Origin of the sequence: Huijunlia imazamoxiresistens (assembly GCF_037132455.1) — a bacterium.
In the GTDB taxonomy this organism is placed as follows: Bacteria; Bacteroidota; Bacteroidia; order Chitinophagales; family Chitinophagaceae; genus Flavisolibacter; species Flavisolibacter imazamoxiresistens.
The window spans coordinates 115,343-173,013 of record NZ_JBBBEI010000002.1; the positions used below are offsets into that span (position 1 = coordinate 115,343).

The 57,671-nt window shown below is 56.2% G+C and carries 45 protein-coding genes (2 of these 45 running past the window's edge); 29 read left to right on the forward strand and 16 right to left on the reverse strand.

Features of this window, described 5'->3' with window-relative positions; all coding sequences use genetic code 11:
* From V9K67_RS02325 to V9K67_RS02380, 12 genes are all read left to right on the forward strand, one after another.
* Positions 1-47, forward strand: partial view of a PAS domain-containing sensor histidine kinase gene (locus tag V9K67_RS02325; RefSeq protein WP_336719791.1) — the final stretch only. It extends 2,422 nt beyond the left edge of the window; only the last 47 of its 2,469 coding nucleotides appear in the window; the start codon falls outside the window, past its left edge; it ends in the stop codon at positions 45-47.
* A gap of 176 nt (positions 48-223) precedes the next feature.
* Positions 224-3,247 carry a glycoside hydrolase family 2 protein gene (locus V9K67_RS02330; RefSeq protein ID WP_336719793.1) on the forward strand — a complete coding sequence of 1,008 codons (3,024 nt, stop codon included), beginning with the start codon at positions 224-226 and terminating at the stop codon, positions 3,245-3,247.
* Between the two features lie 279 nt (positions 3,248-3,526).
* Complete coding sequence (locus V9K67_RS02335) at positions 3,527-5,182, forward strand: glycoside hydrolase family 28 protein (protein WP_336719794.1); 1,656 nt, start codon at positions 3,527-3,529, stop codon at positions 5,180-5,182.
* Between the two features lie 144 nt (positions 5,183-5,326).
* Positions 5,327-7,276, forward strand: coding sequence for a glycoside hydrolase family 88 protein (locus V9K67_RS02340; RefSeq protein ID WP_336719795.1), 1,950 nt, complete (start codon positions 5,327-5,329; stop codon positions 7,274-7,276).
* A 12-nt stretch (positions 7,277-7,288) separates the two neighbouring features.
* Positions 7,289-8,368, forward strand: coding sequence for a pectate lyase (gene pelA, locus V9K67_RS02345; RefSeq protein ID WP_336719796.1), 1,080 nt, complete (start codon positions 7,289-7,291; stop codon positions 8,366-8,368).
* A 46-nt stretch (positions 8,369-8,414) separates the two neighbouring features.
* The gene (locus V9K67_RS02350; RefSeq protein WP_336719797.1) at positions 8,415-9,914 is read left to right on the forward strand and encodes a tagaturonate reductase; all 1,500 of its coding nucleotides are present in this window, start codon (positions 8,415-8,417) and stop codon (positions 9,912-9,914) included.
* A 15-nt stretch (positions 9,915-9,929) separates the two neighbouring features.
* On the forward strand, positions 9,930-11,585 hold the full coding sequence (locus V9K67_RS02355; RefSeq protein ID WP_336719798.1) for a UxaA family hydrolase: 1,656 nt from the start codon (positions 9,930-9,932) through the stop codon (positions 11,583-11,585).
* A gap of 119 nt (positions 11,586-11,704) precedes the next feature.
* On the forward strand, positions 11,705-13,150 hold the full coding sequence (uxaC, locus tag V9K67_RS02360; RefSeq protein ID WP_336719799.1) for a glucuronate isomerase: 1,446 nt from the start codon (positions 11,705-11,707) through the stop codon (positions 13,148-13,150).
* A gap of 11 nt (positions 13,151-13,161) precedes the next feature.
* Positions 13,162-14,796: an NADP-dependent glyceraldehyde-3-phosphate dehydrogenase gene (locus V9K67_RS02365; RefSeq protein WP_336719800.1), complete on the forward strand. Its 1,635-nt coding sequence runs from the start codon at positions 13,162-13,164 to the stop codon at positions 14,794-14,796.
* Positions 14,797-14,885: 89 nt separating this feature from the next.
* Positions 14,886-15,902: a sugar kinase gene (locus V9K67_RS02370; protein WP_336719801.1), complete on the forward strand. Its 1,017-nt coding sequence runs from the start codon at positions 14,886-14,888 to the stop codon at positions 15,900-15,902.
* A 15-nt stretch (positions 15,903-15,917) separates the two neighbouring features.
* Positions 15,918-17,384 carry a tagaturonate reductase gene (locus V9K67_RS02375; protein ID WP_336719803.1) on the forward strand — a complete coding sequence of 489 codons (1,467 nt, stop codon included), beginning with the start codon at positions 15,918-15,920 and terminating at the stop codon, positions 17,382-17,384.
* A gap of 143 nt (positions 17,385-17,527) precedes the next feature.
* The gene (locus V9K67_RS02380; RefSeq protein ID WP_336719805.1) at positions 17,528-19,015 is read left to right on the forward strand and encodes a UxaA family hydrolase; all 1,488 of its coding nucleotides are present in this window, start codon (positions 17,528-17,530) and stop codon (positions 19,013-19,015) included.
* A 217-nt stretch (positions 19,016-19,232) separates the two neighbouring features.
* Here V9K67_RS02380 and V9K67_RS02385 read toward each other — a convergent pair whose 3' ends face one another.
* The 4 genes from V9K67_RS02385 to V9K67_RS02400 all read right to left on the reverse strand — a co-directional run bounded on the left by V9K67_RS02385 (position 19,233) and on the right by V9K67_RS02400 (position 22,301).
* Entirely contained in the window at positions 19,233-19,913 is a 681-nt protein-coding gene (locus tag V9K67_RS02385) for a porin family protein (protein ID WP_336719806.1), read from the reverse strand.
* 319 nt (positions 19,914-20,232) lie between these two features.
* The gene (locus tag V9K67_RS02390) at positions 20,233-20,628 is read right to left on the reverse strand and encodes a DUF7793 family protein (RefSeq protein WP_336719807.1); all 396 of its coding nucleotides are present in this window, start codon (positions 20,626-20,628) and stop codon (positions 20,233-20,235) included.
* 103 nt (positions 20,629-20,731) lie between these two features.
* Positions 20,732-21,178, reverse strand: a complete 447-nt coding sequence (locus V9K67_RS02395; protein WP_336719808.1) for a NanQ anomerase/TabA/YiaL family protein — start codon at positions 21,176-21,178, stop codon at positions 20,732-20,734.
* A gap of 97 nt (positions 21,179-21,275) precedes the next feature.
* Positions 21,276-22,301, reverse strand: coding sequence for a PfkB family carbohydrate kinase (locus V9K67_RS02400; RefSeq protein ID WP_336719809.1), 1,026 nt, complete (start codon positions 22,299-22,301; stop codon positions 21,276-21,278).
* A 235-nt stretch (positions 22,302-22,536) separates the two neighbouring features.
* Here V9K67_RS02400 and V9K67_RS02405 point away from each other — a divergent pair, with 235 nt between their 5' ends.
* On the forward strand, positions 22,537-23,232 hold the full coding sequence (locus tag V9K67_RS02405) for a beta/alpha barrel domain-containing protein (protein WP_336719810.1): 696 nt from the start codon (positions 22,537-22,539) through the stop codon (positions 23,230-23,232).
* Between the two features lie 6 nt (positions 23,233-23,238).
* The gene (locus V9K67_RS02410; RefSeq protein WP_336719811.1) at positions 23,239-24,615 is read left to right on the forward strand and encodes an MFS transporter; all 1,377 of its coding nucleotides are present in this window, start codon (positions 23,239-23,241) and stop codon (positions 24,613-24,615) included.
* Between the two features lie 242 nt (positions 24,616-24,857).
* Here V9K67_RS02410 and V9K67_RS02415 read toward each other — a convergent pair whose 3' ends face one another.
* Both V9K67_RS02415 and porW read right to left on the reverse strand, forming a co-directional pair.
* Complete coding sequence (locus V9K67_RS02415; RefSeq protein ID WP_336719812.1) at positions 24,858-27,296, reverse strand: penicillin-binding protein 1A; 2,439 nt, start codon at positions 27,294-27,296, stop codon at positions 24,858-24,860.
* Between the two features lie 174 nt (positions 27,297-27,470).
* Positions 27,471-30,929 (reverse strand): type IX secretion system periplasmic lipoprotein PorW/SprE, encoded by a 3,459-nt coding sequence (porW, locus tag V9K67_RS02420; RefSeq protein WP_336719813.1) that lies wholly within the window; start codon positions 30,927-30,929, stop codon positions 27,471-27,473.
* Positions 30,930-31,056: 127 nt separating this feature from the next.
* On the opposite strand from porW, the gene V9K67_RS02425 reads away from it, so the two are divergent.
* The 4 genes from V9K67_RS02425 (at position 31,057) to V9K67_RS02440 (ending at position 32,758) form a co-directional block, all read left to right on the forward strand.
* Positions 31,057-31,449, forward strand: a complete 393-nt coding sequence (locus V9K67_RS02425; RefSeq protein WP_336719814.1) for a hypothetical protein — start codon at positions 31,057-31,059, stop codon at positions 31,447-31,449.
* Positions 31,450-31,514: 65 nt separating this feature from the next.
* Positions 31,515-31,760 carry a hypothetical protein gene (locus V9K67_RS02430; protein WP_336719815.1) on the forward strand — a complete coding sequence of 82 codons (246 nt, stop codon included), beginning with the start codon at positions 31,515-31,517 and terminating at the stop codon, positions 31,758-31,760.
* Positions 31,741-32,142, forward strand: coding sequence for a hypothetical protein (locus V9K67_RS02435; protein ID WP_336719816.1), 402 nt, complete (start codon positions 31,741-31,743; stop codon positions 32,140-32,142). Before V9K67_RS02430 ends, V9K67_RS02435 begins: the two co-directional genes overlap by 20 nt.
* Positions 32,135-32,758, forward strand: a complete 624-nt coding sequence (locus V9K67_RS02440; protein ID WP_336719817.1) for a SprT-like domain-containing protein — start codon at positions 32,135-32,137, stop codon at positions 32,756-32,758. The genes V9K67_RS02435 and V9K67_RS02440 overlap by 8 nt, the downstream gene beginning before the upstream one ends.
* 450 nt (positions 32,759-33,208) lie before the next feature.
* Here V9K67_RS02440 and sucC read toward each other — a convergent pair whose 3' ends face one another.
* Positions 33,209-34,426 carry an ADP-forming succinate--CoA ligase subunit beta gene (sucC, locus tag V9K67_RS02445; protein ID WP_336719818.1) on the reverse strand — a complete coding sequence of 406 codons (1,218 nt, stop codon included), beginning with the start codon at positions 34,424-34,426 and terminating at the stop codon, positions 33,209-33,211.
* 248 nt (positions 34,427-34,674) lie between these two features.
* On the opposite strand from sucC, the gene V9K67_RS02450 reads away from it, so the two are divergent.
* On the forward strand, positions 34,675-35,493 hold the full coding sequence (locus V9K67_RS02450) for a purine-nucleoside phosphorylase (protein ID WP_336719819.1): 819 nt from the start codon (positions 34,675-34,677) through the stop codon (positions 35,491-35,493).
* A 13-nt stretch (positions 35,494-35,506) separates the two neighbouring features.
* Positions 35,507-37,516 carry a putative porin gene (locus tag V9K67_RS02455; RefSeq protein WP_336719820.1) on the forward strand — a complete coding sequence of 670 codons (2,010 nt, stop codon included), beginning with the start codon at positions 35,507-35,509 and terminating at the stop codon, positions 37,514-37,516.
* A 33-nt stretch (positions 37,517-37,549) separates the two neighbouring features.
* Here the strand turns inward: V9K67_RS02455 and V9K67_RS02460 are convergent, their stop codons facing one another.
* The 3 genes from V9K67_RS02460 to V9K67_RS02470 form a co-directional block, all read right to left on the reverse strand.
* Positions 37,550-38,467, reverse strand: coding sequence for a pseudouridine-5'-phosphate glycosidase (locus tag V9K67_RS02460; protein ID WP_336719821.1), 918 nt, complete (start codon positions 38,465-38,467; stop codon positions 37,550-37,552).
* 88 nt (positions 38,468-38,555) lie between these two features.
* Positions 38,556-40,763 (reverse strand): glutamine synthetase III family protein, encoded by a 2,208-nt coding sequence (locus tag V9K67_RS02465; RefSeq protein WP_336719823.1) that lies wholly within the window; start codon positions 40,761-40,763, stop codon positions 38,556-38,558.
* Positions 40,764-40,930: 167 nt separating this feature from the next.
* Positions 40,931-42,067 (reverse strand): hypothetical protein, encoded by a 1,137-nt coding sequence (locus V9K67_RS02470; RefSeq protein ID WP_336719824.1) that lies wholly within the window; start codon positions 42,065-42,067, stop codon positions 40,931-40,933.
* Positions 42,068-42,361: 294 nt separating this feature from the next.
* Here V9K67_RS02470 and purL point away from each other — a divergent pair, with 294 nt between their 5' ends.
* The 5 genes from purL (at position 42,362) to V9K67_RS02495 (ending at position 50,428) form a co-directional block, all read left to right on the forward strand.
* Positions 42,362-44,593: a phosphoribosylformylglycinamidine synthase subunit PurL gene (purL, locus tag V9K67_RS02475; protein WP_336719826.1), complete on the forward strand. Its 2,232-nt coding sequence runs from the start codon at positions 42,362-42,364 to the stop codon at positions 44,591-44,593.
* 109 nt (positions 44,594-44,702) lie between these two features.
* A complete protein-coding gene (proC, locus tag V9K67_RS02480; protein WP_336719827.1) occupies positions 44,703-45,497 on the forward strand; it encodes a pyrroline-5-carboxylate reductase in 795 nt (264 codons plus the stop codon).
* Between the two features lie 387 nt (positions 45,498-45,884).
* Positions 45,885-47,534 (forward strand): CTP synthase, encoded by a 1,650-nt coding sequence (gene pyrG / locus V9K67_RS02485; RefSeq protein WP_336719828.1) that lies wholly within the window; start codon positions 45,885-45,887, stop codon positions 47,532-47,534.
* Positions 47,535-47,841: 307 nt separating this feature from the next.
* Positions 47,842-49,674, forward strand: coding sequence for a membrane protein insertase YidC (gene yidC, locus V9K67_RS02490; protein ID WP_336719830.1), 1,833 nt, complete (start codon positions 47,842-47,844; stop codon positions 49,672-49,674).
* A 100-nt stretch (positions 49,675-49,774) separates the two neighbouring features.
* A complete protein-coding gene (locus V9K67_RS02495; RefSeq protein ID WP_336719832.1) occupies positions 49,775-50,428 on the forward strand; it encodes a hypothetical protein in 654 nt (217 codons plus the stop codon).
* A 165-nt stretch (positions 50,429-50,593) separates the two neighbouring features.
* On the opposite strand, the gene V9K67_RS02500 is transcribed toward V9K67_RS02495, so the two are convergent.
* Complete coding sequence (locus V9K67_RS02500) at positions 50,594-50,872, reverse strand: hypothetical protein (protein WP_336719834.1); 279 nt, start codon at positions 50,870-50,872, stop codon at positions 50,594-50,596.
* A gap of 227 nt (positions 50,873-51,099) precedes the next feature.
* Here V9K67_RS02500 and V9K67_RS02505 point away from each other — a divergent pair, with 227 nt between their 5' ends.
* The 3 genes from V9K67_RS02505 to V9K67_RS02515 all read left to right on the forward strand — a co-directional run bounded on the left by V9K67_RS02505 (position 51,100) and on the right by V9K67_RS02515 (position 54,099).
* Positions 51,100-52,515 carry a tetratricopeptide repeat protein gene (locus V9K67_RS02505; RefSeq protein ID WP_336719835.1) on the forward strand — a complete coding sequence of 472 codons (1,416 nt, stop codon included), beginning with the start codon at positions 51,100-51,102 and terminating at the stop codon, positions 52,513-52,515.
* A gap of 76 nt (positions 52,516-52,591) precedes the next feature.
* Positions 52,592-53,368 carry a phosphosulfolactate synthase gene (locus V9K67_RS02510; RefSeq protein WP_336719836.1) on the forward strand — a complete coding sequence of 259 codons (777 nt, stop codon included), beginning with the start codon at positions 52,592-52,594 and terminating at the stop codon, positions 53,366-53,368.
* On the forward strand, positions 53,365-54,099 hold the full coding sequence (locus V9K67_RS02515; RefSeq protein WP_336719838.1) for a shikimate dehydrogenase family protein: 735 nt from the start codon (positions 53,365-53,367) through the stop codon (positions 54,097-54,099). The genes V9K67_RS02510 and V9K67_RS02515 overlap by 4 nt, the downstream gene beginning before the upstream one ends.
* 96 nt (positions 54,100-54,195) lie before the next feature.
* Here V9K67_RS02515 and V9K67_RS02520 read toward each other — a convergent pair whose 3' ends face one another.
* The 5 genes from V9K67_RS02520 to V9K67_RS02540 all read right to left on the reverse strand — a co-directional run bounded on the left by V9K67_RS02520 (position 54,196) and on the right by V9K67_RS02540 (position 57,046).
* Positions 54,196-54,636: an acyl-CoA thioesterase gene (locus V9K67_RS02520; RefSeq protein WP_336719839.1), complete on the reverse strand. Its 441-nt coding sequence runs from the start codon at positions 54,634-54,636 to the stop codon at positions 54,196-54,198.
* A 6-nt stretch (positions 54,637-54,642) separates the two neighbouring features.
* A complete protein-coding gene (locus V9K67_RS02525; RefSeq protein ID WP_336719840.1) occupies positions 54,643-55,386 on the reverse strand; it encodes a hypothetical protein in 744 nt (247 codons plus the stop codon).
* A gap of 4 nt (positions 55,387-55,390) precedes the next feature.
* A complete protein-coding gene (locus V9K67_RS02530; protein ID WP_336719841.1) occupies positions 55,391-55,888 on the reverse strand; it encodes an RNA polymerase sigma factor in 498 nt (165 codons plus the stop codon).
* Positions 55,889-55,960: 72 nt separating this feature from the next.
* Positions 55,961-56,551: an RdgB/HAM1 family non-canonical purine NTP pyrophosphatase gene (gene rdgB / locus V9K67_RS02535; RefSeq protein ID WP_336719843.1), complete on the reverse strand. Its 591-nt coding sequence runs from the start codon at positions 56,549-56,551 to the stop codon at positions 55,961-55,963.
* Between the two features lie 9 nt (positions 56,552-56,560).
* Complete coding sequence (locus V9K67_RS02540; protein ID WP_336719845.1) at positions 56,561-57,046, reverse strand: hypothetical protein; 486 nt, start codon at positions 57,044-57,046, stop codon at positions 56,561-56,563.
* 76 nt (positions 57,047-57,122) lie between these two features.
* Between V9K67_RS02540 and V9K67_RS02545 the strand changes: the two genes are divergently transcribed.
* A protein-coding gene (locus tag V9K67_RS02545; RefSeq protein ID WP_336719846.1) for a branched-chain amino acid aminotransferase crosses the window boundary here: on the forward strand, positions 57,123-57,671 show its 5' portion. Its footprint extends 504 nt past the window's final position; only the first 549 of its 1,053 coding nucleotides appear in the window; its start codon is at positions 57,123-57,125; its stop codon lies beyond the right edge, outside the window.

The following is a 57,671-nucleotide window of genomic DNA, read 5'->3' on the forward strand; positions in this document are numbered from 1 at the left end:
TGGGCAAAGGCGCCGCTTTCCATGTGGTGCTGCCCGTAGAGGCCTAAGGGTAGGAGCGGCGGCCGGTGCCGCCCTCTTTGCCACTCTTTTTAAAAGCATATTTCTGCGGGAATATGCTTTTTTGCATTTATGGCGGCCCTTCTGCCGTATTCCCTTTACTTTGCCTCCCGCATCGCTCCTCCGCAACCCACAACCCAAAACATAAACCCTGATTTTCTTGCCCATGTGTTCAAAAACCTTTGCTTTATTGCTTTGTACCCTTTCCCTTACCGCCGGCGCCCAGAGGGTAGAAAAAGACCTGTCCGGCAACGACTGGAAACTCTGGCTGGATACCGCCGCCACCTGGAAAAATGACGTATTGTACACCCCGCCGGTACATGTAACATCCCTGCCGGTAAATCTGCCTACCGGTGGATGGGCCGCCCTGCAAAAGGCGATGGGCAAAACCGTGCACCTGCCGGCCACCGTGGAGCAGTTCTACTGGGGCCGCAACGGCAACCCCTTCGGCGTGGCGGGCAACTATCTCGGCGTTTCCTGGTTCACCACGAAGGTGGCGGTGCCTGCCGCCCTCAAAGGCAAACGCATCGCCTTACAGTTTGAAAGCGTGCGCTTCCGGGCCGAGGTATTCGTCAACGGCCGCCTGCTGGGCTATGACCTGGTGAACGGAACTCCCTTTGAAGTGGACATTACCGGGGCCGTGGTGCCGGGCCAGGTAGCGGAGGTGGCGGTACGCATCACCGATCCCAACGGCAACTTCGACTGGCGCGACTCCCAGAACTTTATGTGGGGTTCCTACCGTACCAACCCCACCCACGGTTTCGGCGGCATCACCGGCCGGGTAAAGCTCGTAGCCACCGACCCCATCCGTTTTACCGATGTGTATGTTCAGAACCAACCTAAAGCAACGCAGGTCGAGGTGGAAGTAACGGCCGATAACGTTTTGGGCAAAACAGCGTCCGGAACGATGAGCCTGGAAGTAAAGGAAGCCAGGGGCGGCCGTGTCGTGTTCCGGCAGTTATACCCCGTCAGCGACCTGGCGCCGGGCACTTCCACCCGCCGCTTTGCCCTGGAGGTAAAGGATGCAAAGCTCTGGAGTGTAGATGACCCCAACCTGTACGTGCTCACCGCCTCCTGGCAGGGCGCCGGCGCTACCGACGCCTTCAGCCGCCGCTTCGGCTTCCGCTGGTTCGAGGTACGCGATATGGACGGCGACCGGCAGTATTACCTCAACGGCAAGCGCATCGTGCTGCGGACCGCCATCTCCTGGGGTTTTTGGCCGGTAAACGGTATCGCCCCTTCCGACAGCCTTGCCCGCAAACAGGTAGCCATTGCCAAACAGCTCGGCCTGAACATGCTCAACTTCCACCGCACCATCGGCCAGCAGAACGTGCTGGACTATGCCGACGAGCTGGGACTGCTCTATTTTGAAGAGCCCGGCGGCAACCAGTACCCCGCCGACCGCTTCAATGCCACCGATGGGCTGGGGAAAAAGCAGGCCGACTTTTACTTCGCCGCCCGTGACGAAAAGTTCTTCCGCATGATCCGCCGCGACCGCAACCACCCCTCGCTGGTGATCTACAACATGCACAACGAGCGGGGCGCCCAGCCGCAGGAGCAGGACCGCCGCCAGATGCAGGCCGGCCACCGCATGGACCCCTCCCGCATCCTGACCTACAACTCGTCGAACGGCCCCATCCAGATGGGTCCCGACCCGCGCTTCAAGCTGCACCTGATGCCCTTCGATACCACGTTCCGCGACTACGGCTGGTTCGACCAGCACCATGCCGGCGGCCCGGGCACCTACCACGACAACCTCTACAAAAACCCCAACGACTACCTGCGCTATACCGACCACAAGGACGAGATCATCTATTATGGGGAGGAAGGTGCCATCGGCACGCCGCCCCGCCTGGAGCTGATCCGCAATGAGATCCTCCGCACCGGCCGCGACATCGGATGGGAAACCGACGCCTACCTCAAATGGTACGACGCCTACAACAGCTTTTTGAAAACCAGCGGCTTTTCTTCCATCTTTCCCTCCGTGGATTCGTTCACCCGCGCCATGGGCAACGTAGCCTTCTACTACCAGGGCCGCGCCATCGAGAACATCCGCATCAACAATACGGTGGACGGCTATGCCGTCAACGGCTGGGAAAGCATGAAGCTTGAAAATCACTCGGGCATCGTGGACAACTACCGCAACCCCAAGGGCGATGTGTCGCTCATTGCGCGCTACAACCGGCCCCTGTACGTGGCGGTAAAGCTGAATCGAAAGGTGCTGTCCGTCGGCGATACCACGGTAATAGACTTGTTCGTGGTGAATGAAAAAGATATCAATGGCGCCTGCCAGCTGGAGGTGACCGCCACCGATGACAAAGGAAAATCGCTTTGGAGCAAAACGCTTTCCGTCAATGTTACGGGCGGCATTACCTACGGCGAGCTGCTGGCCAAAGGACTGCCCTTCGTTCCCTCTACCGAGGGCTATACCACCATCAGGGCTTCCCTGAAACAAGGGGGTAGGGTAGTGGCTGCCGGCGACGACCGGCTGTTTGCCGTAAGGCTGAACACCGCCGGCATCCCGGCCGGTATGGTGGCCGACACCACCGGCCAGCTGGGCGCTTTCCTGCGTTCGGCCGGCATCCATAACTTCCAGGAGTTCAAGGACGGCCGCCCTGAAGGCCAGTACCTGCTGGTGGGCGCCTTCGAGCCCCAGCAAACCGGCAACCCGCTGGTGACCGAGATCCTGGAATGGGTGAACGAAGGCGGCCGCCTGGTAGTAGTGGGCAATACCGAAAAATGGGCCCAGTTCCTGGGGCGCAAGGAAATCGTGGACTACCGCGGCCTGAAAGAGCTGGGAACCACCTGGTACGGTGGCAACTTTTTCGTCAAGCGCCATCCCTTCTTTGCCGGCCTGCCCCAGGCCTGTGTGTTCAACTGGGAGTACCAGAGCCTGGCCACCTACAACAAAAGCCGCTTCGGCCTGCGCATCGAAAACGGCGAAACCGTGGTGGGCTGCGTGTCGGACCACAAGCCCGAAGTGTTCTCCGCCCTCCAGGTGGTGCCCCACGGCCGCGGCAGCGTCGTGCTTTCCTCCCTCGACCTCTATTCCTGCATCCGCGATCTGAAGGCGGAACGGAAAGCCGAGGGCGAAGGCGAGAATGCCGCCATGGCCACCTTCAACACCAGCCAGAAGAATGCGGCCAACGTGGTAGGGCAGCAGCTGTTGTTGAATTTGTTAAAGAACTAAGTAAAGTTCCTGGGTTCCTAAGTTCCTGAGTTTCTGAGTTGTTTGGATAGATAAGGCATCTGCCACCTAAAGAACTCAGGAACTTAGGAACCCAGGAACTATTGAACTTTCTCACGATATCGTTATCGGTAACGATTGCGTAAAAAAAATAGTTAAAGGCCCTTGCGGACCCGGAATATAGGTTTAGAATTGTTGGCTGAAGATTGATTGTTAACTCATTTTAAACCCGGAAAAGGCCGGCCGGAACCTTCGCCCGGGCTCTTTCCAATTGTATTGCGCATGAAAAGAACGTTGAAGTTATTATTGCTTGCCCTGCCTGCACTGGCGGCCCAGGTGGCCACAGCCGCAGGTCCCGATCCCATTCTGCCGGTGGTACAACAGCCGGTTTTCAAAAAAGACACCATTAGCATTGTGAAGTTTGGCGCCAAGGCCGACGGCATTACGCTGAACACCAAAAGCATCAACGACGCCATCGACGCCTGCAGCAAAAAAGGCGGCGGCGTGGTGCTGGTTCCTGCCGGTTTTTGGCTGACGGGCCCCATCGTGCTGAAAAGCAATGTGAACCTGCACCTGCAAAAGAGTGCCCTGATCCAGTTTACGAAAGATAAAAGCCAGTACCCGCTGGTAAAAGGCGACTGGGAAGGCCTGCCCCAGATGCGCAACCAATCGCCCCTGTCCGCCACCAACGCCACCAATGTCGCCATTACCGGCTTCGGCATCCTGGACGGCAACGGCGATGCCTGGCGCATGGTGAAAAGAGACAAGCTGACCGAGACCCAGTGGAAAAAGCTGGTGGCCTCCGGCGGTGTGCTCAGCGACGACAAGAAAAGCTGGTACCCCGACTCGGTATGGCTGAAGGCCGTGAAAATGAAGAACCCCGGCGCCATCGAGCCCGGTAAGACCCAGGCCTTCTACGACTCCATCAAAACCTTCCTGCGCCCCAACATGCTGGTATTTACCAGCTGCAACAAGGTGCTGCTGGAAGGCGTGACCTTCCAGAACAGCCCGGCCTGGAACCTGCACCCCATCCTGTGCGAGAACCTGACCGTACGCAACGTATACGCCAAGAACCCCTGGTACGCCCAGAACGGCGACGGCATCGACGTGGAATCCTGCAAGAACGTGCTGCTCGAGAACAGCACCTTCGACGTGGGTGACGACGGCATCTGCATCAAGTCGGGCCGCGACGCGGCCGGCCGCAAAAGAGGCAGGCCCACCGAGAACATGATCGTGCGCAACTGCACCGTATACCATGCCCACGGCGGCTTCGTGATCGGCTCGGAAATGAGCGGCGGCGCCCGCAACCTGTTCGTGGAAAACTGCACCTTCATCGGCACCGATATCGGCCTGCGCTTCAAGTCGACCCGCGGCCGCGGCGGTGTGGTGGAAAACATCTACATCAAGAACATCATGATGAAAGATATTGTCGGCGATGCCATCCTGTTCGACCTGTATTATGCCGCCCAGGACCCCGTGCCCCTGGCCGGTGAGAAAAGGGAACCGCCGAAAGTACAGACCCTGCCGGTAACCGAAGAAACGCCCCAGTTCCGCAACTTCTTTATCAAGGACGTGATCTGCGACGGCGCTGCGAAAGCCATCTACTTCCGCGGCCTGCCCGAGATGAACGTGAAGAACGTGCAGCTGGAGAACATGGTGCTGCAGGCCAACGAAGGCCTGGACATGACCGAGGCCACCGGCGTTACCCTGCGCAACGTGCAGCTGATCACCAGGGAAACCGCTCCCGTGCTGAACATCCACAACAGCCAGGACGTGAAACTGGAAAAGATCCGCTACAACGACAATGCCGAGCTGCTGCTCAATGTAAGCGGCGAAAAGAGCAAAGGCATTGTGCTGTCGCAAACCGATGCTTCCAAAGCCAAGCAAAAAACGCAGGTAAGCTACGGTGCTACGGAGTCGGCTTTACAGGTGAAATAACCTGAAGCGTTTACGAGTTCACGCGTTCACAAGTTCACGAGTTCGTTTCCCAACCTGGCAGGTTTTAAAAACCTGCCGGGTTTTGTTCGAATCCGGCCATTGACCACTGACCATTGACTATTGACCCATAACGATATTCGCAACATGAAAAAATTTGCCCAAACTCTTTTATTTACCGTGGTTGCCGGCGCCGGTGCGCTGGCGCAAAGCGGTTCCCTGAATGCCACCTCGCAGGCGGCAGCGAAGGGAGAGTCCTATGCCGCCCAGATGGCAAAGACCGTAATGACCATCTGGAGCGATTCGCTGACCCAGCAAAGCCCCGGCCGCACCGCCCGCTGGTCGTACGACCAGGGCGTGATCCTGGAAGGCATCGAAGGCCTGTGGCGCAATACCGCCGATAAAAAGTATTTTAACTACCTCCAGAAGTCCATGGACTTCTTCGTGCAGGAAGACGGTACCATCCGTACCTATCATGCCGGCGAATACAACATCGACCACGTGCTCTGCGGCCGCAACCTGCTGACCCTGTACAAGGTGACCGGCAAGGAAAAATACCGCAAGGCCGTGAACCTGCTGCGCGACCAGCTGCGCACCCACCCCCGCACCAAAGAGGGCGGCTTCTGGCACAAGGAAGTGTACCCCTGGCAGATGTGGCTCGACGGCCTGTACATGGGACAGCCCTTCTATGCTGAGTACGCCGCCACCTTCCGCGAGGATACGGCCTTCAACGACATCGCCAAACAGTTCATCCTGATGGAGCGCCATTCCCGCGATAACAAGACCGGCCTGCTCTACCACGGCTACGACGAGTCGCGCCAGCAGCAATGGGCCGACAAGGTCACCGGCCGCTCGCCCAACTTCTGGGCCCGCGCCATGGGCTGGTACGGCAACGCCCTGGTGGACGCCATCGAGTGGTTCCCTAAGGACCATCCCAAACGGGATTCGCTCATCGGCATCCTCAACCGCTTCGCTACCGCCGTGGCCTCCGTACAGGACAAGGAAACCGGCCTGTGGTGGGACGTGCTGGATATGCCCAAGCGCGAAAAGAACTACTTTGAGGCCTCCGCTTCCAGCATGTTCGTGTACGCCCTGGCCAAAGGCGTGCGCCTGGGCTACCTGCCCCAGAAGTTCGTGCCCGTGGCCCAGAAAGGCTACAAAGGCATCCTGAACCAGTTTGTAAAAACCGAAAACGGCCAGGTAAACCTCCACGGCACCGTGAGTGTATCGGGCCTGGGCGGCAATCCGTACCGCGACGGCAGCTTCGAATACTACATGCGCGAAAAGGTGATCGTGAACGATCCCAAAGGCGTGGGCGCCTTTATCCAGGCGGCCAACGAGATCGACCTCCTGCCTACCCTGCCGGTAGGGAAGGGGAAGACCGTGCTGCTGGACAACTATTTCAACCGCGAATACAACAAGGGGGCGAACGGCGAGCCGCAACTGTTCCACTACGTATGGGACGAAATGGACAACAACGGCCTGAACCTGTTTGGCTACGTGTTCCAGAAGCACGGCGTGGACACCCAGACGCTGGCCACCGCGCCTACCGCCGAAAGCCTCAAAAAAGTGCAGATGTACCTCATCGTGGACCCGGACACCCAGAAGGAAACCGCAAAACCCAACTACATTGAGTCGAAAGATATCGATGTCATTTACAACTGGGTAAAGGACGGCGGCGTGCTGCTGCTGTTCGGCAACGACTCGGGCAACGTGGAGTTCACCCACTTCAACCAGTTGGCCGGCCGCTTCGGCATCCAGTTCAACTACGACAGCCGCAACCGCGTGCAGGGCAGCCAGTACGAGGTGGGCACCTTCGAAATCCCCGCCAAACACGAGATCTTCAAAAACCCCAAAAAGATCTACATCAAGGAATACGCTTCGCAAACCGTGAAGGCGCCTGCGCGGGCCGTTTTTTCCGATAAAGGCGTGGTGGTGATGTCGGTAGCCAAGGTGGGCAAAGGAACCGTGTTTGCCGTAGGCGATCCCTGGTTCTACAACGAATACATCGACGGCCGCAAGCTTCCCGGCGAGCTGGAAAACTATAAGGCCGCCGAAGACCTGGTGCAATGGGCCATCAAACAAGCTAAAAAATAACCAATACACCTCATGAATAAGGTGAAACAACCTATTTCCCTGGCGGCTGCAGCCGTGGCCTTATTGCTTTCCGCAACGGTGCGGGCCCAGGACGCCCTGGCCGACAACATGCTGCTGCACCAGCGCAACGTCGGTGGCTGGCCCAAGCAGATCAACGGCCAGAAAGTCGATTACACCAAAACCCTGACGCCGGCCGAAAAGGCCGGCGTGCAGGCCGGTGCCGGTGGCAAGGACGCCACCATCGACAACCACGCTACCACCAAGGAGATCCGCCACCTGGTGGCCGCCTTCAGGCAAACGGGCAACAAGGCCTACCTGCAGGCGGCCGAAAAAGGCATCCGTTACCTGCTGACCATGCAGAACAACAAGGGCGGCTTTCCCCAATATTACCCGGACATCAGCCTGTATCGCAGCCAGGTGACCTACAACGACAACGCCATGATCGACGCGCTGAACGTTCTGTGGGATGCGGCCCATGCCACAGCGGGCTTTGAGGTGGTGGACGCTGCGTTGAAACAGCCGGCACAACAGGCCATTGAAAAAGCAATCGACTGCATCCTGAAAACCCAGCTGACCGTAAACGGAAAGCTGACCGCCTGGTGCACCCAGTACGACAGCCAAACGCTGCAGCCGGCCAAGGCACGGGCATTTGAGCTGCCCTGTATCAGCGCCGCGGAAAGCGTGGGCATCGTGAACTTTTTAATGAAGGTGGAACAGCCTTCGGCCGACGTAAAAGCCGCCATCGAAGGAGCCGTCAACTGGCTGCGCTCGGTAAAGATCGAGGGGTATAAATATGCCGACATAGCCGACGCCTCCCTGCCCAAAGGAAAGGACCGCGTGGTGCTTCCGGAAGCGGGCAGCGTGCTCTGGGCCCGGTTTTATGACATCGAGACCGGCAAGCCGTTTTTCTGCGGCCGCGACGGCGTGAAGAAGTGGTCCGTGGCCGAGATCGAACACGAACGCCGCATCGGCTACGCCTGGTACGGCACCTGGGCGCAAAAGCTGCTGGACAAGGAGTACCCCAACTGGCAGAAGAAGCAGGCGGCGGGCAATAAACAAGTGGCAAAAGGGAATTCGTTCATTGGGAATTAGGAATTAGGAAGGGAACACTCATTACTCATCATTTATTCATCCTCCCGTGGTATTGTCTCGTTACACCTTAAAAAACATAGAGCAGCAGGGGCTCATCGTACCGGACGAGTCGGTATTTGAGCTGCCCGAAAGGGTGCTGCAGTTCGGCACCGGTGCTTCGATGCGCGGGCTGCCCGACTACTTCATCGACAAGGCCAACCGCCAGGGACTGTTCAACGGGCGGATCGTGGGCGTTAAGCTGAACGGCCAGGGCGATTCCGCCGCTTTTGAAAAGCAGGACGGCCTCTACACCGTCTGCGTCCGCGGATGGGAAGACGGCGTGCGGGTGGAAGAAAACATCATCAACTCCTCCATCAGCCGGGTGCTCAGTGCCGCCGACGAGTGGGAGCAGGTGCTGGAGTGCGCCCACAGCCATAGCATGCAGGTGATCCTTTCCAATACCACCGAGCTGGGCATCCAGCTGGTGAATGAAGATATCCGCCGCCGGCCCCCGGTTTCGTTCCCGGGCAAGTTGCTGGCCTTTTTATACGAACGGTTCCGTGCCTTCGACGGCAGCGCCAAAAGCGGTATGGTGATCGTTCCCACCGAACTCATCCCCGACAACGGCAAGCTGCTGGAATCTATCGTGCTGGAGCTGGCCCACCTCAACGGCCTGGAAGAGGAGTTCATGGAGTGGCTGGAAACCCATAACCATTTTTGCAATTCGCTGGTGGACCGGATTGTGACCAACGAGCCCGGCGGTGAAATGCAGTCGGTCCTGGAAAACGAATTCGGCTATTCCGACCAATTGCTGACCCTGTCGGAGGTGCGCCGCTTCTGGGCCATCGAAGGCAGCGAAGAGGTACGGCAGGTGCTTTCCTTTGCCGCCGCCGACACCAACGTGGTCATCGAACCCGACATTACGGGCTATATGGAGCTGAAGCTGCGCCTGCTCAACGGTACCCACACCCTTTGCTGCGGCCTGGCCTTCCTGGCCGGCTTCGACACGGTGCAGCAGGCCATGGAGGAAAAAGGCATGGAAGCCTTTATTTCGGGGCTGATGCTGGACGAACTGGTACCCGCTTTGCCCTACAACATCAATGCCGGTGAGGCCGGTGCCTTCGGCAAAAATGTGCTGGACCGCTTCCGCAACCCGCACGTGCAGCACCACTGGAAGGACATCTGCAAGCAGTACACCTCCAAGATGAAGACACGGAACATTCCCGTGCTGCTGGCACACTATAAAAAATTTCAATCCGTACCCGAACGCCTGGCCCTGGGATTTGCCGCTTACCTGTTGTATACCAGGCCGGTACGGCAGGAGGGTGGCCGCTCTTACGGGCAGTGCAAGGACCGGGAATACCTGCTGAACGATAAAATGGCCGGGGCCGTTATGAAAAGTTGGAATAACTTAGCCCCCCATAAATTCGTCAGGGAGGTACTGAGCAACACCTCCCTTTGGGGAGAAGACCTGGCGGCATTGCCCGGGTTTTGTGAATCGGTTTCCCGGAAACTGGAACTGCTGATGAGGGAAGGCGCAAGAAATGTAATCCATCAGTTCACTTAATAAATATCGTTGCGTATGAACCATCGTGTCACCAAAGTGCATCCCCACGACAATGTCCTTGTAGCGCTGGCCAACCTGGAGAAGGGGGAAACCGTTTCGTACAACGGATCCTCATACGTGCTTACTGATTCCATCCCTGCCAAACACAAATTCGTAACCGAAGACCTGCGGCCCGGCGACCCCGTCACCATGTACGGCGTGCTCGTGGGAAAAGCCCAGCACCCCATCGCCAAAGGCGGTCTCATCAGTACTTCCAACCTCAAACATGCCGCCAACAGCTTTGCCGTTACCGATACCCGCAAGCTGGACTGGCCCCAACCCGACGTCGCCAAATACCGCGACCGCACCTTTATGGGCTATCACCGCCCCAACGGCCAGGTGGGCACCGCCAATTACTGGCTGGTCGTGCCCATGGTGTTTTGCGAGAACCGCAACCTCAACGTCATCCGCGAAGCCCTGGTGAACGAGCTGGGCTATGGACGCGCCCATGCCAGCAAGGTGGAGGTATCGAAGCTGATCGACCTGTATAAAAGCGGCAGCAGCGTGGACGCTATCCTGTCGGCCGACGTGGCCACCCAACAGCAGGAAGCTCGCAAAACCCGCCTGTTTCCCAACGTGGACGGCATCAAATTTTTGAACCATACCGGCGGCTGCGGCGGTACGAGGCAGGATGCCCAGGCACTTTGCGGGCTGCTGGCCGGCTACATCACCCATCCCAACGTGGCCGGCGCTACCGTGCTGAGCCTCGGCTGCCAGAACGCCCAGGTGCAAATGCTGCAGGACGAGATCGCCAAGCGCGACCCCGGCTTCAGCAAGCCCCTCTATATCCTGGAACAGCAAAAGATCGGCACCGAAGCCGAGCTGATCTCCCAGTCCATCAAGCAAACCTTTGCCGGCCTCGTACAGGCCAACAGCATCCAGCGCCAGCCCGCTCCCCTGAGCCACCTCTGTCTCGGCCTGGAGTGCGGCGGATCGGACGGCTTTTCGGGCATCTCCGCCAACCCGGCCATCGGCTATACCTCCGACCTGCTGGTCGCCCTGGGCGGCCGCGTGATCCTGTCGGAATTCCCCGAACTCTGCGGGGTGGAGCAGGACCTCAGCGACCGCTGCGTGAACGTGGACATCGCCCACCGCTTCGGCCACCTGATGCGCACCTACAGCCAGCGCGCTACGGAGGCGGGCTCGGGCTTCGACATGAACCCTTCGCCCGGCAACATCAAGGACGGCCTCATCACCGACGCCATCAAATCGGCCGGCGCCGCCAAGAAGGGCGGTACTTCGCCGGTAGTGGATGTGCTGGATTATCCCGAGGCGGTGGTGAAGCCCGGGCTGAACCTGCTGTGCACCCCCGGCAACGACGTGGAATCCACCACGGCGGAAGTGGGCTCCGGCGCCAACGTGGTGCTGTTCACCACCGGCCTGGGCACACCCACCGGCAACCCCATCACCCCCGTGGTGAAAGTGGCCTCCAATACCGCCCTGTTCAGGAAGATGCACGACATCATTGACATCAACACCGGCACCATCATCGAAGGGCAGGAAACCATCGAGCAGGCCGGCGAACGTATTTTGGAATACCTGATCGGGGTCGCCAGCGGCGAAACCGAGGTGAGCGCCGTGCGCCACGGACAAGACGATTTTATCCCCTGGAAAAGAGGGGTAAGCCTGTAAGCTCTTTGCTTAACGATTGCTACGCTAGTAAATTTTTTTTTAACCCAAACAAATCACCCCTAAGCCGGGGTGTTCCCCAACTCCCCCTTCACCGGAGGGGCCGGGGGAAGGCATCTTATATGAAAAAGTTTCTTGACGAAAATTTTTTGCTTCAGACAGCTACAGCCCAGCGGTTGTACCACGAGTTTGCCAAAGAAATGCCGATCATCGACTACCATTGCCACCTGCCGCCCGACCAGATCGCAGCGGATCTCAATTTTGAGAACCTGACCCAGATCTGGCTGTACGGTGACCACTACAAGTGGAGGGCCATGCGCTCCAACGGCGTGGACGAAAGCTATTGCACCGGCAACAAGTCCGACTACGAAAAATTCGAAAAGTGGGCCGCTACCGTGCCGTACACCCTGCGCAACCCGCTCTACCACTGGACGCACATGGAGCTGCAGCGCTACTTCGACGTGCACGACATCCTCAACGCCGACTCCGCCCGTAAAATTTACGACGAGTGTACCGCCAAGGTGCAAACGAAGGAGTACTCGGTACGCAACCTGCTGCGCAAAATGAATGTGAAAGTGGTGTGCACCACCGACGATCCGATTGATTCGCTGGAGCACCACAAAGCGATCAAGGAAAGCGGCTTCGAAGTCAAGATCCTTCCCGCTTACCGCCCCGACAAAGCCATGAATGTGGACGACGCCGCCGGCTTCAACGCTTATGTAGCGCAACTGGAGTCGGTTAGTAACACCTCCATCGGCTCATACACCCAATACCTCGACGCCCTGAAACAGCGGCACGACTACTTCGCCTCCATGGGCTGCTCGGTTTCCGACCACGGCCTGGAGCAGGTGTATGCCGAAGACTATACCGATGCCGAGATCGACGCGATCTTCAACAAGATCCGTTCCGGCAGCCAGCTGTCGCTGGAAGAAAACCTGAAAATTAAATCCGCCCTCCTGGTGGTGTTCGCCACCTGGGATTGGGAAAAAGGCTGGGTGCAGCAATACCACCTGGGGGCCCTGCGCAACAACAACCTGCGCATGAAGCGTATCCTGGGCCCCGATACCGGCTGGGATTCCATCGGCGACTTCCCGCAGGCACAGGCCCTGGCCAAGTTCCTGGCCCGCCTGGACCAGAACAACCAGCTGGCCAAGACCATCCTGTACAACCTGAACCCCTCCGACAACGAGCTGATGGCCACCATGATCGGCAACTTCAACGACGGTACCGTTCCGGGCAAGATCCAGTTCGGCTCCGGCTGGTGGTTCCTCGACCAGAAGGACGGCATGATCAAGCAAATGAACGCCCTGTCGAGCCTGGGCCTGCTGAGCCGTTTCGTGGGCATGCTCACCGACTCGCGCAGCTTCCTTTCGTACCCCCGCCACGAGTACTTCCGCCGCATCCTGTGCAACCTGCTGGGCAACGAGATCGAGAACGGCGAGCTGCCCAACGATATCGACTGGACCGGCCAGGTGGTACGCGACATTTGCTTCAACAACGCCAAAAACTACTTTGGCTGGCAGACCGAAGGTGCTGCCGTGAACCAGAAAGCTTCCATCCTCATCTAATAACGAAGAAGATGCATACCATCCGATTTTCGGAACAGTTGGAAAAAATATTCGTAACGGAGGATCAGATCCCGGCAGCCTATGCGCTGCCGGGTGAGATCCACCAGCGCGAATACCTCTCCGATGGCGAGATGAAGCCCTGGAACGGCCCGGTACACGAAGTGTATTCCCCCATCTGCATCCGCACCGAAGAGGGCCTCAAACGCAAGCTCATCGGTACTTACCCCATCTGCACCCAGGAGGAGGCCACCCAAGCCCTCAACGCCGCCGTTCAGGCCTACAACAACGGCCGCGGCCAGTGGCCCACCATGAGCGTGGCCGAACGCATCAAATGCGTCGAGCAGTTCACCCACAAGATGATCCTCAAAAAGGACATCGTCGTCAAACTCATCATGTGGGAGATCGGCAAATCCTGGGCCGACTCCGTAAAAGAATTCGACCGCACCGTCGAGTACATCTATGCCACCATCGATGCGCTCAAGGACGTCGACCGCCAGAGCTCGCGCTTCCAGGTGGAGCAGGGCATCGTGGCCCAGATCCGCCGCTCGCCGCTGGGCGTGGTGCTGTGCATGGGACCGTTCAACTACCCGCTGAACGAAACCTTCACCACCCTCATCCCCGCCATCATCATGGGCAATACCGTGCTGTTCAAGCCGCCCAAGCACGGCACCCTGCTGCACTATCCTTTGCTGGAAGCGTTTAAGGAAGCGTTCCCCAAAGGCGTGGTCAACACCATCTACGGCCGGGGCCATGCCATCGTGCCGCAGCTGATGCAGTCGGGCAAGGTGGACGTGCTCACCCTGATCGGTTCTTCCAAGGTGGCCAACGAGCTCAAAAAGCTGCACCCCAAGGTGAACCGCCTGCGGGCTATTCTGGGCCTGGACGCCAAGAACGCGGCCATCATCACCCAAAATGCCGACCTGAAGCTGGCGGTTCAGGAAACCGTTACCGGTGCGTTGACCTTCAACGGCCAGCGCTGCACGGCTTTAAAGATTATCTACGTGCACCAGCGCATCGCCCAAGAGTTTCTGGAACTGCTGAAGGAAGCGGTAGGCAAGCTTCAATACGGCATGCCGTGGGAGAAGGGCGTCAGCCTGACGCCGCTGCCGGAGCCGGGCAAGCCCGCCTACCTGCAGGAGCTGATCGATGATGCCATCATCAACGGTGGACAGGTGGTGAACGAGAACGGGGGCGACAGCGTGGCTTCGTTCGTGTACCCGGCGATCGTGTACCCGGTCAATGACCGAATGAAGCTGTACCGCGAGGAGCAGTTCGGTCCGATCATCCCGGTGATCCCCTTCGAGGACCTCGAAGAGCCGATCCAGTACCTGATCGATTCGACGCACGGCCAGCAGGTGAGCATATTTTCCAACGATACCGAAGAAGTGGCCTCGATTATCGACCCGGTAGTGAACCAGGTGAGCCGGGTGAACATCAACTGCCAGTGCCAGCGGGGTCCGGACGTGTTTCCGTTTACGGGGCGCAAGGACAGTGCGGAAGGGACGTTGTCGGTGGTGGATGCGCTGCGGTCGTTTTCGATCCGTTCGCTGGTGGCCACGAAGCTGACCGAGCAGAACAAGCAACTGATCAATGACATTGTGCACAGCGAAAGCTCGAACTTTTTAAGCACACGCTATATTTTTTAACGTGAATGGTCGATGGTGAATGGTGAACTTACCCGAGCCTGATGACTGCAACGATTCACCATTCACCATTCTCTATTGACGCTTATTCCATGAATAAAATTTGTTGTTTCGGAGAACTGATGCTGCGTATTTCGCCGGCGGCCAACGATGCCCTGGCGGAAAATCCCATGATGGTTTATGTGGGAGGCGCCGAGGCCAACGTAGCCACTGCCCTGGCGGGTTGGAACCTGCCGGTAAAATACTGTACCGTGCTGCCCGATAACTTTATGTCGCGGCACGTGATCCATTACCTCGAATACAAAGGCATTTACACCGCCTCCATCCTGTACGCTGGCAACCGCATCGGCATTTATTTCCTCGAGCGGGGCGCCGACCTCAAAGGAAGCATGGTGTACGACCGCGAACATTCCGCCTTTTCGCAGCTGAAAAGGGGCATGATCGACTGGGACAAGGTATTCCAGGACGTGAACTGGCTGGATTTTTCCGCCATTTCGCCGGCGCTGAACGAGAACGTGGCCGATGTGTGCCTGGAGGCCGTGGAAGCGGCCGCCCGCCGCAAGATCACCATCTCGGTGGACCTCAACTACCGTTCGCGCCTGTGGAAGTTCGGCAAAAAACCGATCGAGATCATGCCGCAGCTGGTGCAATACTGCGACGTGGTGATGGGCAACATCTGGTCGGCCAATACCCTGCTGGGAACGACCATCGACCCCCAGATCCACGAGAAAGGCACCAAGCAGGCCTACCTCGACCATTCGGAAGCCACCTCCAAAGAGATCATCGACCTATTTCCAAAGGTGAAGGTGGTCGCCAACACCTTCCGCTTCGATGGCAACGCCAACGATATTCTTTATTACACCACCCTGTTCAAGGACGGGCAGCTGTACAGCTCTGATGAGTTTACCTGCAAAGGGGTGGTGGACCGGTCGGGCAGCGGCGACTGCTTTATGGCCGGCATCATCTACGGCCTGTATAAAGACCTGGCGCCCCAGGAACTGATCGATTATGCCACGGCAGCCGCCTTCGGCAAATTGCAGGAACCCGGCGACGCCACCGGCCAGGACGTACTCACCGTTTCGAAATTAAGAACTGCATACAAACACTAAAAAGCCCTTTACACTATGTCTGCACAAACAGAGACAAGACTTTTAAGCAAGAAGACGTACACCGGTTTTCGTGAATACCCGGAGAAAGTGCTCCAGTTCGGCGAAGGAAACTTCCTGCGCTGCTTCGTGGACTGGATGTTCCACGAACTGAACAAGAAAGCCAACTTTAACGGCTCCATCGTCGTGGTGCAGCCCATCGACAGGGGTATGGTGGACATGCTCAACGACCAGGACGGCCTGTACACCCTGTACCTGCGCGGCCTGGTGAACGGCGAGCCCCAGAGCACCCACGACACCATCGACGTGATCAGCCGCGGCATCAACCCCTACGCTGACTTCGGCGCCTACCTGCAGACCGCCGAGAACCCCGAAATGCGTTACATCATTTCCAATACCACCGAGGCCGGTATCTCCTTTAACGAGAACGACCAGCCCGGCGATCAGCCCCCGGCTTCCTTCCCCGGCAAACTGGCCGTGTGGCTGAACCACCGCTACCAGACCTTCAAAGGCGATGCTTCCAAGGGCGTGCACATCATCCCCTGCGAGCTGATCGAGAAGAACGGTGAGAACCTGAAGCGCATCCTGCTGCAACTGGCCGAGAAATGGGGCTACGAGCAAGGATTCGTACAGTGGCTGAACGAGGCCTGCACCTTCAGCAACACCCTGGTGGACCGCATCGTTCCGGGCTATCCCCGTGAGCGCATTGCCGAGATCACTGCCGAGCTGGGATACGAAGACAAGCAGGTAGTAGAAGGCGAGCCCTTCCACCTGTGGGTGATCGAAGCCCCGGAGAACCTGCAGCAGGAGCTGCCGTTCCCCTCCATTGGCCTGGACGTGAAATACGTAAAAGACATCACGCCTTACCGCACCCGTAAAGTGCGCATCCTGAACGGCGCCCATACCACCCTGGTACCCGTGGCTTACCTCTACGGTATCGATACCGTACGCGAGTCCGTGGAGCACCCCGTAGTGGGCAAGTTCCTGCGGGACGCCATCTTCGAAGAGATCATCCCGACCCTGGACCTGTCCAAGGAAGAGCTGGAGCAGTTTGCCGGCGAGGTGATCGACCGTTTCCGCAACCCCTACATCAAGCACCTGCTGATGAGCATTTCCCTGAACTCCTGGCCGAAGTTCGAAACCCGCGTGCTGCCTTCCGTACTGGAATATGTAAAGCGCAAAGGTTCCGTACCCCAGCACCTGGCCTTCTCCCTGGCCGCCACCATCGCCTTCTACAAAGGCAAGCGCGGTGAAGAGACCATCGCCCTGAACGATGACGCCGGCAACCTGGAGCTGCTGAAGAATGCCTGGGCCAAAGCCGACGGCAGCGAAGCTTCGCTGAAGAACATCGTAACCGAAGTGCTGGGCTACCAGAAGAACTGGAAGCAGGACCTGAACGCCGTTCCGGGCCTGACAGAAGCGGTGACCAAACATCTCATCAACATCGAGCAGCAAGGCATGCAGAAGGCGATTGAGTTGATTTAACCACCCTTTTACCTTACAATAAAGCTATTCCAACGATTTTTGCATGGCAAACGCAGCCGTATTTGATAAATTTGGTATCTATTCTTTAGCCGGCAAGCGGCCCGGATTGTTGGGATAGCTTTAAATATTAAAAACACTAATTCATGAAGGAATTCATTAAAATCCATTCCCGCGACAATGTGGTGATTGCCCTGCAACACCTTTCGAAAGGAAAAACCATTGAAGTGGATGGACAAAGCCTGGAACTGCTCAGCGATGTGGAGCGTGGTCACAAAATTGCCCTGACCGACATTCAGGAAGGCGAGGATGTTTTAAAATATGGCTACCCCATCGGTTATGCTACTGTAAGCATTAAGAAGGGCGAGCATGTGCACGTGCAGAACGTACGCACCAAGCTGAACGATGTATTTGAGTATTCTTATGATCCGGCCCTGAACGAGCTGGTACACCCCAAGCGCAACCTGACCTTCAACGGCTACCGCCGGAACAATGGTGAAGTAGGGATCCGCAACGAGATCTGGATCGTGCCGACCGTAGGCTGTGTCAACGGTATTGCCGAGCAGATCATCCGTGAGTTCAAAGCCGAGGTAAACCCCACCGATATTGACGGGATTGAAGTGTTCAAGCACAGCTACGGTTGTTCCCAGCTGGGCGATGACCACGAGAACACCCGTAAGATCCTGTCCAACATTGCCCTGCACCCCAACGCCGGCGGCGTGCTGATCCTGGGTCTGGGTTGTGAGAACAACAAGATCGACGAATTTGAAGCCGGCCTGGGCGAGTACGACAAGAGCCGCGTAAAATTCCTTTCCAGCCAGAAAGCGCAGAACGAAGTGGAAGAGTGCGTAAAGCTGCTGAAAGAAATTTATGCAGTAGTAAGCCAGGACAAGCGCGAGCCTATTCCCATTTCCGAGCTGAAGATCGGCCTGAAGTGCGGTGGTTCCGACGGCCTGTCCGGTATCACGGCCAACCCCCTGCTGGGTTATTTCTCCGACTTCCTCATCAGCCAGGGTGGTACTACCACGCTGACCGAGGTTCCGGAAATGTTCGGCGCCGAAACCATCCTGATGGGTCGTTGCGTGAACCGGGAAGTGTTCGACAAGACCGTATCGCTGATCAACGATTTTAAGCAATACTTTATCGACCTGAAGCAGCCGATCTACGAAAACCCCTCTCCGGGCAACAAGGCCGGCGGTATCTCCACCCTGGAAGATAAGTCGCTGGGTTGTACCCAGAAGGGCGGTATTGCCAACGTAACCGATGTGCTGAAGTACGGTGAGCGCCTGAAAACCAAGGGCCTGAACCTGCTGAGCGCCCCCGGTAACGACCTGGTGGCCACTACGGCCCTGGGTTCGGTAGGTTGCCACATGGTGCTGTTCACCACCGGTCGCGGTACGCCGTTCGGCTCGTTCATACCGACGCTGAAGATCGCCACCAACTCCGAGCTGGCCAAGAACAAGCCCCACTGGATCGACTACAATGCCGGTCCGCTGGCCGAAGACAAATCCTTCGACGAGGCCCTGGAGGAGTTTATCCAGAAGATCATTCGCGTGGCTAACGGCGAAAAAGCCCACCACGAGAAAGGCGGCTTCCGCGAGATCGCCATCTTCAAAACCGGTGTAACCCTGTAAGCCTCACCCCCGGCCCCTCTCCATGTGGAGAGGGGTGCCCAAATCAGTAGCTTATCCTACTGGTTATGAGTAAGGAGAGACCTATAAAAGAGGAAAGCCTTTTCCACATCGGAAAAGGCTTTCCTCTTTTTATTATGTCCTACTTCAAACCTGTAGGAAAAAACTATAGTTTGGGCACCCCTCTCCAGATGGAGAGGGGCCGGGGGTGAGGTTGAGGCTAGAAACTTAGACCTACGCCTACTTTGAACGAGCGGTTGTAGGATTCGAGGCGTTTGTTGGCGTCGGCCTTGGACATGCCGTAGTCGTAGGACGCCCTCACGTTGATGCCGTAGGGGAACTGGTAGCCGATACCACCGGTGAGGCCGGCATCCCAGCGGTTGAATTGTTCGGTGGCATCCATGGTTTTATCCAGCATGTTGAAGCCCAGGGCGCCGGCGGTGGTGCGCAGGTTGGCCTTGGCCAGGTAAGAAAGCTGCGGGCCGCCGAAGATCTCGAAACCGCCGATGGAGCCTTTCAGCAGCAGCGGCATGTCGATGTATTGCGATGTCAGCTGTGCCTTACCGTTAATGCCGAGGAAGTCCATGCCTTTTATATTGAATTTGCCCCTCATTTCATAACCTTTCTGTGTGTAGTACACACCTGGTTCCACCGACAATCCTTCGGTCAGGGGAAGGTTGACGTAGGCGCCGGCGAAATAACCCGTACGGCTATGCGTGGTGATGTTGCCGTCGGCATATTCCAGCAGGTCCTGGAGGTTATTGACGGCTTCGCCTTTCATGCTGGCGGAAGACAAACCGCCCCGTACGCCGAAGGAGGGCTTTAAGGAAGATCCGGTTTGCGCCATGGCCAGGGAGGAGATCAGGAGGGTGAGCAGAAGGAGTAAACTTGGCTTTTTCATGTGTCGGTGGGAACGCGTTTTTCAGGTGTTCCGGATACTGAGAACTGAAAAGCGGGGGAATGATTAATGGCGCATCGGTAAGGTTATGTTAAAGGGAAAGGGCAATAAAAAAGACGTTGCGAAACAACGTCTCTGCGGGCGAAGCGGTAATCCTTCAGGCTTTGCGGATGAGGTTGCCGATCGCCAGGCCAACGGCCATGAATATAGAGGCGGCGACTAAGGCCGCTTTTCTTGCCTGTTCTCTGGTCATATGCGTTTCATTTTTGACAGCCAGGGGCTCCCTATATCCCTGCAAATAAAAAGCCCGGTTTCTCGGAAGCTATACAAATTGGCGCAGCCATTCTTTGGCCGCCCGGTCGTCCGAAAAGCTTTTCATGGGTATGGGCGGCGGTTTCAGGCGGAACAGGATATTCATGATCAGCTTTGCCAGCCCGGGTTTCGACACCATGGCCATGGCCTTATATACATGGGGCAGCTGCTCGGTGGAAAACTGCCTCGTTTCCTTATCGGGAACGGGGGAGGGGGCCAGGTAGATCAGCAGCGGCATTTTGGTATTGTTGGTGATCTGCCGGACCAGGGCGATGTTTTCGGAAATATTTTGCACGGTCCGCTTCGGGCTTTTGGAAAGCGAAACCAGGATGCCGTCCTCGATCCAGTAAGTGGCAATGGCGCCTTCAAAAACGGCACGGTCGGCGGGTGGGGTGATCGGTGTCATGGATGGAAGCGAAGCTAACAGTTCTGAAGAATCTATCGAAAAAAGCCCGGAAGCTTCAAACCTCCGGGCCTTTATATCGTACTATGTAATTGGTACTTCGTACTTAGATTTTCACTTTCACCACCAATTTCTTGATGTTGCCTTCGCCGATCATGGGGGCGTGTACGTCTTCGGGGTAGAAGATCACGAACTGGCCGTCGGTCAGGGTGAAATACATTTCGGGTTTGTCGCTGTAGAAGATCACGTCCTTCTCGGTATTGAACTCACCCTTGGGCTGGGTTACTTTGGCCCGGGGGGTCCAGCCGATGGTTTCGCTGCCCTGCAGGCACAGCTGGATGTCGATGTAGCTGTTGTGGGCTTCGAACTTGGCGTCCTCGGCCTTCACACCGTCCTTGGAGGAAACGGAAGCGTGCAGGTCGCGGCCGTCGATTTCGAACTTACCCACTTCCAGGGCGTTCAGGTCCAGGGTTTTCAGGTATTCGAAGGCCTGGGCGAGGCGGGGGTGCAGGCTGGCGTATTTGCCGGCATTTTCTAAAGTATCAATAACCATTGCTCAAGAATTTAAGAGGTTGGGATAAGGTTTATAAAAAAGTCCGTCGCAGCAGTGACGCCGGACGGACCTTTTATCTTATTTCCTTTCGGAAAAATTAGCGTTGTACACGTCCGGAAGCGTCGCCTTTCATCAGGTCTTTCACTTCGGTCAGGGTAGCGTGGTTCAGGTCGCCGGGGATGGTGTGCTTCAGGGCGGAAGCAGCTACGCCGAACTCGGCGGCTTCGCCAAAGGGCATACCGGTAACCAGGCCATAGATAAAGCCGGAAGCGAAGGAGTCGCCGCTACCTACGCGGTCCACAATGCGAACATTGTAGTGCTTGGTTTGGTAGAACTCGTTGCCATCGTATACCAGGGCGCTCCAGCCGTTGTCGGAAGCGCTGTGGCTTTCGCGCAGGGTGGAAGCGATGTATTTAAAGCCGAACTTCTCTTTCATTTGCTGGAATACGCTCTTGTAACCTTCCAGGCTCAGCTCACCCTTGGTGATGTCGGTGCCTTCGGACTTGAAGCCCAGGGTGGTTTCAGCGTCTTCTTCGTTGCCGATACATACGTCTACGTACTGGCACAGCTCGGTCATTACTTCGCGGGCTTTTTCCTTGCTCCACAGCTTTTTGCGGTAGTTCAGGTCGATCGAAGTGGTCACGCCTTTGGCTTTGGCAGCCTTCAGGGCGGCCATGGTCAGGGCGGCAGCCTTGTCGCTCAGGGCGGGGGTGATACCGGTGGTGTGGAACCAGTCGGCGCCTTCGAAGATCTTGTCAAAATCGAATTCAGAAGCGTCTACATCAGCGATGGAAGCGTCTGCACGGTCGTAGATAACCTGGGAAGCTCTCATGGAAGCGCCGGTTTCCAGGAAGTAAATTCCTAATCTTTTACCGCCACGGGCGATGTTGGTGGTGTCCACACCATAGCGGCGGATGTGGTTGATAGCCGCCTGGCCCAGGGCATTATTCGGAACTTTGGTCACGAATACACCGTCCAGTCCGTAGTTCGATACGGCTACGGCTACGTTAGCTTCGCCACCACCGTAAGTAACATCAAAGCTGTCGCTTTGAACAAAACGCTCGAAACCAGGAGTAGACAAGCGCATCATGATCTCTCCCAGTGTTACAACCTTTTTTGACATAGTTGAGTTGTGTGATTTATTAAGTAATAAGTTTCGGCTTTTGCCTCGATTTTTTGAAAAACGGGCCCAAATATCCTTAAATAATTAGATAGGGGAGTGGATTGCGCCCAATTTTATAAAAAAAGTTCCGATAACGTTTGCGTAAAAATTATCGCCCGGTTCGTCGAAAAGTCAACATATTACATGAGGATGCTTTGTATCTTCATGCCCTTTTAAAATAAACGCCTAAATTACTATGACGACAACTCAAAGCAATCAGCCAGCTACGTTGGATAAGAAAGCCGAAGTTCTGAAATTAGTTCCCGAGCAGGGTGTGCTGCCTTTATTCTTTAATAAAGATGCAGAGGTAAGTGTGGAAGTACTGCGTGCCCTGTACGCTGCCGGTATCCGTACCGTGGAATACACCAACCGCGGCGAAGCTGCCCTGGCGAACTTTGCCATCATGCGCAAAGCGATTGAAACAGAGCTGAAAGGCATGTACCTGGGGATTGGCACCATTAAGAACGCCCAGCAGGCCCAGGCCTTTATCGACGCCGGCGCCGACTATATCATCAGCCCGGGTCTGGTGGAAGATGCCGCCGAAGTAGCTGACAAGAACAATTTGCTGTGGGTTCCGGGTTGTATGACCCCCACCGAGATCATCAAGGCTGAAGCCCTGGGTGCTAAATTCGTGAAAATCTTCCCCGGCAACATCGTAGGCCCCGGCTTTATCAGCGCCATCAAAGAACTGTTCAGCGGCCTGAAATTCATGGTTACCGGCGGTGTAGAACCCGAGGAAAACAACCTGAAAGGCTGGTTCAGCGCCGGCGCCTCCGCCGTAGGGATGGGCAGCAAGCTGATCACCAAGTCCATCTTAGAAAATAAAGAATATTCCAAGATTACCACCCTTACTCAGGAATCCTTGGAGCTGATCCAGAAAATCCGTAAATAATTTACTATGAGTTCGACTAACGTAACAGCGGGCCCTGTGAAATCTTCCGCCTCCGGATCCGGTGCGGGAAACCAGGGATCTTCCAAAATAGGCAACTACCGGTGGACGATCTGCGGCCTGGTATTCTTTGCCACCACCGTCAACTACCTCGACCGGGCAGTGATCAGCCTGCTGAAGTCTACCCTGGAAACCGAAATGGGCTGGAACGATGCCGACTACGCCAATATCGAGATCGCCTTCAAGCTGTTCTATGCTATTGGTTTATTGGGTGCCGGCCGTTTGATTGATAAACTGGGAACGAAGATCGGTTATGCCCTGGCCACCGCGCTGTGGAGCCTTTCCGCCGTTGCCCATGCCTTTGCCAACAGCGTTTTCAGCTTTGGCGTGGCCCGCTCGGCCCTGGGCGTTACCGAAGCCGGTAACTTCCCCGCCGCCATCAAGGCTACCGCCGAATGGTTCCCCAAAAAGGAACGGGCGCTGGCTACCGGTATCTTCAACTCCGGTTCCAACGTCGGTGCCATTATCGCTCCCCTGACCGTGCCCTTTATCGCGGACAAATGGGGCTGGGAATGGGCCTTTATCATTACCGGCGCCTTTGGATTTGTATGGCTGGTGCTGTGGATGATGATTTACGATTCGCCCAAGAATCATAAAAAACTGTCCAAAGCCGAGTACGATTACATTCACAGCGATAAGGACGAGCAGCCGGTAGCGACCACTACCGAGGAAGGTCCGAAACTGGGCTGGTTCCAGCTCCTGGGCTTCCGTCAAACCTGGGCGTTTGCCATTGGTAAGTTCCTGACCGACCCGATCTGGTGGTTCTACCTGTTCTGGTTGCCCGACTTTCTCCAAAGCCAATACCAACTGTCCCGCACCGAGCTGGCTATTCCGGTGGCCCTGGTGTACACCCTGTCTACCATCGGTAGCGTAGGTGGCGGCTGGCTTCCGATGAACTTTATCAAGAACAACATGCCGGTATTCAAAGCCCGTAAAACGTCCATGTTCATTTACGCCCTGGCCGTACTGCCCATTTTCTTTGCCCAGATCCTGGGTAATGTGAACATGTGGCTGGCGGTAGCGGTGATCGGTCTGGCAGCTGCAGCCCACCAGGCATGGAGCGCCAACATCTTCACCACCGTAAGTGATATGTTCCCCAAGTCGGCTACGGCCTCTGTTACCGGTATCGGTGGCATGTTCGGCGCCCTGGGCGGTATCATGCTGTCGGCCCTGGTGCAGAAGAACCTCTTCGTTCATTACCGTTCCATCAACCAGATCGAGACGGCATATTATATCATGTTCGGTGTGTGCGCTGGCGCCTACATCGTGGCCTGGCTGATCATGCACCTCCTGGTTCCGAAGATGAAACCGGTAACCGCAAGGTAAGCTTACCTTTCACGTATTATAAAAAAAGGGTTGCAGCCGGCAAGGCTGCAACCCTTTTTTTATAGCTGTGTTCCAGCACCGAGTGGTTCATTCGGCGGCCTGGCGTACCAGACCTCGTCCCGCCTCAGCGGGGGAGAAATCTGGTACGCCCATCTTCTTAAGCCTTTTGTCCATGCAGGGACAAAAAAAGCCCCCCGCTGCAGCGGGGGGCCTGGCTGTTATGTACTTATAAAAGATAATGATCAATAATCGTTTGCCGGCTCTTCATCCTTGTTCTTTTTTCCAAAAATCTTCCGCAGAATCCCTTTCTTTTTCTCTTCCTGGGGGGCTGCTTCGCCAATGCGGGGCGCGCCGGACGAGCGGCGGGCCGTATCTTTCTTCACCGGGTGCGGGGCGTTCTCGTCGATCACGGGCTTCGATTCGGGTCCAATATACTGGTACGAGGAATCCTGCAGGCCATAGTCGTCGGCTTCGCCCACGCCCTGGTCGACGCCCTCGGCGCCGGCACCGGCAGGGGGGCTCAGGATCTCGTTGATGTAGGAGTTGCTGATCTCGTTCTCCAGGTCGGCCGGCTTGGCAAACTCGGCATCCTTATCGATGCCCAGGTTCTTATCGGCATACACCTTTTTGAAAAAAGCTTCCCAGATGGGCCGGGCCGCGATGCCGCCATAACCCTGTGCGCTTTCGATGCGGATGAAGCGGTCGTCCGAGCCGATCCACACACCGGCTTCCAGCTGGGGCGAATAGCCCATGAACCAGGCATCGGCATTGTCGTTGGTGGTGCCGGTTTTGCCGCCCATTTCCTTGGCGCCCAGGCGGTACATCAGCCCGGCGGCGGTACCCTTGGTGACGGGGCCTTCCATCATTTTGCACATCTTGTAGGCCGTTACTTCGCTCACCACTTCCTTGCGGTTCTGGCTGAAGTCGAAGCGCTTAATGACGTTGCCGTTGCGGTCTTCGATGCGGGTGATGAAGTAGGGCTTGGTGGAAAAGCCGTGTCCCGGGAAGATGCTGTAGGACCACATCATCTCAAACAGCGAGAGGTCGCAGGAGCCCAGGGCAATGGAAGGGAAGGGGTCTACCTTGGTAGGGATGTTCAGCTGCGACAGGAAGTTGGCAAACTGGGCCGGGCCCACCTGCTTCATGATATAGGCCGTGGCGCAGTTGCGCGACCAGGCCAGGGCGGAAGCCATGGTCATGGTGCGGCCGGTGCAGGTGGCGCCGGTAGCGGGCACCAGGTCCTTTTCGCCAAAAAGCTGCTGGCGGTCCTGGACCATGGTTTCCGGCGTAAAGCCCCGCTCTTCAATGGCCTGGCAATACAGCAACGGCTTGATGGTGGAGCCTACCTGGCGCTTGGTCTTCAGGTTGGCGTGGTCGTATTTGTAGGTTTTGAAATCGATGCCGCCTACCCAGGCCCTTACTTCGCCGGTGATGGGGTCCATGGCCATGAAGGCCGTTTGCAGCATCTGGCGGTGGTACTTGATCGAGTCCATGGGCGTCATGACCGTATCCTTCTCCCGCTTTTCATTCCAGGCAAACACCTTCATGTGCACCTTCTGGTCAAAGGTTTTGCGGATCTCTTCATCGCTCAGCCCGTCGTCTTTGAGGTTGCTCCAGCGGTCGCTGTTCTTCATGGCCGCATCCAGCACGTTTTCCCGTCCTTTCCAGACCGTACCCTTGCGGATATTGTTCTGGCGGTTGAGGATGTTTTGCAGTACCGGCATTTGCTGGGCCACGGCCTCCTCGGCATATTCCTGCATGCGGGGGTTGATGGTGGTATAAATCTTCAGGCCGTCGTGGTACACGCTGTAGTTTTCCCCGTCGGGCTTGGTAATGTCTTTCAGCGCCTTCATCACTTCATCCCTGAGGATTTCCCGGAAGTAGGGGGCGTAGCCGCTGTTTTCGTCCAGCTTGTGGTAGTTCAGCTGGATGGGCACCTTTCCCAGGCGGTCCACTTCTGCCGAGGTCAGGAACTGGTTCTTTTCCATCTGTCCCAGCACCACGTTGCGGCGTTCCAGCGACGCCAGGGGAAACAGGCGGGGGTTGTAGGAATAGTTGGCCTTCAGGGTGCCTACCAGCAGGGCGGCTTCCTCCACGTTCAGGCGGTCCGGTTCTTTTTGGAAAAACGTGCGGGCGGCGTTGCGGATGCCGTAGACGTTGTCGCTAAAAGGTACCGCGTTGAGGTAGAGGGCCAGGATCTCTTCCTTGGTAAAGTTGCGTTCGAGGCGGATGGCCACGATATACTCTTTCAGCTTTTCGACCATGCGCCGCGATTTGTTCTTGCTGCCCTGCAACAGCAGGGTCTTTGCCAGCTGCTGGGTGATGGTGGAGCCACCGCCTTCCTTACCCAGCAGGAACACCGCCCGCAAGGTGGAGCGGAAGTCAATGCCCGAGTGCTCGTAAAAACGTTCGTCCTCGGTCGCCACCAGGGCGTTGATCACGTGTTTGGATATATCGCGGTAATTGGCATTGGAGCGGTTGCCTCTTTCCATATAGTATTTACCCATAAGGGTGCCGTCGGCGGCATAGACTTCGGAGGCCTGCATGATGCTGGGGTTTTCCAGCTCCTTCAGCGAGGGCAGTTTGCCGAAGGCACCCGCCATGGCCAGGATAATGATCAGCAGTACTGCGCCAAAGCCGCCCAGGAAGAGGAACCAGAAAATGCGAACTGATTTTTTCATACAAGTAGAATTCATGCCCGGCGGGCCCCGCAATGGCGGCCATACCCGGCTTTCTTAGAAACGTCAAAGCTAAAAAATAGAATCGTGATAATGCGTAATGAGTAATCAGTAATGAGTGCCGTGGCCGGTTGGGCCCCTACTCATTACTGATTACCCATTACGCATTGTTAATTATCAGAACTTCATCTGCAGGCTCTGCTCGATAAACTTCTGGTATTTGCCCAGGTCGGGATTGTTCTTCAGCGCCTCCAGGTTGGCGGGCGAGATGATGGAGAACGAATACCGCTCGCTTTTCAGCCAGGGAACGATCTCGGTGGCCGACAGCGGCTTGGCCCGCTGTACGTAGTCGATGGCCTGCTGGGCATTGGCGAAGCCGGAAATCAGCAGCAGCCGGTTGTCGGCATCCAGCTGCACCAGCTGGCTGCTCAGGCGGGCGGCCGCATTTCGTTCCAGGTTGTACCGGTTGAACGCATTGCGGGCTTCGTTGGCAAATACGTTATCCACCTTGTTCAGGGCGATCAGCACGTAGTGCGGCACGCCGGCGTCGTGGTTGTACAGCGCAGAAGGCACCTTCGGCAGGGGCTTGGCGGCCACGGTATCTTTTTTCACGGCTGGCGGCACCACCGGCGGGGTGGGGAGGGCGGCCGTGGGCGGTTTGGAGGTGACCGTATCCTTTGGAAGAACGGCTACGTCTTTTTTCACCGTGGCGGTATCCCGCTGGATGGCCGTCGTGTCTTTTCTCGGCAGGGGAGGAGCGGTCACTACGGCAGTGGTATCCTTTTTCGGCTCCGGCTTAGGCTGGGCAACCACTACGGTATCCTTCGGCAGTGCCGGCACGTCGGTTTTGGCCACGCTGTCTTTGGGGATCGCGGGCGCCTTGATGGCCGGCGGCTCGGGTTTGCGGGTAGCCGTATCGGGCCGTGCAATGGCTACGTCCTTCTTCTGGGCCGTATCCACTTTCGGCGTTTTCACCAGGGCCGTGCTGTCGACCGCCGGCTCGGTGGGTGTCGGCTTAAACAGGTTGGCGTTGTTGACCACCAGGGAGGGCATATTCTTTTTCCGGGCCAGCTTGTCGGTGGCTTTCACTACCGGGGGCTTCTGGGCCGAAGGCGTTTTAGCCACCGTGGTCCGGAGCCGTTTGACGGAGGGCAGGGCTACCTCGGTGGAGTCGGGCTTCGGTTCCGGCGCCTTGGTGATCACCGGGGCCGGGGCGGCGGCCGCCGTATCTTCTACCGGTTTTTCCAGCTGCAGGTTGGTCAGCTCATCCTCGATCTGCTTGCGGCGGCCGAGCACCTGCACCAGGTGGGCAGCCTTGGCGGCCAGGGGCGTGTTGGGGCTTTGCTGCTGGAGCAGGTTCAGGCGGTTGATGGCGGTGCTGTCCTCCCGCTGCTTGATGTAATAAACCGATTCGATGTAGAGCAGCTGTGGCGACCAGTAGTTGGTGCGGTAGGTGCTGTCGGCTACCCGCTTGCCGGCTACGGCTTCTTCAAATTTTCCTTCCAGGAACATATCGTAGATCCCTTCGTAGGTTTTGGTCACCTCGGTGGTGGGGCGGATGTCCTCGGGATCGTTGCCGGTGGTGAGGATGGCCGCCTGCCGGCTGGTGGGATAGGTTTGCAGCAGCAGGCGTTTCATTTCTGCTGCCTTGGCCGTCTGGCCGGTTTTTTCGTAACCGAGGTACAGGCCGAACAGCACTTCGCTCATGCCGAAGTAGTCGGGAAAGCGCTTTCTCAGTTCTTCGTATACTTCAAGGGCGGAGGTGTAGTCTTCCAGTTCGTTCAGGAACACCCTTCCCTGCGCCAGCAGGGCGTTGCGGATCTGTTCGTTGGAGGCGGCCACCGCTTCGGTGGTCAGGGGCAGGCCCGCCAGCAGGCCGTCGTAGCTGATGGCGTTGACAATGGCCGGTTCGGCTCCCGGCACGGGGTTGCCCCGGGTGTTTTCCGGGACGTTGTCCCGCAGTTTGGTCATTACGTCCGAAGCCCGGCGCCAGTTGTCCTCGTTGGGCCGGGTGCCCCACAATTGCTTGAAGGTGGCGGCGCCCTGGGTTTTCAGCGTGGGGTTATAGAAGTACCATTCGCCCTTGGCCGGGGCCCGGAACAGGTCGCCTTCGCCGGCATCCTGGAGCCGGTTGACGCCGCCGCTGACGGTTACGGTGGTATCGTCTTTCAGGCCCCGCTGGCGGCGGAGCTGGCGGGCCAGCTTTTTCAGGAAATCGGTACGTTCGGCTTCGGGCAGGGCGGCAATGCGCTGGAGGCTGTCCTGTTTGGTAACGGTGGCGATGCCGCTGACGACTTTCCCCAGGGATTCCTTGCGGCCGGTCACCCGGTCGGCCTCTTCTTTTTTCAGGTTATCGGTTTGTACGCTGTCGTAATAAGAGGCGGCCGGTACATATTTACGTTCGGCAAACAGCATATCGGCCAGCTGCAGGTAGGAGCGGTTGCGGGAGGCAACGTTGTTGAGGTTGTATTTGGCCGATTTCAGCAGGTATTCCCGGGCGGCCTCGGTATTATGCCGTTCCATTTCCATTTGGGCGGCCATATAATATATAATGTCGCGGTAGTTGGCAAAGCGCTCCTTGCGGGCCATCTTCAGCAGTTCGGCAATGTTCTGGTTGATGTAGTCGTCGCCGCCGGCCTTGTTGATGCGGATCAGGTTCAGGCGGGCGTAGATGTCCATAATGGGGTCCAGGGTATGGCTGATGGCCCGGGCATAATAAATTTCCGCCTGGTCGGGTTTGCCCCCCTTTTCGTACAGTTGGGCAATAAGGTATTCCCAGCGCGACCGTTCCCGCTTTGTTTGGGCATTCTCCAGGGCTTCGGAAAGGTGGGCGGCGGCGCTGTCCCACTGTTGCTGCTTATAAAACCACAAAGCCTGCACTTCGTGCAGGGAGGGTTGGAGGCGTTCCGGGAAGTTGGGGTCTTTTTTCAGGGTGGCGATGAGGCTGCCGGCTTCGGGCAGGGCGCCCGACTCGATCAGGGTGCGGGTTTGCCAGATGAAGGCCGTGTTGCGGCTGGGCGGGTCGGAGATCATGCGCTTCAGCCGGCTTTGGTCCTCCTTGGTGGCAATGCTCAGGGCCGTGTTGCCGTCCATATGGCTGCCGATGTAGCGGTAATAGCCGTCCTTTTCCTTTTCGGCAAAGGCGTAGTTGATAAACTGGAACATCTGGTAGGCCGAGTCGAACTGCTGTTGCAGGAAGTAGGCGGCGCCCCACAGCAGGTACATGTCGTCGATCCAGTCGTTGCGCAGGTCGTGCATGAGGATGCCCGTTTTGGACTTGTAAATAATGGAGTCCAGCTCGGTCTTGCTTTGGGTGGTGGTTTCCAGCGAATAGTTGTAGAACGGCAGCAGTTCGGCGTAATCGTCCTTGTGCGCTTCCTTGGCGCTTTCGATGACCGTGTTCAGCTTATTGTTCGCGTTGAAGAAGTAGTTATAATGGGTATAGGTATTCTGAAAGAACCGACGGGGAGCGGTAAATTTTTTCTTACCCGATTTTTCGGCTTTCAGCAGCCGGTTCTCGTAGGGCTCCGGCTTTTTTATTTCCAGGTCATATCCCAGTTGGGCCTTCAGGGGCGAAAGCCCCAGGCAGAAAAGCAGCAGGCAGATGGCTGTGCGAGTATAGCGATATTTTTGCATTGAGGTACGCAATCTAAATTCTATAAACTGAATTTCAAATATTTTAGTATGGAAGGGGAAAAGAAGTCCGGAAGACTTTCCCTCTGCTGACTTCGCGACTTCTCCTATCTTTAGCCAAACGAAGCATATGGCAAAGCTAGATGCCGGCACCCTGAAACGTTTGCGCAACCGGTACCGGCTGGTGGTCATGAATGACGACACCTACGAAGAAGTGGTTACGTTCCGGCTCACCCGCACCAGCGTGTACGTGGTGCTGAGTACGGTATTCGTACTGCTGGTGGGCCTGACGGCTGCCTTCATCGTGTTCACGCCTTTAAAATATTATATCCCCGGTTATGGCAGCGCCAAGGTCAGCCGTGAGTACCGGCAGATGAAATATATTACCGACTCGCTGCAAAAGCAGGTGTCGTTCCAGACGCGGTACATCGACGACATCAAAAGGGTATTGAGCGGCAATGTGCCCGTCAACCTCGATACCACGCAATTGCAGGTGCCCAAGGATGAATTTTCCGAAGATTAAGCGGTCCGATGAATATCTTTGCCGGCCTCTGATGGGGGCAGGCGTCACCTTTTATACCCTACCACATGCCTGAACAACAAAAGAGGTCCGGCAATGCCGGCGAATTAATGCGTTATGCCGGCCTGGCATCCCAAATTTTTGTATCGCTGGGCGTGGCGGTGTTTGCAGGATACAAGGCCGACCAATGGCTGAAGGTCCCCTTCCCGCTGCTGGTATGGCTCATTCCGCTGGTGGTGCTGGTGATGATGATTTATAAACTGATCCAGGAAACTTCAAAACGAAAAAAGGATAATGGCCCAAAAACGAATTAAATATTTTACGCCGGTGATCGTGTTGTTTGTAGTGCTGACCGGCTTTTTCATTGCCGGCAACAGCCTGCTGGTCCGCCTGGGCGCCGACCAGGAGGTGCTGCTCTGGGGCAACCTGCTGCTGTTTGTCATCACCCTCATCTCCTTTATGATGGCCCTGCGGGGACTGAATGACAAGAACCCCAACGCCTTTGTGCGCTCCATTTACGGCAGCATGATGATCAAGCTGTTTGTCTGCATCATTGCCGCCGGCATTTATATCGCCATCAACCGTACGGGCCTGAACAAGCCCGCCCTGTTTGGGTGCATGGGGCTGTACCTGGTGTATTTGTTTATGGAGGTGGGCATCCTCACCAAATTGCTAAGGGGAAAGGCCAATGGCTAAGAAAGAGGCGCCCATTTCTGCCCTGGAGGCCTACCTGCCCCCGGATACCTACGAGCCGGTAGTGCATTACCTGCAGCACTACCAGGTGCACCTGACGGTGGCCCGTGAACGGAAAAGCATCCTGGGCGACTACCGCCACCGGCTGCCCGGCCAGAACCACCGCATCAGTGTCAACGGCAACCTCAATCCGTATTCGTTTCTCATCACCCTGCTGCACGAGCTGGCCCACCTGCTGACATTCGAGAAACACGGCAACCGGGTGCAGTCGCACGGCCGGGAATGGAAAACCTTTTTCGGTCAATTGCTCGCACAATTCATCCAGCACGACGTCTTTCCCGACGATATCAAGCAGGCGCTGCTGCGCTCCCTGGCCAACCCGGCCGCCAGCAGTTGCGCCGACGAGGTATTGCTCCGGGTGCTGAAACAGTACGACGGTAAAAAGGAAGGCCACCTGTTCGTGGAAAGCATCCCCGAAGGATCGCTCTTCCAGACCCATGACGGCCGGGTCTTCCGCAAGGGACCCAAGCTGCGCAAACGCTTCCGGTGCGAGGAGGTGGCCACCCGGCGCATGTACCTGTTCAGCCCCGTTTACGAGGCGCAAATGGTGGAAGAGTAGGGGAGCGGCAAGCAGTGTGTCCAAAACACAATTATTTTTTAAAAGTTGCGTAACATTGGCTTGTTATTGTTCAGCTTTATCTTATATTTGGTTATCCGAATCCCTTAGTGAACAGGCCATCCGTTTTCCTGAACACTATTTGTCCAAGCCCTAAAGAATACATTTGGCGTCCGACTGAATTCAATCCACCATCTTCAGCGCCATGTTTTTCTCCCCGTTTTCGCGGGGAGTTAGTTTTTTATAGGGGTACCTATTCTTCTTACTACAAATTTTCTACTCTTGGTGCCAGTCGTTTTAAATAGACTTGCAAAGACAAAAGCCTTTTCTGCAAAAAATTAATAGCTGGTGCAAAAAAAATCCCACCCTGCCGGAGCAAAGTGGGATTTTTTTATGTTGGATGACCTTACGGTCTCATTTGCCGATTGTCTATTGCCAATTGCCTGTTGGTGCTTAGGAAGCGGAGACAGCCTTGTTCACCAGGGCGGCAGCTTCGCTCAGCAGGATAGCCGACTGCACTTTCAGACCGCTTTCGTCGATCAGTTTTTTGGCTTCTTCGGCATTGGTGCCCTGCAGGCGCACGATGATGGGGATGTTGATGTTGCCCATGTTCTTGTAGGCATCGATCACACCTTGGGCTACACGGTCGCAACGAACGATACCGCCGAAGATGTTGATCAGGATGGCTTTCACCTTGGGGTCCTTCATGATGATGCGGAAACCGGCTTCCACGGTCTGGGCATTGGCAGTACCGCCTACGTCCAGGAAGTTGGCAGGCTCACCGCCGCTCAGTTTGATCATGTCCATGGTGGCCATGGCCAGACCGGCGCCGTTCACCATGCAACCCACGTTACCGTCGAGTTTAACAAAGTTCAGGTTGAATTTGCCGGCTTCTACTTCGGTGGGGTCTTCCTCGGTGATGTCGCGCAGGGCCGCCAGGTCGGGGTGGCGCATCAGGGCGTTGTCGTCCAGGCCCATCTTACAGTCTACCGCTACGATGTTGTCGTCGGCAGCCTTGAACAGCGGGTTGATCTCCAGCATGGCGCAATCCAGGCCTACATAGGCGTTGTACAGGTTGGTCACGAAGCGGGTCATTTTCTTGAACGCTTCGCCGCTCAGGCCCAGGTTGAAGGCGATCTTGCGCGCCTGGTACCCTTGCAGGCCACCGCCGGGGTGTACCCACTCTTTGAATATTTTTTCGGGGGTTTTGTGGGCCACTTCTTCAATGTCCATTCCACCCTCGGTGCTGTACATGATCACGTTCTGTCCGGTAGCACGATCCAGCAGGATGGAAAGGTAAAATTCTTTTCTCGGGCTGGGGCCATCGTAGTACATGTCTTGCGCTACCAGGACTTTGTTCACTACTTTTCCTGCCTCGCCGGTTTGGATGGTCACCAGGGTGCCGCCGATCAGCTTCTGGGCTACTTCGCTTACTTCATCCAGCGACTTCACCACTTTTACACCGCTGACGCCGGTTTCCTTTACCTTTCCTTTACCGCGTCCGCCGGCATGGATCTGGGCTTTTACTACGGCAAAGCTGCTGCCGAACTGGGTCTTGATCTGGCGGTAAGCTTCTTCCGCTTCATGCTGGTTGTTGACGGCGATGCCTTCCTGTACCGGGACATTGTATTTTTTTAATAGCTCTTTTGCCTGGTATTCGTGCAAGTTCATGTGTCTGAATTTTGCGGCAAAGATAGAGCTAAGAGCTATAAGAGGGAAAAGAGAAAAAGAGTAGAGGGGATTTTTCTGCGTTTTTCTTTTTATATCTTTCTTTTTGCCATAATCGGTCGCATTCCGTTGCCTTCCCCTGTTGCTTGGCTTATATATTTTTTTCTTATCATTTCTTGTCCCGTTCCGCCCTCCTTTCTCTTTATCTCTTTTCCCTCCTTTACCTCTTAGCTCTATCTTTGTCCCAATTTATGGAGCACTATCAAAAGCTTTTGGAAGCGGCTGCATTTCTAAAACCTTATGCGGCGCAGGAACCTAAGATCGGCATTATTCTCGGCAGCGGGCTGGGCGATTTCGTCAAGGAAATCGAGGTGGAGCGGGAGATCGACTACACCGCCATTCCGCACTTCCCGGTTTCCACGGTGGTCGGCCACAAGGGCAAGCTGGTCTTCGGACGCATTGCCGGCAGGGCGGTGGTGGCCATGGCCGGCCGTTTTCATTTATATGAAGGCTATACCTCCGAAGAAGTGGTCTTCCCTATCCGGATCATGCGGCTGCTGGGCGTGGACACGCTGCTGCTCTCCAATGCCGCCGGCGGTGTGCAGGCCGGCATGCAGGTGGGCGACCTGATGATCATCACCGACCATATCAGCTTTGCCACCAAAAATCCCCTGATCGGCCCCAACGACGACCGCCTCGGACCACGGTTCCCGGATATGAGCGAGCCCTATAAAAAGGAGCTGATCCAAAAAGCCAAAGACGTGGCCCACCGCCATAATATACCGGTACGACAGGGCGTGTACTTTGCCGTTACCGGCCCTACCTTTGAAACCAGGGCCGAGTACAAGCTGATCCAACTGGTGGGCGGCGATGCGGTAGGCATGAGCACGGTTCCGGAAGTGATCGTGGCCGTTCACATGGGCATGCAGTGCTTTGCCATGAGCGTGATCACGGATATCGGCATCCGCGAAGAGGAAAACGTCATCACCCACGAAGAGGTGCTGGCCGCCGCCAAGGCCGCCGAGCCCCATTTTGCCACCATCTTCCGCGAATTAATCAGAACCATTTAACCTCTTTTCCTTTTTGAAAACGTTTTTCCATTCGATCCTTTTCAGCCTGGCTCTTTGTTGCTGCGCTACCGGCACGGTAAAGGCGCAGTTGGGCGATATCATGAACCGCATGCCCCGCGGGGGAGGAGGGGGTGGTGGCGGCGACAGCCTCCAGCGCCGCAGCCAGTTCGAGGACAGCATCACCATCACCTACCGCTACATCGATTCTACCCGGTCGTATGCCTTCGATTCCTCGCTGAGCGATTTTACCCAGCGCTTTCCCCTCCCGGCCACCCATGTATACCTGGGCAATACGGGCTCGGCTACGCGGTCACTGCTCTTTTCACCTATGGCAAAGGCCGGCTGGGACCCCGGCTTCCATGCTTTCGACGCGTACAAATGGAAGCTGGAGAATCTTCGTTTCTATAACACGACAAGGCCCTATACCGAGCTGGGGTATTTCCTGGCCTCCAAGTCGCAGCAGCTCATCGAGATCCTGCATACCCAGAACCTGAAGCCGTATTGGAATGCGGCCTTCAACTACCGGCTGATCAACTCGCCGGGCTATTTCGCCAACCAGAAAACAAACCATAATAATTACCTGCTGAACTCGTGGTACCAGTCGCCCAACAAGCGGTACAACAACTATTTCGTGTTCCTGGCCAACAGCCTGCAGGCGGGCGAAAGCGGCGGCATCCGGCGTGACCAGGATTACCTCAACCTGCCCGGTTACGAGGACCGCTTCATCGTGCCCACCAAGATCGGCGGCGTGCCCGAGCCGGGCCGCGACTTTTTTAGCAACAACATCTCCACGGGCAACCGCTACAAGGAGTCCACCGTGCTGATGCGCCAGCAGTACGACCTGGGCCGTAAGGATTCGCTGGTAACCGATACCGTGGTGGTCCCCCTATTCTATCCCCGCCTGCGGTTCGAACATACCTTTAAGTTCAACCGCTACGACTACCATTTCTTTGATTATTCCAATCCGGATTCGGCTTATTACGCCACTAATTACGGTTATATACCGCCTGCCGACGATTCCATTTCGTTCCGCGACCACTGGCGGGAAATTAACAACGACTTTTCCATTTACCAGTTCCCCGACGCCAAGAACCTGCACCAGTTCATCAAAGTGGGCCTGGAGACCCAGTTGCTGAACGGAACCTTCGACAGCACTTCCGACAACCTGTACAACATCATCGGGCATGGCGAATACCGCAACCGCAGCCGCAACCAGAAGTGGGACATCGAGGCCTTCGGCCGCCTGTTCCTGGCAGGCAGCAGCCTGGGCGATTACCATGCCTACGTGAGCCTGCAAAGCCTGCTGGGCCGCAAGATCGGCACGCTGCAGCTGGGCTTCGAGAACGTGAACCGGACCCCTCCCTACCTGTACAACCGCAACAGCAGCTTCTACCTGGACGATCCTACCAAGTCGTTCTCAAAGGAAAATACCGTTCACTTCTTTGGTGCTACCCAGATCCCGGCCCTGAAGCTGAAGCTGGGCGCCGACTATTTCCTGATGACCAATTACCTGTACCTGACCGAGTTCCGCAAGCTGCAGCAGGAGCGGGCGCTGTTCAACGTGCTGCGCCTCAACGCCTCGAAGGTGATGAAGCTGGGCCGCTACTGGAACTGGTATGCCGATGTGTGGGTGCAGCAGAAGGCCGGAAGCGTGCAGCTGAACATTCCGTTCGTGTACACCCGCCAGCGCCTGGTGTTTGAAGGCCGGTTTTTCCGCAACCTCTTCCTGGCCACGGGAGCCGAGGTGCGCTACCATACGCCCTATAAAGCCGACAACTATTCGCCGGTGCTGGGGCAGTTTTTCTTCCAGGATGCGGTGACCATCAACAACCGCCCCGACGTGGCGGCCTTTATGCACTTCCGCATCCGCACCTTCAAGGCCTACCTGCGGGCCGAGAACCTGAACTCCCTTCAAATTACCGATGGCGGTCCCAAGTTCAACTACAACAACCTGGCAGCCCCCGACTACCTGCTGCCCGGCCTGATGATCCGCTTCGGCATTTCGTGGAACTTTATCAATTAGCAAGTTTGGCGTTTGGCCGCGCAGCAGGCGCGGTTAAACGCCAAACATAGCAAACGCCACCGCCACTTCCGCTCCCAATCGGGCATTGTTGCGGATAAGGGCGATGTTGGCTTCCAGGCTTTCTCCCTGCGTATTTTCGGCTATATATTTCAGTAAGAAGGGCGTTACCTTTTTTCCTTTGACGTTTTGTTGGGCGGAGGCTTGCAGGGCCTGTTGGATGTGTACTTCTATTTCGGGGGCGGGCACTTCCTGCGTGGCGGGCACGGGGTTGGCGATCAGCACCGAGCCTTCCAGGCCCAGGGCCCACTTGGTGTGCAGCAGGGCGGCGATCTCTTCGGGCGTATCCAGCCGCAGGGGAGAGGCAAAGCCGCTTTGGCGCGAATAGAACGAAGGGAATTCGTCCTGCCCGGCGGTGACCACGGGTACGCCTTTGGTCTCGAGGTATTCCAGCGTCAGGCCGATATCGAGGATCGATTTTACCCCGGCGGATACCACGGCCACGGAGGTTTGCCCCATTTCGGTGAGGTCGGCGGAGATGTCCATGGTGGTTTCGGCGCCGCGGTGAACACCGCCGATGCCGCCGGTGACGAAGATGCGGATGCCTGCCAGGGCGGCGATGCGCATGGTGGCGGCCACGGTGGTGGCCCCGTTCAGGCCTTTGCTGAGCACATAGGGCAGGTCGCACAGGCTCACCTTCCATACATCGGTGGCCTTACCCAGCTGTTCGATCTGCTGCGGGCTGAGGCCCACCTGGCATTTGCCGTCCAGCAGGGCGATGGTGGCCGGTAGGGCGCCCGCCTCTTTGACGACGGCCTCCACTTCCAGGGCTGTCTGCACATTTTTCGGATACGGCATGCCGTGGGCGATGATGGTGGATTCGAGGGCCACTACGGGCCGGCCTTCGGCCAGGGCCTGTTGTACGTCGGGATGAATGTTGAGTAAGGGATTCATGTGCAACAAGGTAAGGAGATCGTATAGAAAAAGAAAAACCCGCCCCGCTAAAGGCGGGACGGGTTGGGTTATTTTGGAAAATGACGAATTAGCGCAGGAACAGCAGTTCGCGGTATTTCGGCAGGTACCATTCGCGGTCGTCCACCAGCAGTTCGAGCTTGTCGGCGCTGTAGCGGATTTTTTCGAAGAAGGCTTCCTTCACGTCGTTGCAATAGGCAATAGCCTTGTCACGGGTGTTTTCGATGGCGTTGGCCTGCTTGCGGGCTTCGATCATGGCCAGCACGTCGGCGCTCAGGTTGTTGATGTGCTTGGAAATGGTCACCAGCAGTTGCTTCTGGCTGGCGTAGCTGTCTTCGGCCAGGCCGGCTTCCTTCAATCCTTTGATGTTGTTCACCAGGATGTTCTGGTAGCGGATGGCGCAGGGCAGGATGTGGCTGGTAGCCAGTTCTGCCATGATGCGGCCTTCGATCTGTACTTTCTTGATGTATTTTTCCAGTTCGATCTCGTGGCGGGCTTCCAGTTCGGGGTGGCTGTAGATGTTGTTATCGACGAACAGCTTTTTGGCTTTGTCGGTAACCATGGCATCCAGGGCCAGGGGCGTGGTCTTCAGGTTGGGCAGACCGCGGCGCTCGGCTTCCTGGGCCCACTCTTCGCTGTAACCGTTGCCTTCGAACAGTACTTTTTCGCTGGCTACGATGTATTCCTTAATCACGTGCATGATGGCGATCTCTTTCTTCTCGCCTTTTTCGATCAGGCTGTCCACGTCTTTTTTGAACTTGCGCAGGGTAGCCGCCATGATGGTGTTGAGCACGGTCATGGGGTTGGCGCAGTTGGCGGTGGAACCTACGGCACGGAACTCGAACTTGTTGCCGGTGAAGGCGAACGGAGAAGTACGGTTACGGTCGGTATTGTCCATCAGCAGCTCGGGGATGTTGCGGTGGATGTCGATCTTCAGCATGCTCTCGTCCTGCTCGTCGAACTTCTGGCCCACTCTTTCCTTTACATCCTGCAGCACCTTGGTCAGGTACTGGCCGATGAATACGGACATGATGGCCGGGGGAGCTTCGTTGGCGCCCAGGCGGAAGTCGTTGCTGGCGGAGGCGATGGAAGAGCGCAGCAGGTCGGCATGATCGTGAACGGCTTTGATGGTGTTCACGAAGAAGGCCAGGAACATCAGGTTGGTCTTCGGAGTTTTACCGGGCGACAGCAGGTTCACGCCGGTGTTGGTAGCCATCGACCAGTTGTTGTGCTTACCGCTGCCGTTGATGCCGGCGAAGGGTTTTTCGTGCAGCAGTACGCGCAGTTTATGACGGCGGGCAACGCGGTCCATGATGTCCATCAGCAGGGAGTTGTGGTCCACGGCCAGGTTCAGCTCTTCGTAAATGGGGGCGCACTCAAACTGGGCGGGAGCCACCTCGTTGTGACGGGTGCGCAGGGGAATACCCAGCTTGTAGCATTCTTTTTCGAAGTCGCGCATGAAGGCGTACACTCTTTCGGGAATAGCGCCGAAGTAGTGGTCTTCCAGCTGCTGGTTTTTGGCGGAGTTGTGACCGAAAACGGTGCGGCCGCACATGACCAGGTCAGGACGGGAGTTGAACAGGCCTTCGTCTACCACGAAGTATTCCTGTTCCCAGCCCAGGGTGGCGGTAACGTGGGTTACGTTGCGGTCGAAATAGTTACAAACGTCAACAGCGGCGTTGTTCAGGGCTTCGATGGCCTTCAGCAACGGGGCTTTATAGTCGAGCGATTCTCCGGTGTAGGAAACAAAGATGGTGGGGATACACAGGGTCTTTCCGTAGCCGATGTCGATGATAAAGGCAGGGGAGGAGGGATCCCAGGCAGTGTAACCGCGGGCTTCAAAAGTAGCGCGCAGACCGCCGCTGGGGAAGGAGGAGGCATCCGGCTCCTGCTGGATCAGCGCGTCGCCCTCGAATTGTTCGATGGGGGTACCGTCGCCTTTCAGCGTAAAGAAGGAATCATGCTTTTCGGCAGTGGTTCCGGTCAGGGGTTGAAACCAGTGTGTATAGTGGGTTACGCCTTTGCTTTCGGCCCAGGCACGAACACCGTTGGCAATTTGGTTGGCCATGGAACGGTCGATCTTTTGCCCGGCTTTAACAGATGCCATCAGGCTTTTGTAGGCTTCGTCACTTAAAAACTGTCTTGCAACCTGGTGTGTGAACACATTTTCTGCAAAGAGAGCAGTAATCTTCGCCGCCCCGTTGGTGGGCTGCTGGATAGCAGGCTCCACCGCTGATTCGGTAGAAAGATTGCTTAAGGCTTGAAATCGCAACGACATAAATAAAAAATTTTAGGCAAAGAAATATGATGAGGGCCAAAATTGAAAAAAAAATCTGGAAAAGCTAAAAAAAGATTAGTTAATCGTGGGGGAAATAGAAAAAAATCCCCTTTATTAGGCAACCCCTGCAATAAAACTCCCCAAAAGGATGATTATGATATATTTTTTTAATACTTTTTGCGCACTTTAGCAGCGACTTCCTTCCAGTCAACCTGTGCCATAAAAGGGGCCAGCAGGAAGGGCAGCACCAGGCTGCGGTACCGCACAATAGCCCCGGTAAAATGCACCGTATACCCCATGCTCAGCAAAGCCGAAAGGGAAAAGAACAGGCAGAAGAGCAGCAGGGGAGCAGCCGGGTCCTCCTTTTTACGGTAAAACAGGTAAAGCAAGAAACAGCCGTACAGCAATACCAGCTCGAGAAAGGCCGCCAGGGAATAGCCGCTTTTTATTTCCGAAGGAAAGGGGCGCAGCAGCGCCAGGGAAAGAGCCTGCGGGGCGTTTTTCAGAAACCCCAAAAAACTGGGTTCCAATGGGCGTACCGGCACCGCCGTCCGTCCCTGCAGGTACAGGAACGCCTGCTGCTTTTCGGCCATGGCTGCCGGGAAGTCCAGGGAGGGGGAAAGATACCGGGCGGTAAAGAAAAAGGCCAGGCCGGCCCCGTATACAATTCCAAAGGCCGCCAGCGGCCGGAGGCGGGTGCGTTTGGCCAGGAACCAGGCTGCCAGGGCCGGCAGCAACACCAATAATAAAAAGGGACGGAACGCCCCCACCAGCAGCAGGCCCGCCACCATCCCGATCCACCGCTTCAGGCCGAACCCTTTTTCAAAACCCGCTGCCACCTGGTAGAAAACCAGGGCCAGGCCGGTAAAAAGCAGCCCGTCCTTATGGATGCCGCTGGTCCAAAACAGGAAGGAGGGCAGCAGGAAGCAGGCCGCCAGCAGGGCGGTAGCCTGTTGGGGAAACCGGCGCTGCAGCACGCGGTACACGGCCGCCGGGCCGAAGAAGGTGAGGAGCGAATAAAAAATGAGGTTACTATAATACTGACCCCCGCTCAAAAGATGGAACAGTGAGAGTACCATCAGAAACACATTGCCGGGCAGGTCCTTCCACCACGAGTTGCGGCTGGACAAAAAGTTGCCGTACCCCTGGGGATAATCGTTCCGGTAAAGATCGTGGAAGAATTGGGCAGGGCTGTGGAGCAGCACCCGGTATTCGCGCAGCGCCTCCTCATGGAACGCCCAGGTATCCACCAGCTGCGGCACCCGGCTGTACACGATGCCGGCCAGTACCTTCAGCAGGAACAAGGCCGCGATCCGTGCCGGCGTCAGTCCCGGCGCCCGGAAAAAAGGAATGCGTGTCGCCAGTCCGGTGAATAAAATAAGGTAAGCGGTAAAAAGTAACAGGGCGATGAGTTTACGAGTTTACAAGTTTACGGGTTTACGCGTTAAGGGGAAAGTTCCTGAGTTTCTATGTTCCTAAGTTCCTGGGTTTTTAGTTCCGCGGCTGCTCCCTAATTCCCAATTAACCAATTAACCAATCCCCCGCCCCTCGTGCGGTACTTCATTTTACATTAGTTTTGCAGCCCTGAAAGAATAAACATGGAAGTTACCGTTAAAACCGCTCAGGAACTCCGGTTGACCGCCGAAGAGTTCGAACTGATCAAGCAAAAGTTGGGGCGTACGCCGAACTTTAATGAACTCTGTGCGTTCTCCGGCATGTGGAGCGAACACTGCAGCTATAAGAATTCGATTAAGTGGTTGAAGACCCTTCCCCGCGAAGGCAGCCGCATGCTGGTGAAGGCAGGCGAGGAAAACGCCGGCCTGATGGATATCGGCAATAACTATGGTGTAGTGTTCAAGATCGAATCGCACAACCACCCCTCCGCCATCGAGCCCTTCCAGGGCGCTGCTACCGGCGTGGGCGGTATCCACCGCGATATCTTTACCATGGGCGCCCGCCCCATCGCGGCCCTCAACTCGCTGCGCTTCGGTAAGCTGACCGAAGAAAAGACCCAGCACCTGCTGGCCGGCGTAGTGCATGGCATCGGTCACTACGGTAACTGCTTCGGCGTTCCCACCGTGGGCGGCGAAATTTATTTTGAAGAATGTTATCATACCAACCCCCTGGTGAATGCCATGAGCGTGGGCATCGTGGAAAACGGCAAAACCGTTTCCGCCACCGCCGAAGGCCTGGGCAACCCCGTCGTGTACGTGGGCAGCGCCACCGGTAAGGACGGTATCGGCGGGGCCTCCTTCGCCTCCGCCAACATCACTTCCGACAGCGTGGAAGAACTGCCCGCCGTGCAGGTAGGCGACCCCTTCCAGGAGAAAAAGCTGCTGGAAGCTTGCCTGGAAGTGATCAAAACCGGCGCCGTGGTGGGCATGCAGGACATGGGTGCCGCCGGCATCATCTGCTCCACCGCCGAAATGAGCGCCAAAGGCCAGGTGGGCATGCGCATCGACCTGGAAAAAGTGCCCATGCGCCAGAAGAACATGAAAGCCTGGGAGCTGCTGCTGAGCGAAAGCCAGGAGCGTATGCTGCTGGTGGCCCAAAAAGGCCGCGAGGAAGAAGTGAAGAAAGTATTTGACAAATGGGACCTCCCCAGCGCCGTCATCGGTGAAGTTACCGACGACGGCCTGCTGTCTTTTTATATGCACGGCGAGCTGGAAGCCCAGATCCCGGCCGACGACCTGGTACTGGGTGGCGGCGCCCCCGTGTACGAGCGCGCCTACGAGCGCCCGGCCTACCTGGACGAGATCGAAAAGTTCGACCTGCAAAAAGTTTCCGAGCCTGCCGACCTCAAAGCGGTGGCCGAACAACTGGTGCAGCTGCCCTCCATTGCCAACAAACGCTGGATCTACAACCAATACGACAGCATGGTGGGTACCGTCAACGCCTCTACCAACGCCCCCACCGACGCCCCCATCGTGCTGGTGAAGGAAACCGGCAAGGGCCTGGCCGTGACCGTAGACTGCAACAGCCGCTACGTACATGCCGACCCCTATAAAGGTGCCATGATCGCCGTGGCCGAAGCTGCCCGCAACATCGTTGTCAGCGGTGGCCAGCCCCTGGGCGTGACCAACTGCCTGAACTTCGGCAACCCCTACAACCCCGAAGTGTACTACCAGTTCGTGAACGCCATCAAAGGCATGGGCGAAGCCTGCCGCAGGTTCGATACCCCCGTAACCGGCGGTAACGTGAGCTTCTACAACCAGAACCCCGACGGCCCGGTTTACCCGACCCCGACCATCGGCATGGTAGGCCTGGTAGACGACCTGGGCAAGACTATGAGCCTGAACTTCAAGGAAGAAGGCGAGGCCCTGTTCGTGGTCGGTAAGCTGCAAAACGACATCGGTTCCTCCGAATACCTGCACAAGGTGCGCGGCGTAGCGCTGTCCCCGGCTCCTTATTTCGAGATCGAGGAAGAGTTCCAGCTGCAGCAAAAAGTAAAAGAGCTGATCGGCGAGGGCGTCATCTCCGCGGCCCACGACGTTAGCGAAGGCGGCATTTTCGTTACCTTGCTGGAATCGGGCTTTACCAACGAGCTGGGCTTCCACATTACCCTGGCCGAAGGCCTGCGGAAGGATGCCTTCCTGTTCGGCGAGGCGCAAAGCCGGGTAGTGGTAGCTGTAAAACCCGAGAAAGTGGAAGCTTTCAAAAGGGTGCTCGGCGACTTCCCCGCTACCGACATCGGCGTGGTTTCCGATGGCAGCGTACGGGTGAACAACGAAGACTGGGGCGTGATCACCGACTGGAAAGACCGGTACGATACCGCCATTGAAAAGCTGCTGGCCCGGGAAGAATCCATGGAGGCCCTGAGCGCTTTATAATTTCAGAAAATTGGATTTGGGTGGATTCGACGGTTGCCTGGAAGGAAATCATTCCAGTAGGATCCGTCCGATTCACCCAAATTTTTTTAGATACCTTATTCTTGTAATTATGTCCAAGAAAATAGCTGTCATCGGTGGCGGGAACCTTGGTTCCGCCATTGTAGAAGGGTTGCTGAAAAGCGGTTTTTCGGCTCCTGAAGATATCATCGTTACCAAGCGGAACGTGGCCACCCTGGCTTCCCTGAAGGAAAAAGGCGTGTCCGTGATCAGCGACAACAACCAGGCCGTACGGGAGTCGGAGCTGGTGATCCTGGCCATCAAGCCCTTCCAGACCAAGGATGTGCTGGAGAGCATTGCTGCCGACCTGACGCCCCGCCACATCCTGGTGTCGGTGGTTACCGGCGTCTATATTAAAGACATGCACGAGGTGGTGAAGGCCGACCTGCCGCTGTTCCGGGCCATGCCCAATACGGCCATTGCCATCCAGGAAAGCATGACCTGCATCAGCTCGGCCTACGCTTCCGAAGAGCAGATCAACTATGTGCAGGGGCTGTTTGGTACAGTGGGCAAGGTGGCCCTGATTGACGAAAAGCTGATGGATGCGGCCACGGTGCTCGGCGCTTGCGGCACCGCTTACGCCATGCGCTACATCCGCGCCAACATCCAGGGAGGCATCGAAATCGGCTTCGACGCCGCCACCGCCCGCCTGATCGCCGCCCAGACGGTAAAAGGTGCCGCCGAGCTGCTGCTGCAGAAGGGCTCGCACCCCGAGCAGGAGATCGACAAGGTGACCACCCCCAAGGGCTGCACTATCGCCGGCCTCAACGAAATGGAGCACCAGGGCTTCAGCTCGTCCCTGATTAAAGGCATCTCGACCAGCTACAATAAGATCGTCAAGGGATAAAAAAAGCTGTTCTTTTTCCAGAACCACCGATCCGGAAACCGGGCCGGTGGTTTTTTTATGCTTTTTTTCATTTCGCACGGCGCCGCCATAAACAATTGTCTTTAAACAACAAACCGTTATTAACGGGATTTTGATTTTTCTCCCGGGCAAACAATTTGTAGCTTTGCACGACCTCACGGAGTTTTTGACAGTACATATCCGACGGTCTGAGGGTGAGTGGTATGAACAGCTCTGCCGAGCGAAGCATAATCCAACCGGTCCCCGACACAACAATAGCGTTTGAACCTGCCTTTAATTATTCTATAATAGAATAGGGCGGGTGCTTCAGGCGCTACATTTTTTTTAAGCACGATCGTATTGAAATTTTCATATTAACAAACCATACAAATGGCCAAGTATATTTTTGTTACCGGTGGGGTGACGTCTTCGTTGGGAAAAGGTATTATCGCCGCTTCTCTCGCCAAATTGCTGCAGGCAAGGGGCCTGCGCGCGACTATTCAGAAATTCGATCCCTACATCAACGTGGATCCCGGAACCCTCAACCCTTACGAGCACGGTGAGTGCTACGTAACCGAGGACGGAGCCGAAACAGACCTTGACCTCGGCCATTATGAGCGCTTCCTGAACATCTTTACCTCCCAGGCCAACAACGTAACTACCGGCCGCATTTACCAGCACGTGATCAACAAGGAGCGCGAAGGCGCCTTCCTCGGCAAGACCGTACAGGTGGTGCCCCACATCACCGACGAGATCAAAAGAAGAATGCTGCTGCTGGGTCAGAACGACGAGTACGACGTGGTGATTACCGAGCTCGGCGGAACGGTGGGCGACATTGAGTCCCTGCCCTACATCGAGGCGGTACGCCAGCTGCAATGGGAACTGCCCGAAGAAGACCTGATCGTGATGCACCTGACCCTGGTACCTTATTTAAAGGCCGCCAAAGAACTGAAAACCAAGCCCACACAGCACTCGGTAAAAATGCTGAGTGAGAGCGGCGTTTTCCCCGATATCATCGTTTGCCGCGCCGAAGAGCCGCTGAACGCCGACATCAAACGCAAGATCGCCCAGTTCTGCAATGTAAAGCCCGAAGCCGTGATCGAAGCCCAGGATGCGAGCACCATCTATGAAGTGCCCCTGCTGATGATGGAAGAGCAACTGGACCTGATCGTGCTGAAAAAGCTGAACATCACCAACTTCGGCGAGCCCGACCTGACCCGCTGGAAAGGTTTCCTCAGCAAGCTGAAAAACCCCAAGCAACGCCTCACCATCGGCCTGATCGGTAAGTACGTGGAACTGCAGGATGCTTACAAATCCATCCTGGAGGCCTTTGTACATGCCGGCGCCATCAACGAGGTGAAAGTGCAGGTAGAACCCATCCATTCCGAGTCGCTGACCGACGAGAACGTGGCCGAAAAGCTGGCCGACCTCGACGGCCTGCTGGTAGCCCCCGGCTTCGGCTTCCGCGGCATCGAAGGAAAGATCACCGCCGTACGCTATGCCCGTGAAAGCGGCCTGCCCTTCTTCGGCATTTGCCTGGGCATGCAGATGGCCGTCATAGAATTCGGCCGCAACGTGCTGGGCATCAAGGACGCCCATTCCACCGAAATGGAGCCCGATACCACCAACGCGGTGATCAATATGATGGAAGAGCAGAAAAGCATTACCACCAAGGGCGGCACCATGCGCCTGGGATCGTACCCCTGCGAGCTCCGCAGCGGCACCCTGGGCCACCACATCTACGGTGCCGGCCTGATCAGCGAGCGCCACCGCCACCGCTACGAGTTCAACAACGAATTCCTCGACCAGTACGAAAGAGCCGGCATGACGGCCAGCGGCCGCAACCCCGAGACCAACCTGGTGGAAGTGATCGAGATCCCCGACCACCCGTTCTTTATCGGCGTGCAATACCACCCCGAGCTGAAGAGCACGGTGGAGAACCCGCACCCCCTGTTCGTGCATTTCGTAGGCGCCGCCCGCCTGTACCACGAGCAACGTGCCGGCATCGAAAACCGCTTTGTTCAGAACGAAGTCGTCTAAGAAGCCCCGAGCTGAATGGGAGAGCCAGATAAACTACAAAAGTCTTTGAGACTTTTGTAGTTTATTGAGTTTACCGAAACGGCTTTTTACCATTATAAATGTTAAAACCCTTTTACAAAGCCAGCCGCCCTGCGGCTGGCTTTAAACTTACAGGCGGGAACTGGAAACTCCTGATTATCTTTGCGCACCTTTAAAAGGGTAAACAGCAGGCGGCCAAAACGAAGCTGCGCCCGGCAACGGAAATTTTCCTTGCAGTTCGTCTCTTCCCCGGCACACTGCCCGACCACCTTAAAACAAATCTCTACAGATGAATTTTGACCGTAATACCGTCATCGGTTTCGTGGCCATGGCCGTTTTATTTTTCGGCTATTTCTTTTATAACCAGCAAGGCCAGGCGGATGCTGCCCGGAAGCGGGCATATGACGACTCCGTAGCTCATGCCCGGCTCCCGAAAATCGATTCGGCCGCCTACCGGCTTGATTCGGCCCGGGCCGACTCCGCGACCCGCCTGGGCCAGGCCGGCGGCTTCCAGACCGCTGCCTTTGGCAACGAGCAAGTGGTAACCGTGGAAACCGACCTGATGAAGGTAGCCTTCACCAATAAAGGCGGCCAGCCGAAATGGGTGGAACTGAAAAATTTTAAAGCGCCGGACAGCACCAACGTCAAGCTGGCGGCCAGCGATTTCGACAAGATCAACTACGTCATCAATACGGCTCCCGGCAAGGCGACCGACATCACCAACTTTTATTTTACCGGCGGCCAGGTACAACGCCAGGCCGATGGTACCCAAACCATCACCTACCAGCTCCAGGGCGGCAACGGCACGGCCGTTACCCACCAGTTCGTGCTGAAGCCCAATAACTACATGCTCGATTTCGACCTGGGCCTCCAGGGTGCCAGCCAGCTCGTTACCGGCAATGCCCTGAATTTTTCCTGGCAGAATCAAGCCCTTCAGCTGCAGAAGGACCTCAGCTACGAGCGCCAGCAGTCGCAGATCAGCTACCGAGCGGAAGGCGATTACGACCACAGCAGCGCCATAGAAAGCGGCAACGAGGAGCTGGAAAAAGACGTCAACTGGGTGGGTATCAAGCAACAGTTCTTTAACACCACCTTTATTGCCAAGAACAACTTTTCTTCCGGTAAGATCAGCTGGGTAAGCCCCACTACCGGCAATGCCATCGTGCAATCTACGGCTACCCTGCAGCTGCAGCTGCCGGCGGCGGCCAATGCCAAGGTGCCCCTGGCCCTGTACTACGGCCCCACCGACTACAAGATCCTGAAGCAGTACGGCAATGATATGGAAGACATGGTCAACCTGGGCAGCGGCATGTTTGCCTTCGTAAAATACCTGAACCGCTGGATCGTGATCCCGGTCTTCGACTTCCTGCGGGGCTTTACGGCCAACTACGGCCTCGTGATCCTGCTGCTGACCCTGTTCATCCGCCTGCTGATCTCTCCGCTGACCTACACCAGCTACCTCAGCGGTGCCAAGATGAAGGCCCTGCGTCCCGAGATCGAGACCCTGAAAGCCAAGCATGGCGACGACCAGCAGGCCATGAGCATGGAGCAGATGCGCCTGTTCAAGGAAGCCGGCGTCAACCCCCTGGGCGGTTGTATCCCGGGCCTGCTGCAGATCCCCATCTTCTTTGCCCTGTACAACTTCTTTAACTCCAGCGTGGCGCTGCGCGGCCAGAGCTTCCTCTGGGCAAAGGACCTGTCGCAGTACGACTCCATCCTGGACCTGCCCTTTACCATTCCCCTGTATGGCGACCACGTGAGCCTGTTCACCCTGACGGCGATCATCACATCGTTCCTGATCTCGCTGTACAGCATGAGCATGACCCCCGACCAGAACAACCCCATGATGAAGTACATGCCGTACATTTTCCCCTTCATCCTGTTGTTCGTGTTCAACAAGCTGCCGGCCGGTCTTACCTGGTACTATACCGTGTCCAACCTGATTACGCTGGCGCTGCAGTTCGTGATCCAGAACTACATCATCAACCACGACAAGATCCTGGCGAAGATCGAAGAGAACCGCCGCAAGCCGAAGGTGAAATCCAAGTGGCAGGCAAAGATGGAGGAGTTGCAGGAGCAGCAGAAGCGCATGCAGGAAATGCAGAACAAAAACCGTTCGTAACGCCTTCCGCAAAAAATATAAAGCCCCGCTCCGGCGGGGTTTTTTTAATGAAGCAACTAATCGGGATATTTGAAGCGTCTAGTCTATAGTTAACGTGGTTATGAAAATAAAGATTACTATTCTGTTCTTTTTGCTGGCATTAGGCATCAACGGCTTTGGTCAAAAGAAGTTTTCCGAGGGAACCATCCATTACGACATTGTTATCAATACGGGCACCAGCAAGCCCCAGGCGGCCGATTTTTTCGACGGCGCCACCAGCACCGTTTACATCAAGGGGGCGAAGAGCCGGACCGAGATGGCTTCCTCGCTGGGCACACAGTCCACGATCATCGACGGGGCCCGGAACACCGTGGTGGTATTGAAGGAGTATGGCGACAAGAAATACCTGATCCAGATGTCGCCGGCCGACTGGAAGGACGCCAATAAGAAATACGAGGGGGTGACCTTCTCCTACCTGCCGGAAACCAAGGAGATCCAGGGATATGCCTGTAAGAAGGCCGTGGGCAAGTTGAGCGACGGCACCAATTTTACTGTTTGGTATGCCCCGGACCTGGTGCCGGAGAACAAGGACTTCCAGAGCGGCCACCAGTCGCTGCCGGGCCTGGCCATGCAGTACGAGGCGCTGATGGGGAATCTAAGCATCACCTATACCGTCTCTTCCATCTCGTTCAGCCCCGTGCCGGCCGCCCGCTTCGACCTCCCCAAAAGCGGCTACCGCATCATGTCCTATTCGGAAAGCAAGGGAGGAAAGTAGGTGGATTTCGGATTTCGGAACCCTTGATAGCAGAAAGCGTCTTATGTTTTGGAACGCCTTCTAAATCCAAAATATAGTAAATAAAAAGGCCCCCAAATAGGGGGCTTTATAATGTGTAAGCCAATTTCTTCTTTCAAGGGATCCGAAATCGGAAATCCGAAATTCCTACGGGGCTGGGTTGAACTTCACCCGGTCCAGCAATACCTTCTTTTTCATGGGCAGAATGTAGGTGGTATTCCCTTTTTGATAGGTGACTACCGTATTCAGCATGATAAACCGTTCGGAGGACGTGTTGCTGAGGATCTGGTTGCCCCGGTAATTGAACTGGGTCTTTAAGGAAAAATGTTTGGAGTTGGTGGAAGTATAGGTTTTCGGGAAAAAACAGGTTTTATTTTCGGCCTTCTTACCTCCATCCCCTAACGTGGCGAAAGAAGCTAAAGACACGGTAACAAGCGCTACAGTGGCTATTTTCTTTTTAATTAGGCAGTTTATGGTGGTGGTACTTTTCATTTGTTCAACAAAAGTAACATAAATATTAACATTTAGCCAACCTTTACCACCATTATCTTTTGCTATTTACCTACTTTTCGGCCAGATGGCCTTTTTGAAAGTTAATTCACGAAAAGTTGGTGTTTTTTTGGCTTAATAGTAAATTGAAGGAGAATTCTTAGATGACTACAGACCCATTTTACGATAGTGAACGCATTTACGAGTTACTCAAATTATATGAAGAAATTCGTACCGGGCAGAATACCGCCTTCCTGGAAGAAGAAGCCTTCGAGAAGATCATAGACTTTTTCGAGGAGCAGGAAGATATCGCCAAGGCCATGGAAGCGGCGGAGATCGCTGCCGAATACTTCCCCTTCTCGGCCGCCATCCTGTTCCGCAAGGCCGACCTGCTGCTGGCCACCCGCCGCTACCAGCAGGCCCTGGAGGTACTCCAGAAAGCCGAAATGCTCGACGCCACCGACATCAACCTTTATATCCTGCGCACCGACGCCTACCTGGCCCTGGACATGCAGGAAAAGGCCGTCGCCCTGCTGGAGGAAGCCATCCGCTACGTGGAAGGGGAGGAGAAGGTGGAGCTCCTGTTCGAGCTGGCCGACGTATACGACGACTACGAAGAGTTCGACAAGGTGTTCGACTGCCTGCTGCTGCTGCTGAAGGAAGATCCCACCAACGAGGAAGCCCTGTACAAGATCTGCTTCTGGACCGACTTCACCGGCCGCAACGAGGAAAGCATCCGCCTGCACCTGCAGATCATCGACGACCATCCCTATTGCGAGCTGGCCTGGTTCAACCTCGGAGCAGCCTACCAGGGACTGAAACTGTACGAAAAGGCCATCGACGCCTACCAGTATGTGCTGGTCATCGACGAGAAATTCGATTACGCCTACCGCAATATCGGTGATGCCTATATCCGGCTGCGCAAGTACAAAGAAGCCATCGAGGCCCTGGAAAAGGTGCTGGAGCTGTCCAAGCCCGAAGAAGTGATCTACGAGGCCATCGGCCATTGCTACGACCGCCTGCACAATTTCGCCCAGGCCCGCTTCCACTACCGCAAAGCCTCCCACCTCAACCCCGAGGACAGCAAGCTGCTGTACAAGATCGCCTGCACCTATTACAACGAGGCCAACTGGATCAATGCCGCCAAACAGCTGGAGACGGCCCTCCGCATCCACCGCCACCAGTACGAGTACAACCTGCTGATGGGGGAGTGCAAGCTCAATATGGGCATGATCAAGGAAGCCGTCCAGTACTTCTCCACGGTCGTACGCGTGAAGCCCAAAAAGCTGGGAGGCTGGGAAGCCTTGATCCGCTGCCTGTACCAGTCCGGTTTCTATGCCGAAGCCAGGCAGCAGGCCCTCACGGCCCTGAACGTCACCAACGGCAAGCCGCTGTTCATTTACTATTTAAGCGCCATCATGATTGCCATGGGCAAGTCCAAGGAGGCTATGCTGTACCTCGAGCAAGGACTGAAGGAGTCGCCCAAGACGGTCAAGAAATTCATAGCCCTGAATCCATCCGTGCTGCAAATCCAAAGCGTGGCCGATACCATCGCCCGCTACAAAAAAGGCAAACGCTGAGGGGTGTTACCCGTTTAGTAGCGGTACTTCCCTATTTTTGCCGGCAATTGGATAAATAGATTCAAACAAGCTATAAATGAATTTCAACCTTACGCAGATGCCCCAGAGGCACGCCAAGCCGCGTACTTCGGGGATCACCATGGTGATGGATAAAGGGCTGAGCATCAATGATGCGGAAAACTTTTTAAGTGTGGCCCATCCCCACATCGATATCGTGAAGCTCGGTTTTGGTACTTCCTTCGTTACCCCCAACCTGGAAAAGAAGCTGGAAGTGTACCGGTCCTATGATATTCCCGTTTATTTTGGCGGCACCCTGTTCGAAGCCTTCCTGGTGCGCAACCAGTTCGACGACTACCTGGCCATTTGTAAGGATTATGGAATTCAGTACATGGAAGTGAGCGATGGTTCCATTACCATCCCCCATACCGAAAAGTGCGGTTATATTGAAAAGATGACCAGGCACGGCATCGTCCTGAGCGAAGTGGGCAGCAAGGATGCCGCTCATATCATTCCCCCCTACAAATGGATCGAGCTGATGCGGGCCGAGCTGGATGCCGGCGCGGCCTATGTGATCGCCGAGGCCCGGGAGGGCGGCAACGTGGGCATCTACCGCGGCTCGGGTGAAGTGCGGGAAGGCCTGGTACAGGAGATCCTGACCCAGATCCCCGGCGAAAAAATCCTGTGGGAAGCCCCGCAAAAAGAACAGCAGCTGTACTTCATTGAATTACTGGGCTGCAACGTGAACCTGGGAAATATCGCCCCCTCCGAGGTGCTGTCCCTGGAAGCCATGCGGGTAGGCCTGCGCGGCGATACCTTCCACTTATTCCTGAATAATAAAGAAAGCGTGCAATGAGGGTATACGGACTGCTGGGGAAAACCCTGAAGCACTCGTTTTCCAAGGCCTATTTCACCCAGAAGTTCGAGGCGGAAGGTATCCCCGGCTGCCGGTACGAGAACTTCGAGCTGGCCTCCATGGACGAACTGCCCGAATTGATCCGGTCGGTTCCGGGCTTGCAGGGCCTGAACGTCACCATCCCGTATAAGGAGGCGGTGCTGCCGTTCCTGCACGGGCAGAATGATATCGTACAGGAGGTGAAGGCCTGCAACTGCATTAAGATCACCGACGGAAAGCTCCATGGCTACAATACCGATGTCATCGGTTTCCGGCAGTCGCTGGAGAAAAGCCTGGAGCCGCAGCATACCAGCGCCCTGGTGCTGGGAACGGGAGGGGCCGCCAAGGCCGTCCAGTACGCCCTGAAAAGCCTGGGCATCCGCTACCGGATGGTGTCGCGTTCGAAAGGGGAAAACACGATCACCTACAGCGAACTGACCCCGGAGCTGATCGGGGAACACCTGCTGGTGGTAAACACCTCGCCGCTCGGCATGTACCCGAACGTCAACGAAGCGCCGCCGCTTCCCTACGAAGCCCTGACGTCCCGCCACCTGCTCTACGACCTCATTTACAACCCCGAAAAGACCCTGTTCCTCCAAAAAGGCGAAGCGCAGGGCGCCCGAATCGCCAACGGAGCCGAAATGCTCCTGCTGCAAGCCGAGGAAAGCTGGAAGATCTGGAATTCCTATTAAGGAATTGGTTAATTGGTTAATTGGGATATTAGGAAGGGGGGAAGAATCCTTCAACGGTCAAGGCCCAATTAACCAATTAACTAATGAACCAATTCCTCAAAAAGTTTCAGGCGCCCCTTCAAGTCTTTCGCGAGCTTCCGCCGGTACGACGGCTATCTTGCGGGTTTCATAGTTAAAGCAAACCATGCCCGTCTTGCCCAGGGCTACCAGGGTTTCTTCCTCGTTCTTGACCAGCTTATAACACAGGTCGAAGCCGATGCGGGAAAAGTCGTTGGCCGCCACGTACACCTTCAGCGTATCGCCGTAAAATACCTCGCTTTTATATTCGATGGCCACGTCGTTCATGATGAGCGAAACCCCGGCAAAATCCAGCTCGGCCAGTTGAAAATGTTTTAGAAACTGCACCCGGGCTTCGTGCATCAGGCTGAGCACTGCGTCGTTGCCCAGGTGGCCGCCATAGTTCATGTCGGTGATGCGTACGGGGAGGATCGCAGAAAACGGAAATTGCTCCGGAACGGAGACCTTTATTCTCGCCATGTATCTCTATTGTTTGTTTTCCAGGGTTTTCAGCAGGTCCAGCACGCTGTTGACGCCGGCGGTCGCCACCACGTCGGAGGAGGCTACCCGTTGTTGCAGCAGCTCGATCTGCTGGCGGCAGTAAAAGTCCATTTCCGAGCAGGCAAACAGGTCGTACAGCTTTTTGGACACTTTTACGGCATAGCCCGTCGTACCGGCAACCATCATATAACGGCCGGAAGGGAGGGTGGCGGAAATGTCCTGGCCGGGCAGGGGCAGAGGGCTGTCTGCCTTGCCCATGGAAGGCTGGCGGTCGGTGGGAGCCGTTGCTTTCGCCAGGGGCGAAAAGGAAGGAGGAGCGTGGCGTTTGTCTGCGCCGGCCCTGGCGGTAACCAGCGGGGGCGGAGGCGTGGTTTGCGGTACCGGCGTTTGCTGCCGGCCGGCGGCCACAGCGGGTTCTTCGGAAGGCGGACGCAGCAGGAACAACAGGCCCAGGAGGGCGGCTATAAGCACCGCTGCAGCGGCCGGAAGGTATTGGGGAAAGCGACGGGGCTGGACTACGGAAGGGGCAGGGGCGGCGCCGTTTTCCTGGTCGAGCCGTGCCTTGATGTTTTCCCAAACCTGGGAGGAGGGGGGCTGCTGGTAATTGTGCAGCTTCCTGGACAGCAGGAATTCCGAGTCCTGCTCCAGGGCCGACTGGATCTTGTTCCAGGCGTGCTCCGGCGGGGGCACTTCGAAATTCAGCAGTTTATTTTGAATAGGGTTGCTCATGTTGTTACGGTACTTGTTTTCGTTGCTCAATATGCTTCCGGACCAGCTCCTGTAAGATCAGTTTCGCCCGGGACAGCTGCGATTTACTGGTACCTTCGTTGATGCCCAAAGCCTCGGCGATCTGCTTGTGGGTGTACCCTTCGACCACGTACATATTGAATACGGTGCGGTAGCCCGGTGCCAGTTGCTGGATCAGCTGGGTGATGTCCTTTTCCGCCAGGCTGTCCAGTACCGACAGGTACTTCCCTTCCATGGTATTTTCTTCCTGTTCCGTTATCGGCTGCAGGTAGGTCTTCCGCCTGAAATGCTCGATGGCCGTATTGACGAATACGCGGCGCACCCATCCCTCGAAGGAGCCTTCCTGCCGGTAGCTGCCGATCTTTTTAAAGACCTTGATGAAGCCTTCCTGCAGCATGTCTTCGGCCTCTTCCGTACTGCCTGCGTACCGCAGGCACACACCGTACATCCGGGGCGCGAAACGGGCATACAATTCGTATTGCATTTTCGGGTTACCCGCAATGCATCCTTCAATTAAGTCGGATTCGGCGATCATTTGGTTGCTTCCTGCACTCAATTACTGCGGATTTGTAGTGATGTGGTTCAAAAATGTTACCAGTTTGTCCATGGCCTTTTTCCGGTGGCTGTAGCGGTTTTTCTCCGCCAGGGTCATCTCGCCAAAGCTTTTTTCGGCCCCGTCCGGGATGAAAACGGCATCGTAGCCGAAGCCGCCGCTGCCGGAGGGTTCTGGGGTGATCCGCCCGGTACAGATGCCTTCGAAGCGGTATTCCTTGCCGTCCATTATTAAGAAGACAACCGTACGGAACCGGGCGCTGCGGTCGTCCTTATTTTCCAGTTCGCGGAGCAGTTTTTCAATGTTTTGCTGCGAAGAGGCTTCTTCGCCGGCATAGCGGGCGCTGCGGACGCCCGGGGCGCCGTCCAGGGCGGCCACTTCCAGGCCGGTATCTTCGCTGAAGCAGTTGGTCTGCGTCAGGCGGTAGATGGTGCGGGCCTTTTCGGCGGCGTTTTCTTCCAGGGTATCATGGGGTTCGGGGATATCCTGGATGATGCCGGCTTCCCGGAGCGAGGAAACGTCCAGGTCGGCGGGCAGCACGGCCTTCACTTCCTGCACCTTGTGGCCGTTGTTGGTGGCGAATATCAGTTTCATGTACGCGGTTTACAGGTTGAAGAGGGTTTTGAGGCACCCCCAGAGTTTTTGTTTGGTGGCTTTGTCCTTTTCGATCTCCTTCAGGGCCGGGGCCGCCAGGTAGGTGCAGCCGTCGAACTCCTGCAGCTGAAAGAAGGGGAAGTGGAAGGGTAGGTCCAGGGCGTCGGGAGCCAGTTCGAACAGGAGCATCGCCTTGCTCTGGAGTTCGCTGCGCAGGAACTCATAGGTCAGCGGGGCACCCGGGGGCAGCTGTACCAGGGCCACATCGGCCAGGGTGAGCTTGCAGGCGGCTAAAATATTCGTTAAAAAAGCCAGCTCGCTTTCCACCGGGAACACCTTCATTTCGTGGGGCACCACGATGGTGATCTGCTTTTTATTGCCGCCCAGGTAAGGCAGGGCAGGAGCGGGAGCGGCGGCGGCAGCGGTCTCAACCAACACATCCGGGTACAGGGCTGCAAGAAGTCCGGGATGCAGTTGTATATTATTTAAGCTCATTTGCGAAGGTTAGTAGCCTGTATTCTTAGCTTTTTTGTTTCTTTGTCGTGCTAAATTAATTATTATGTTGGGTACCATGGAAATTCCTGTTACAAAAGCTGAGCGAAGTAAACTGAAAGATCTCAACCTGGAAAATATATCTTTTGGAAGGTATTTTACCGACCATGTGCTGGAGGCGGACTACATAAACGGCGAATGGACGAACGTGGGCATCCGGCCTTACCACCCGCTGGTCATGGATCCCTCGGCCGCGGTGCTGCACTACGGTCAGGCCATTTTCGAAGGCATCAAAGCCTATAAGGATGAGAACGGCGATGCGTTTATTTTCCGCCCCCACGATAATTACAGCCGGTTCAATATTTCGGCGGCCCGCATGGAAATGCCTGCCGTTCCCGAAGAGATCTTCATGCAGGGCATGAAGCAGCTGGTGGCCCTGGAAAAGGACTGGATCCCCCGCAAGCCCGATTATTCGCTGTATATCCGTCCCTTTATGTTTGCCACCGACGAAATGATTGGGGTCAAGCCTTCGGACACCTATAAATTCATGATCCTGCTGAGCCCCACCGGCCCTTACTACAGCGCCCCCATGCGTATTTACGTGGAAGAGTTCTTCGTGCGGGCCGTC

What these genes read in the sequence shown, in the direction of transcription:
- V9K67_RS02390 (WP_336719807.1), bottom strand. Translation starts at nt 20,628, where the DNA reads ATGACACCGATCACCCCACCCGCCGACCGTGCCGTTTTTGAAGGCGCC.
- yidC (WP_336719830.1), top strand. Translation starts at nt 47,842, where the DNA reads ATGAATTTTGACCGTAATACCGTCATCGGTTTCGTGGCCATGGCCGTT.
- V9K67_RS02460 (WP_336719821.1), bottom strand. Translation starts at nt 38,467, where the DNA reads ATGAATCCCTTACTCAACATTCATCCCGACGTACAACAGGCCCTGGCC.
- V9K67_RS02510 (WP_336719836.1), top strand. Translation starts at nt 52,592, where the DNA reads ATGAATTTCAACCTTACGCAGATGCCCCAGAGGCACGCCAAGCCGCGT.
- V9K67_RS02395 (WP_336719808.1), bottom strand. Translation starts at nt 21,178, where the DNA reads ATGGTTATTGATACTTTAGAAAATGCCGGCAAATACGCCAGCCTGCAC.
- porW (WP_336719813.1), bottom strand. Translation starts at nt 30,929, where the DNA reads ATGCAAAAATATCGCTATACTCGCACAGCCATCTGCCTGCTGCTTTTC.
- V9K67_RS02515 (WP_336719838.1), top strand. Translation starts at nt 53,365, where the DNA reads ATGAGGGTATACGGACTGCTGGGGAAAACCCTGAAGCACTCGTTTTCC.
- V9K67_RS02405 (WP_336719810.1), top strand. Translation starts at nt 22,537, where the DNA reads ATGACGACAACTCAAAGCAATCAGCCAGCTACGTTGGATAAGAAAGCC.
- V9K67_RS02465 (WP_336719823.1), bottom strand. Translation starts at nt 40,763, where the DNA reads ATGTCGTTGCGATTTCAAGCCTTAAGCAATCTTTCTACCGAATCAGCG.
- uxaC (WP_336719799.1), top strand. Translation starts at nt 11,705, where the DNA reads ATGAAAAAGTTTCTTGACGAAAATTTTTTGCTTCAGACAGCTACAGCC.
- pyrG (WP_336719828.1), top strand. Translation starts at nt 45,885, where the DNA reads ATGGCCAAGTATATTTTTGTTACCGGTGGGGTGACGTCTTCGTTGGGA.
- V9K67_RS02440 (WP_336719817.1), top strand. Translation starts at nt 32,135, where the DNA reads ATGGCTAAGAAAGAGGCGCCCATTTCTGCCCTGGAGGCCTACCTGCCC.
- V9K67_RS02520 (WP_336719839.1), bottom strand. Translation starts at nt 54,636, where the DNA reads ATGGCGAGAATAAAGGTCTCCGTTCCGGAGCAATTTCCGTTTTCTGCG.
- V9K67_RS02365 (WP_336719800.1), top strand. Translation starts at nt 13,162, where the DNA reads ATGCATACCATCCGATTTTCGGAACAGTTGGAAAAAATATTCGTAACG.
- V9K67_RS02435 (WP_336719816.1), top strand. Translation starts at nt 31,741, where the DNA reads ATGGCCCAAAAACGAATTAAATATTTTACGCCGGTGATCGTGTTGTTT.
- V9K67_RS02505 (WP_336719835.1), top strand. Translation starts at nt 51,100, where the DNA reads ATGACTACAGACCCATTTTACGATAGTGAACGCATTTACGAGTTACTC.
- V9K67_RS02330 (WP_336719793.1), top strand. Translation starts at nt 224, where the DNA reads ATGTGTTCAAAAACCTTTGCTTTATTGCTTTGTACCCTTTCCCTTACC.
- V9K67_RS02430 (WP_336719815.1), top strand. Translation starts at nt 31,515, where the DNA reads ATGCCTGAACAACAAAAGAGGTCCGGCAATGCCGGCGAATTAATGCGT.
- V9K67_RS02340 (WP_336719795.1), top strand. Translation starts at nt 5,327, where the DNA reads ATGAAAAAATTTGCCCAAACTCTTTTATTTACCGTGGTTGCCGGCGCC.
- V9K67_RS02385 (WP_336719806.1), bottom strand. Translation starts at nt 19,913, where the DNA reads ATGAAAAAGCCAAGTTTACTCCTTCTGCTCACCCTCCTGATCTCCTCC.
- V9K67_RS02400 (WP_336719809.1), bottom strand. Translation starts at nt 22,301, where the DNA reads ATGTCAAAAAAGGTTGTAACACTGGGAGAGATCATGATGCGCTTGTCT.
- V9K67_RS02370 (WP_336719801.1), top strand. Translation starts at nt 14,886, where the DNA reads ATGAATAAAATTTGTTGTTTCGGAGAACTGATGCTGCGTATTTCGCCG.
- V9K67_RS02410 (WP_336719811.1), top strand. Translation starts at nt 23,239, where the DNA reads ATGAGTTCGACTAACGTAACAGCGGGCCCTGTGAAATCTTCCGCCTCC.
- V9K67_RS02450 (WP_336719819.1), top strand. Translation starts at nt 34,675, where the DNA reads ATGGAGCACTATCAAAAGCTTTTGGAAGCGGCTGCATTTCTAAAACCT.
- V9K67_RS02415 (WP_336719812.1), bottom strand. Translation starts at nt 27,296, where the DNA reads ATGAAAAAATCAGTTCGCATTTTCTGGTTCCTCTTCCTGGGCGGCTTT.
- V9K67_RS02335 (WP_336719794.1), top strand. Translation starts at nt 3,527, where the DNA reads ATGAAAAGAACGTTGAAGTTATTATTGCTTGCCCTGCCTGCACTGGCG.
- V9K67_RS02525 (WP_336719840.1), bottom strand. Translation starts at nt 55,386, where the DNA reads ATGAGCAACCCTATTCAAAATAAACTGCTGAATTTCGAAGTGCCCCCG.
- V9K67_RS02495 (WP_336719832.1), top strand. Translation starts at nt 49,775, where the DNA reads ATGAAAATAAAGATTACTATTCTGTTCTTTTTGCTGGCATTAGGCATC.
- V9K67_RS02375 (WP_336719803.1), top strand. Translation starts at nt 15,918, where the DNA reads ATGTCTGCACAAACAGAGACAAGACTTTTAAGCAAGAAGACGTACACC.
- V9K67_RS02355 (WP_336719798.1), top strand. Translation starts at nt 9,930, where the DNA reads ATGAACCATCGTGTCACCAAAGTGCATCCCCACGACAATGTCCTTGTA.
- purL (WP_336719826.1), top strand. Translation starts at nt 42,362, where the DNA reads ATGGAAGTTACCGTTAAAACCGCTCAGGAACTCCGGTTGACCGCCGAA.
- rdgB (WP_336719843.1), bottom strand. Translation starts at nt 56,551, where the DNA reads ATGAAACTGATATTCGCCACCAACAACGGCCACAAGGTGCAGGAAGTG.
- V9K67_RS02425 (WP_336719814.1), top strand. Translation starts at nt 31,057, where the DNA reads ATGGCAAAGCTAGATGCCGGCACCCTGAAACGTTTGCGCAACCGGTAC.
- sucC (WP_336719818.1), bottom strand. Translation starts at nt 34,426, where the DNA reads ATGAACTTGCACGAATACCAGGCAAAAGAGCTATTAAAAAAATACAAT.
- V9K67_RS02380 (WP_336719805.1), top strand. Translation starts at nt 17,528, where the DNA reads ATGAAGGAATTCATTAAAATCCATTCCCGCGACAATGTGGTGATTGCC.
- pelA (WP_336719796.1), top strand. Translation starts at nt 7,289, where the DNA reads ATGAATAAGGTGAAACAACCTATTTCCCTGGCGGCTGCAGCCGTGGCC.
- proC (WP_336719827.1), top strand. Translation starts at nt 44,703, where the DNA reads ATGTCCAAGAAAATAGCTGTCATCGGTGGCGGGAACCTTGGTTCCGCC.
- V9K67_RS02540 (WP_336719845.1), bottom strand. Translation starts at nt 57,046, where the DNA reads ATGAGCTTAAATAATATACAACTGCATCCCGGACTTCTTGCAGCCCTG.
- V9K67_RS02530 (WP_336719841.1), bottom strand. Translation starts at nt 55,888, where the DNA reads ATGCAATACGAATTGTATGCCCGTTTCGCGCCCCGGATGTACGGTGTG.